Raw genomic sequence first — 57671 nt, 5'->3', positions numbered from 1 at the left:
CCCACGCGGAGCGGGAACTTGCCGTTAGGCTGGTGGAAGACCGCGTAGTCGAAGTCGTCTGGACGGAGCCCCAGGGACTCCATGAGCCCCTTGACCGCGCTCTCTATGTGGTGGAAGTAGGCCGGCTCGCCGGTGAAGCCTTCGCCGTGGAGCGGGTAGGGGCTGTGAGCGCCCCGCCAGAAGTCTGGCGTGTCGGTAGCGTAGGTGTATACGCCCTCGAGGACCGCGACGCTGTCGCCCGCAGGGCCTAGGACGAAGGCTGCGCCGCCACTCGCAGCAGTGAACTCCAGGACGTCGCCGGGGTTAGCCTGCGCCGTATCGGCGCCAATGGCCAGCGCGTACTCCATGTACCCGGCTTCTATGAGGGCGAAGCCCGCCCTCATGCCCTCGCTCGCCGCGCGGCAGGCGAACTCCAAGTCGGAGGCCATGGTCTCCGGTGTTATGCCCAGAGCCTCGGCTACTATCGTCGCGGAGGGCTTGACCGCGTAGGGCTTAGACTCTGTGCCGAAGAAGACTGCCTTGATCCTCGTGGGGTCTACGCTGGCGCGGCGGATAGCGTTGCGGGCCGCCTCGACCCCTATCGTGACCGAGTCCTCGTCAGGGCCCGCGACGGCCTTCTCCTCGACTCCGAGGCCCCTGGGGACGCTTGGCTCCCAGCCCCAGACCCTCGCTATCTCGCTGGCCTTTACCCGGTAGCGGGGTATGTAGGCACCCCACCCAGCTATACCGCTGCCTCGCGCCATGCCGTTCCTCCATGTTGGATCAACTTGTCGCCGTAGGGCGGTAGAAGAGTCCTTCCCCTCCAGCAACAGTCGAAGACGCTATTCGACGATGGACGTAGGTCTGACGTTTATCAGCCCGAGCCCCGCCGAGGAGAGGTCTGAGGGAGCAGAATTGGCCCCTAGGAAGCGGCTCCTGGAGGTTGAGGACTTCTCTCGCCTAGTCCACGTCGGTGATCCCCAGGTCTCGCCTGGCGGCAGCCGGGTAGCACTCGTCGCTGTGAGGCCGGATCTCGAGAAGAACTTGTACCGGAACGAGATATGGATCTACGAGCTGCCCGCCGGCAAGACGCTAGCCGTGCTGCAGGGCGAGGGCGACTCCCAGCCCCGCTGGAGCCCCGACGGCGAGAAGCTTCTCTTCACGAGCCGCCGGGGCCTAGGCGAGAAAGAGAAGGGTACAGCGCTCTATGTGTACCATCTTGGCGGCGAGCCGCGCCGCGTATACCAGAGCCGGTACGGCTTCGTCCAGGCACGCTGGATGCCCGACTCCAGCACCATCCTCGCCGTGGCGCCGACGCCGGCCCGGAGCATAGACGAGGACGGGGACTACGTGGATATACGCGGCCTACCAGTCTGGTTCGACGGCGCCGGCTTCACCGAGGAGTACCGTAGCCACATACTCCTAGTAGACTACGAGTCTGGGCTACACAGAAGGCTGACCAGCGGCGACTTCAACGTGGTCTATGCGTCGCCGAGCCCCGACGGGAAACGGATAGCGGCACTGGTTTCGAGGGATCAGCTACGCCCCCACGTCACGGAAGTCGTGCTCGTGGACGTGGAGACCGGGGAGACCGAGACGCTGCTCAGTGGCAGCTATAGCTTCAGCGCAGTCGAGTGGAGCCCCCGGGGAGACGCCCTCGTCCTCCACGGCCACGCGCTGCCAAGGGGCCTCGCGAGCCACGAGCACGTATGGCTGCTAAGCCTCAGCGGCGAGCCCAGGTGCCTCACGTGCAGCCTCGACAGGAACACCGCGCCCTACGTCTCCAGCGACGCCGCCTGGCCGCGCGGGAACATTCACCCCATATGGGCCGGGGACGGCATACTATTCCTCGTCAACGATGGCGGCCGTGTCAACATCCACCGGGTAGACCCCGGCACGGGCCACCTGGAGCAGCTCACTAGCGGCGAGCAGGTAGTCTACTCGTTCACCGTCTCGCGCGACGCAGGCGTCATAGCTTACGCTCGGACAAGCTACACCGAGCCCGGCGAGATATGGATCCTCGAGCCAGGCCGGGGCCAGCCAAGGAGGCTCACACGGTTCAACGACTGGCTGCTCGGAGAGGTGGAGCTCCAGAAACCCGTCAACCTGAAGGCAAGGGCTAGCGACGGCACGGTAGTCGAGGGCTGGTACCTTCCACCGGCCCGCCGCGAGCCGGGGAACCGGTACCCCGTAGTGCTCTTCATCCACGGCGGCCCTAAGGCCTGCTACGGTGCAGCCTTCAACTTCATGCACCAGCTCGTAGCGGCCAAGGGCTACTACGTGGTCTACTGTAACCCCCGGGGCAGCGACGGCTACAGCGAGGAGTACGCCGACATACGCTGCAAGTATGGCACCCGGGACTACCAGGACATAATGGAGTTCCTAGACGCGTTCCTAGAGAGCGTCGAGAATGCCGACCCCGGGAGGATGGCTATGACGGGTATAAGCTACGGCGGCTACATGACCAACTGGATAATAACCCAGACCAACCGGTTCAGGGCAGCGATAAGCGAGAACGGGATAAGCGACTGGAGAGCAGACTTCGGCACCAGCGATATCGGCTACTGGTTCGACCCAGACCAGATATGCGGCACACCCTGGAGCTCCCCAGAGAACTACGAACGCGCCAGCCCCATCAACTACGTAGACCGCGTAGAGACCCCGGTACTGATAATCCACAGTATGGAGGACTACCGGTGCTTCATAGACCAGGCCGTAGCGTTCCACGTAGCGCTACGCTTCCACGGCAAAGAGAGCCGGCTAGTAGTATTCACCAGGGGCAGCCACGGCCACAGCATCCGGGCCAAGCCACGGCACCGTATGAAGAGGTACCGGATAATCCTCGACTACCTAGCCGAGAAGCTGAAACAAGCAAGCCCCACAACGACAAGCAGTACGGAGGAGAGCCGGGCAGTATGACGAGGCAGCCCACTATGAGGCCCCGAGCACAGGCTTTACCGGGTCTTATGTGCCTCACCGAGTACATTTCTAGTCTCAACTATCTCAGGAACTACATGCAGTGGAGCTTTACCAGTCCTGGCGGTCTTCCTTGACTAGCCTCACCGCCTCGTTGAGGTCGAGTCGCTCTGCCAAGCGTTGCCGAGTTCCTCAGCTCTTTGTCGAGGCTGCGTAGTCTCTCCAGGCCAATTAGGACTAGGAAACTGTGCTCGGGCCTCTCGGCGCGCGCAGCCAGTTCCAGGGCCTCCCGGGTCCCCGGAGCAGCTCCCTTGCTAGCCGCTGTGCCCCCCTATCCATCGCAGCTTGGCCCGTAGAATCCTCTCCCCATCGACGGTTATTATCTCGTATGAGTTTCTGGCCTCGGCGCGTGCTGCCTCTATGAGGCGTAGTAGCTCCCCGGGGCTCTTGCGGGAGAGCTCGCGGCGTGTATACCCGCTGTCTATTACTAGGCGTAGGCGTAGGGGCCCGTCGGGGGAGCAACATTATTTCGCTTTCAACTGTTCCCTGTGTATCGAAGTTAGGATGCAAAGGGGTGCAATGAGTGGTGGCTGGGGGTCTTACGCCTAGCCAGGCTGCTGTCCTTCTCGCTATCCATCGGGGCCTGGACACTGTGGACGCGATAGCTAGGGCTCTCCGGGTCTCCAGGGAGGTTGTGGAGAGCATAGTCGAGGAGCTGAAGGCGGCGGGGCTCGTGGAGGAGTACCAGAGCGGGCTGATACTGAAGCGTCGGAGGCTGCGGCTCACGCGCCAGGGGCTCGACACTGTGCCCGAGGCGATGAGGCTAATGGAGCATGCAGCAGTCGCCGCTAAGAAGCTCCTCCGGGAGCAGCGGCTGCCAGAGGACTGGCGCTGGAGCCCCCAGGAGCTGCTCCTGGCTGCACCGCTGCTCCCAATGCTGGGGCTACTAACAGCTATGGAGGCTATGATGCTGCTCAGTGTGCTCACGGGGCTTGCGCTGGTGGATGACCTGGCGTGGAGTAGTAGCTGGAGCGATGAGTCCGGCTACGAGGCCGTGGACGAGGCTGGCGACGTGGACACTGGGGACGCTTACTACGAAGATACGGGTGATGCAGGCTTTGACTTGGGCGACGCCGGGCTCGACGGCGGGTTCGACAGGCTATAGGGCGCGCCACGCTAGCAGGCCGTCGCGCTCCAGGCGCTCGGCCTGGCCCCGTGCTTCTAGGTGCCTCAGGTGGGCCAGCGCCTCGCCTACTGCGAAGAACCTCTCTGCAGGGGGATACTCGTCCCAGCTACTGTAGCGCGTCCTCCACCGCATCAGCCTAGCCGCCTCGTAGCCGGTCAGCGGGCCCCGGCGCTGTAGCAGCTCGTGTAGCCCGCGGAGCCGCTTCTCGTGGTGCTCTCGTATCTCCCTGGCCCGGGCTGCGGGGTCACGGAGGACGCCACGGTGGCCGGGGAGCCCGAGGGCCGGCGCCATGGCCTCGACGCGTTTTAGGCTCTCCAGGTAGCTGCCGAGCGGGTCCTCGTCGACGCCGTGGAGCACCACGTGCGGCGTTATGCCGGGGAGTACCGTGTCCCCGGTAAATAGGAGCCCGTCTCCGTAGAGCAGTATGTGGCCAGGTGTGTGGCCTGGGGCCTCGACTACGCGTAGCTCTAGGCCGCCGGCGCGGAGCAGGTCTCCCTCGCCTAGGGGCCTCCAGTCCAGCTCCAAGGCCTCCCGGTAAGCCTCCATCATGCGGACTGCTGGGTGGTGCCTGCGTATCTTTTCGGCCTCCTCTCTGGGCATCCCGCTCCACGTGTAGAGCTCTAGCACCCGGTCTATGAAGTCCTCCACCCCCGACTCGAGCACTGCGAGGTCGCCGCGGCCTATGAGGAGCCGTGGGGACCCTAGCTCAGCCAGCACCGGCGCCAGCGTCATGTGGTCTACGTGGAAGTGTGTCACCACTACTCCGGCGAGGTCGCAGGGCCGTATGCCGGCCTCGCGGAGCCCCCGGAGTAGCTGCCTCGCAGCCCTCGCTGTGTAGATCCCCGCGTCTACGAGCCACGGCTCCCCGTCGGAGAGGACGTAGACGTTCACGCTCCCGAGGCTCTCTATGGGGAGCGGTACTTCTACGCGGAGGATCCCGCTAGGCAGCCTCTCCAAGGCCTCTGCGCCAGGGACGCCAAGGCCTGCACAAGCCCATTAACCCTCTTGCGATCTACCTGCCGGGCGACGTGTCAGTACGCCCTGGTGCGGCGTGAAGCAGGTTCTCGGTATTGTTCAACGGCTGTTCCACACCTTGTAGAGGGAGAGCGTGTAGTTGGCTAGGAAGCCGGCGATTATCCCTGCCAGCCCCGCGAGCATGTAGTCTAGGCCCAGTGTGGTCAACAGCATGCCCACGGACATGTATGCTGCGAGGCCGCCTAGGGCGGCGGCGTGGTACCGTAGCCAGTACCGTAGCTTATTGAGTACGCCTGGGGGCCGGATGCCCCGGAAGGTCCACGCGTCGTGGAGCAGGTAATTCCAGGTCAGTGATGCCTCGAACGCTGCGAGGAACGAGAGCGGGAGCGGTGCGCCCAGCGCGCCGTGGAGAAGCCTTAGTACTGCGAGGTTGACGAGCGTGCCAGTTGCGCCGACAACCGCGAACTTGATGGGCCGGTAGCCTGAGAGCTCAAGCAGGTGGAGCACGTAGTCCAGCATCTCCCGGAGGCCGAGCTTGCTCTCGCCCGCAGCGCGGCGGCGGAAGACATAGGGGACCTCCGAGACCCTGCCCCGGGCCTCGACTAGGAGGTCTAGGAGTATCTTCCAGCTCCGCGGCCGCTCCGGCGCCCTCGCTGCGAGCTCGCGGGAGACCAGGAAGAAGCCGCTCATAGGGTCGCTAGTGGCCCTGGCCTCGGGGAGTAGGAGGTATGCCAGCAGGCTCGCCACACGAGAGACCAGGAGGCGGAAACGGCTCCAGCCCTCCACGCCGCCCCCGCGGCCGTACCGGGTCGCGACTACGAGGTGCGCACCGCTCCTCCGGGCCTCCTCGAGGAGCCGGGGGATAGCCTCCGGCGGGTGCTGGAGATCCGCGTCCATGACCACTATGTAGCGGCCGCGGGCTACGCGGAGCCCCCGGGCGATGGCGCTGCCGAGGCCCCGCTCTCCCCGCCTCCTCACCACGCGGACTGGGAGGCCCCGCTCCGCGTACTCCTCGGCGACCCTCCACGTGCCATCAGGGCTATCGTCGTCTACTACCACGACCTCGTAGTCTATGCCTCTGCCCCGGAGTACGCGGTCTATCTCCTCTAGTAGCCGGGGCAGGTTCTCCCTCTCGTTATACGTCGGGACCACTATCGAAACCGCTGGCTCCATGTCATCGCTCATGCCTCGACGCCCATGCCAGCGTCTCCTGAAGTGCTTCTGAGTACTTCGTGTACCTTCCCTCAGGCGCCTATATGCTGGGCCCCTGGGACGCTACATTTACGACGGCACGGGGTCTAGCCGGCAGACTAGCTGGAGGAGCAGGTGTGGCGGGCACCAGCAACTGGCGTGGGCAGCCTAGCCGCCGGGTCCTCCTGGCTGTCGTTGCTGCTGCGTACCTGGCGTCGCTGCTAGCACTGTACCACGGCGGGCTCTCGAAGACCCTGGGGGTCGAGGACTATATCAGCGACGAGGTATGGTACATCCCGTCATCGATAAACGTGGCGCGGAAGGTGCTCGGCTGGGACCTAGTAGCCCGGGTCAACAGCAGCTATGCCGTCTACACCGTGTTCTATAATCCCGGGGAGTGTAGCCCCGCAGAGGCCAGCCTGCTCATCCACGAGCATGCGCCGGGAGCCCGGATACTCGGGAGACAGTATAGCGAGATCCACGCGCTCCTCGTCGAGGCCCCGCTCGGCGAGCACCAGGCCGTTGCATCCCTCCCCCAGGTGTCTACGTGCTTCCTGGACGCCGTCCCCGGCGTGATGCCGGACAAGGAGAATATCAACAACTACCTCAACACGGAGCACCCGCCGCTAGTCAAGTACATCTTCGCCGCCCTGATAGACCTCCTGGGGTTCCGCTACTGGGTGTGGCGCGCTGCGAGCTTCGCCGCCGGCGCCCTCGGCCTCGCCGCGGTTGCGGCCACCGCGTACTGGGCTGCGAGGCGGGTAGGCAGCCGCTGGGCCCTGGTCCTCGCCCTGGCGCCGGCAGCCCTCGCCCTCCTCGACCAGAGCGTCCAATCGATGTCGGCCGTCGGCATGCTCGACATCTATGCCGCGAGCCTCGACGCGCTAGCTGTGGCGGCGCTCCTCTACGGCCATCCCTTCGCCGCGGCCCTGCTAGCGGGGCTCGCGGGCTCGGCGAAGTATACGGGGCTCTTCGTGCTCCCCGCGCTCCTCGTCTACGCGCGGCTCCGGGGCCTAGGCCCCGCCAAGACCCTAGTACTCCTCTCCGTGCCGCTAGCCGTGGTGCTCGCCTCCTGGATCCCGTTCATAGAGTGGATGGGGCCCGGGGCCTGGCTCGACGAGGTCGTGGGCTCGCTCCGCTGGCACACAACCAGCAGGCCCGCGGAGGGCCCGCCCTCGACCACGCCCCTCGGCCTGCTGCTAGGCGTGCCCGGCTTCATCCTCCACTACGTCGACGGCAGGCCGCTCATCGTGGCTGCTTCCAACCCGGTGATCACGTTGCCCGCGCTCCTCGTCTCCCTAGCCGGGCTCGCAGCAGCTGCGCTCAGCACATGCATCGGGAGCTGTACGGGGAAGAACGCGGAAGCCTTCGCGGCTGCTGCACTAGCATCTGCAGTCGCAGGCTACGCCTTAGTCTACGCTGCGGGGAACCATACGCTCTACAACTTCTACAGCGTACAGCTCTCCATGCTCTCCGGAATAGTGCTCGCTGTCAGCCCGCTCCTCGCCGTTGAGGCCGCCCGCTGGCTCGGCTGGGCTGGGCTACGGGACTGCCTCGCCACGGAGACAGCGCTGCGCTGGACAGCTGGAGCCGCCGCTGCTGCCGGCGCGCTGGCCTCCGCCCTGCTACACGGTATGCACCCGTGGCCCGGCTTCACGTCCCCTGCCGAGGCGCCGTTCCTATACACAGTGGCCGCGGACACCGGCAAGCTCGCCCGGCTAGCCCTGCTAGCAGCCGCCGTGGTGTTCTACTGGACAATGGGCTATAGGTTCTCAGTAATCCACTCCTGGCAGGGCCGCCGTAGGCTAGCTAAGACGGCCGCCGCCTGGTTCGGTGTGGGGCTGCTCGCCTACACCGGGCCCGCGGGCGTGTTCGCCCCCGTACTCGCAGCAGCCGCTAGGGCAGGCCCGGGGCTCGTCGACGGGCTCCTCGCCGGCCTCCTAGCCCCCAGCCCAGTCTACGCCGGCTTAGCTGGGCTCCAGGAGAGCCGGATCCGGCGAGCCCTCTACCTGCTAGGCCTCGCAGCGGGCTTCCACCTAGCCACGCTGCTAGCCCATGGCGCGGGAGCCGGGGCAGCCGCAGCCGTGGCTGCTACGCCGGCGGCCGCCGCGCTGGCCGGCGCCGCCACCGCTGTGCTGCTCGAGGCCCGGCCCGCTGCGCTCCTCGCGCTCATGGCGGCCTACAGCCCCGACACGATGGCAGTGCTGTTAGCCGCGGGGCCCCGGGGCGGCGGGTACACGCCGTGGCCCTTCATAGCCGTCGCAGCCGCCGCTTCGCTGCTGGGCAGCCCGCTTCTGCTCCGGGCAGCCGCCGTAGCCGCGGCCATAGCCGCCGCAGTGGACACGATATTGGGTGGTATAAACCAGACTGCTAGAACTCAGTAATACTGCTCTGATCTTGCCAAATCTGGAGTTGAATATTACTTGTATAGCATTAGACACATTATATAGCTGATCAAGAATATTTCATATCGTCGCCAATCTCCAGATTAAGCATGCTCTACGATGTCCGCAGCTTGGACTAGGAGGTGCCAGTCGAGGCAGCCTCTTAGCCGGAGCACGTCCCCAGCTTGTCTTAGCAGTGCTCCAGCATACTCTAGCTCCTCGGCGCCACCGCCCCGCTCCATCAGCTCCTCGATAACCCTTAGCGCCTCTTCTAGCTCTGCTACTCTGCCGCAGGACAGCTCTACGCCCCGGGCCATTGTGTAGGCCTCCTCTAGCGCACGCGTGTACACCAAGACGGAACCGCCTCCAGCCTAGCAGCTCCTATGCGCGAGATCTACAAGCATCTCCGCGTACCGCTCTGGGCCCAGCTTTTCGACAGCCTCCACGTGGCCCGCGCCCGGCACGCCGACTAGTATACTGCAAGGACTCTTGGAGGCTATTTCCCGCATCTCCTCGGGGGTGACTAGGGGGTCTTGAGTCCCATAAACAACCATAAGTGGCTTATCAACACGCTCCACCATTGCCGGGCCGAAGTCCAGGTCAACGCCGGCCATGAGCTGGCCGTAAAAGCCGGCGAGTACGCCCATCCAGCCCGGTAGCGGAGTCTTATACTCTAGCCACCGGGGCACAACGTCCGCGAGCCTGTAGTAGGGGCTGTCAGCCGCCACCGCATAGACACGGGGATCCCCCGCGCCCTCGACTATAGCGACAGCGCCACCCATGCTGAAGCCAACTAGCACTATCCTCCGCCCCGGGAACCGCTCGGCAGCATATCCCACTACGGCCTCCGCGTCAAGCACCTCCCTGGGCCCGATGGTCGTCGAGCCGCTGCTCTCCCCGTGGCCCCGGAAGTCGAAGACGACCACCGGGTAGCCCCTCCTGGCCAGAGCCTCTGCCAGGTCGAGGATGTAGGGTGCAGAACGGCATGACGTATAGCCATGCATCAGTATGAACACGGTATCGCCCCTGGCCCTGGGCTCGATCACCCAGCCCCGGATCGTCACCCCATCGCTAGTATTGACTGCGAAGCCCTCGTAGCCTAGCCCGAGGTCGCCCGGCGTGACGCTAGGCCTACATGTATCAGGGTGGAGGCTGCTATACGCTATGTACCAGGGGAGAGCCACTAACACGGACAATACAGCAACGGTAGCGAAGACTAGTATGAGTCTGCCCCGGCGGCTGAGCCTCGGCATACATAATCACCATTCTAGCATGTATTGCGCAGTAGCGCTATGATGATGGCAAGGGCCTTGCTACCCCTTAAAAAGTGTACCATATGCTTTCCGTATACAATAGTCCATGGCTTGATGAGGGGATTTGCTACATCCCCTGCCTAAAATATCATAGCATTGAGAAGTCTTCGGGACTTCTAGCTCTGGCGGCTGAGTATCACGGCATAGAGTGTGCTGTTGTACTCGTTGGTGCCGAGCCTCTTGCCGACCTCTATGGCGGCTTCTGTCCAGTTGAGTCCCTGGTTGTAGACTAGGTCTACCAGCATGCGTAGACCCACGTCTATCTCCTGGACGGTGACCGGCCCGGTCCAGCCGATGTAGACTCCTAGGCCCAGCTGCGCCAGGGCTACCGGTATCTCGTAGGTGTAGAGGCTAAAGCAGCTCCCCACAACCACGACGCTCCCGGGGCAGAACCTGCCCCTCATCTCCCTTGTGAAGAAGCCGGGGAGCACAGCGAGGTATGCCCTGCTTGGATCATGATACGGGGTGGCCTTGGCCGCGAGCCATTTCCACATAAGCTCCTGGTACCGGTCATCCCAGGGTAGGCCGGTAAACAGCCCGTTGACCACTGCCACCCTTCCGTCGGGGAGCCTTACCTCGCCCTTCCCCCCGTGCACCCTTAGGATAACCACGTCGTAGTCTGTGAGCCGGCGGTAGAGCTCCAGGTCAACCCCGGTGCCGTTCACGTAGTCCACGATGTAGCCCGCTTTCTTGAGGGTCTCTACCAGGAACCTGTCCAGCTCCGGGTTAGGGAAGTCCAGACTGAGTGCATCTGCAACCAGCGCCCGGCCACGCGGACAATCCCCCCGGGTATCGCTGATACCCCACCTACTAGCACCTGCCGCTACTATGAGCGCAAGTACAATAGCTGTTAGCAATACCACCCGTCTAACATTCCTGGACGTCCTTCTAGACAACGCTCTCAGAGCCCCATACAGCATCGAGCCGAGACACTCCCAGAGCATACGAGGCTGAGAAGATGGGACAACGTTCGAGGAGTTGTACAAGGGCCTAGACGTGGAAAAATAGCTAGGATAATCCTAGACGCATATGCCGGCGCATCATCACTATAGCAGCTACTACAGCAAAGCCGGCTGCCAGCAATACAGCCGGCTTTATACCACCATTAGAGCCGGTGGGCATTGCTGGTAGCTCTAGCTCACCGCCTACGAGTTGCGCTGGGCTACCAGCAGGGGCGATGGGAGCACCTACTAGCTCGTCTGGCTGAACCTCAGCCCATATCACATTGTTCACTACGTCTACGCCAGTTGTTTTCAGCCTGATCCACTTCTTGGCTACTGGGTCCCATCGATAGAGGCGTAGAGTGACCTCGTAGACGCCCCAGCGTTGTACATCGCTGTCAGTATAGCGTACCTTGACGAGTATAGTGTTTATCGCCGTTGTGTTGTCCACTATTACGTCGAACGACTTCTCCGCTATGAGCTTGGCTCTCGGCTTTCCGGGAAGGGCCTCGGCTGTGGTATTGAGTGTTATCACGGTCACATTCACGGTATCGGTGGAGTTTACGTCAAGTGAGGCATCTATATCTGGCACTAGTATAGTCCCAGTGCCGCTAATCAATGATGAGACTACGGTAGCCGTCTCTGGGGCGACTATTGTAATCATCCGAGCACTGCCAGTAGCACCGCTGCCCGTGTCGGTGAAGTTTATGAGCGCCTCGTAGTAGCCTGGGCTTAGTATACTCGTATCGATACTAGCCTCTATGGAGGCCAGCGACCCTGGTTGCCCCATAGAGTCTAGGTTTAGCAATGAAGCGTTTAGAGTATAGTCTGCTGGTGCAGCTATACTTATGGACACAGGATAGAGGTAGTCAAGGTTCTCGACTGTGTACACATGCCTCGCGATATTACCCTTTACTACTGTAGATGTGGTAAAGCTCGGTCGTACCACTGCTACAGGGGTGTGGGCGAATACCCAGGTGGACATGTTAACAGTTGATGCTGTATCCATGTTGATATAGCCGGCGTAGGTCTCGTTGAGCGGCAGGAGTACTGCTTTGATTGCGTCCAGGCCTAGGCCGAGCCATGCTAGTTCCTCGAGCGCGGCTGTCGTATTAGCTATGTCGAGGATTACAGATAGGTTGGAGCCGCCAGTGTTCGAGATGTAGTAGAACTCGTTGAACGTTATGCCTGGTATACCTAGCTCCTCGAGGCCTAGTGGGCTGGTATTGTAGAGTAGGATTGAGATACACGCGTTAGTGGTATCAGTGTTTACCAGTGATATGTTCGTAACTGCGCCGCTCACCTGGTAGCTGTCGCCAGCTGCTATACAGACATTATAGTACTCGGTCACTGGCTTCACAAAGTAGCTTTCACCGCTCTCTGGGCTACGGGCTATAGCTATGTATACCGGCTGTAGATCGGGCCTAAGCTCAGCACCTAGGGGGTTATCATTGATTAGCGTAACTATCTCGGTCCCCGTTATTGTAAGGTTCAACGAATCTAGGGTATCAGTTGACGTTAGATTTAGGATGGCGCGTAGGGCGTCATCTATTGCCTGCTCATAGACGCCGGTCTCTATGTACTTACCGGACATACTAATATTGTAATAGCTAGTACCATTAGCAATAGGACCTAGCACTAGACTCATAGAGGCATTGTATATCCATAGGTTGTCCTTATCGAGTCTAAGTATGAGCGGTTCAACACCTGTTATCGTTCCATTATTATAGCTATAGGATGCATTGATGTAAAGCATAATATATGGTGGTACCGCATAAGGCGCGCCCAATGTACCATTCAACTCTACCAGAGCGTAGAGTGTATAGTAGCCGCTACCCGGGAGTATTGCTATATATGACGTGTTTACAACATCAGCAAAGTCGTATTCATTGACAGAATCCGCGTCCGCGACAGAGATTAGGTTAGGTGAACCAGCTACAGCGTTCCAATCCGAAGGATCACCATCCACGGTTATTGTTACTGTTGTCGAGTTAAGAGGATCTATTGCTAGATTCGTTGCATTATCTACGGCATCTATAACCGTTATATTTACCCATGGAGCTATGGTTATGTAGAAGTTTCCTGTTGGAATCACGGGTGACGACATGTTTATGCCGATTACTATCTTTCCGCGGCTTGTATCTAGCAGACAAGTAGCTGTGTCGGGAAGGCTGCTAGTATTTGTCGTCCCTGACGGAGACGACTCTATTGTACAGTAAATAGTCACGCCATAGGATTGTGCATCCGCATCTATAGGTGGTTTAGGCCCGAGTATAACCGGAACGTCAATACGCCGGGTTATAGGGTCGGTTTCGGTCGCCGGATCGGGTAGTGGCTGACTGAGCTCCAGTATCAGATCAACCCCGGTAGAAGTCTTGTTTACTACGACTAGCGCCATGTCTGCATAGCCGTCGAACTCGCTAGAATCATTGTAGACCGATGTCGCGTTGAAGAGCTGTGGTGGCTGAGGCTCACTATCTACCACTGCTACTTCTGCTGCCCTTGCTGCTATTGTCGACGTAGCAACCAGTAGTAGAGCAAGGATTAGAAGCCCTCTAGCCCGCGTCATCATGCTCACCCTGCCTCCACACAAGGTAGCAGTATTGCTAGGAGCTAGGACTATAAGGCTGTTCTCTATCAGTTATGAATCAGTACCGTTGGAGCTGGGAAACTTCTAGGTAACGCAACATCGACAGCTGTCATCAGAGATAGATCCTGGTGAATTTAAACACCAAATTCAAGCACGCTAAGCTATAGTTCACTATTGTAAATTAAATTCTGTCACAACACCATCATAATCCATGACTTAGAAAAAGCCCAGCTCCGAGGCTACTCATTGACTCAACATCATGGCCGCATTCCACACCGTGCAGACCTCTACGAATTGATAAGGTGGAGGCGACTGTAAATGTTGTCATTGACGATTGATTGCCACCAGGAGGAAATGTAATGGATTAGGTTATGATGATGTTCCGGCGAGACCTAAGACACTTAGCCCATCCCATGCCAAGATATTATAGAATCGTGGTAGCCTCAAGGTACTCGAGACTCCACTGCATATCTACCTGACCCTGCCTAAACCCCGCTCCCTGATGGCTACCAGAGATACACCCCCGATATTAGGCTGGAGTCTTCGGAGTAGTAGACGTGGGGCTTTAGCTCTACACTAGAGTAGCCTCCGCTTCTTTTCTACAAGGTGAGGACAAGACATGTGGACTAGTCGAGATAGAGTAGTGGTTCTGGTCCTGCTCGTAGCGTTGGCTGGTTTCACCGCCGGCTACGCCCTAGGCCTAGCCGTTAGCATGTTTAAATCTGAACCGCCTGGCCCAGAGCCTCCGGAAAGTGTAGAGACGGAGACTGCCGAGACAGCTACGGGGGTCCAGCCTCCGGTCACCTGGACTGGTGTAGAGGCTCCCGCCACCGGCGCTCCAGAGCCCTCCAACGCGACCTTAGAGCTTGTCTGGACTAGCTACGGCTATAGGGCGTCCTGGGAGAGCCTCGAGACCCTTTCATCGATCTACAGGGCGATGGGCGGCTCAGCCTTCTACATGACTCCAGGAGTTTTCGAAACTACTGTCGTAGAGACTCTCGTACGCCCACTAACAGCCACAGTTACTGCTGTTACACCTATGCCCTCCACAGCGCCAGCTGAGGCCAGGGCAGCCCCAGAGTACAGCACTACTAACATCCAGGTAGCCGGCATCGATGAACCAGACGTAGTGAAGACCAACAGGACACACATAGCCGTGCTGCACAGGGACGTCGTTGAGCTATACCGGGCCTACCCTGCCGGGAGCCTCAGCCTAGCCGCTGTCTACGACATACGCAAAGCAGTACTCGAGATTGTCGGCGACGAGAATCTCGTACTCGTATCGGGTAGCGGGTACACCGAGCCCGTGGCCCCAGTACAGCACCATATAGTCGTTAGAGGCGTCTACATGACCGAGGACGGGCTAGTGGTCATCGCCGATGAGTACCGGAGCCCCTGGCCGCTAGAGAGCCGCACATGGGTAATAAGCCTCGATACCAGCATGAAGCTGCGGTGGATGCGGAGCATAACAGGCAGGTTCTACGACGCACGCCTCTACAACCAGACCCTGGTACTGGTCACAGAGGCCTCCATGATCGTGAGACCCGTCATACTGGAAGCCGACGCTGGGGCCGCCAGGATTATACCTGTGCCAGAGCCACCTATAGTGGCTAGCCTAGAGCCCATAGAGACTATAGTAGCGGCGTTCAGCCTCGACACCGGGAGCGCAGCGACGCTGACCATAGTGGGCGCACCGCCCTCCACCATGTACATGTCCGCTACCGGGAGTCTCTACCTAGTACTGCCCGGTATAGAGGAGCTACACGCCATCCTAGGAGACCGCGTAAACGCCACCCTCGCGGAGATAGCCGAGAGGATGGAAAAAGCCCAGCCGCGGGGCACGAAGAGCCTCCTCGTAGGGGTCTCTGTAGAGCCGGGGCCCCGGCTAGAGCCGGAGGCCAGCACTGTGATACCCGGTATCGCCCGGAAGCAGTGGATGATAGACGAGTATAACGGCACGCTAAGGATAGTTGTAGAGGAACAGGACTGGAGTGATAAACAGTGGAGGACGCGGGTAGGCCTCTACATACTGGATGCCGAGACCCTTGACGAGATAGGCCGTGTAGACGAGATAGTGCTCAACGAGAGAGTGCACGCTGCCCGGTTTCTAGGCCCCAGGCTATACCTGGTAACCTTCCGGCAGATAGACCCTCTCTTCGTCATCGACCTCGCCGACCCCAGGAAGCCACGAGTCCTAGGCTACATCGAGGCACCAGGCTTCGACGAGTACCTCCACCCAGTCAACAACACGCTGCTGATAGGAGTCGGCCGCGAGGACTCCAAGGTGCGCATCAGCCTATACAAGGTGATGGGGGACGCTAAGATAAAGGTGCTAGACCGGGTGTACATAGGAGGCGACTGGAGGTATGCCTGGAGCCATGTGCTAGACCCGCGCTGGGGCCACCGCGCCTTCACCCTCGACATGCGCCATGGCTACGTAATGATACCCGTAGAGGGCTGGAGCCAGGAGTACCGCGAGACACCAGAGGGCATCGCCGAGATCGGTGCTAGGAGGAACGGGGTAGCAATAGTAAAGCTAGACACGGAGAGGGGCGACCTAGAGCTGAGAGCACTGCTACTCCATATGGGCGCGGCGAGGAGCCTATACATAGGCGACACGTTGTACACGGTAGCGCCCGAGAGCTACCCCAGGGTAAAGGCATATGACGCTGAGACGCTAGAGCCCATAGCCTACGCGCCCCGGCCCACAGAGGTCACAGTACGCGATATACGTGCAAACCCGGAGAGCTACAGCGGCAAGCCCGTAGTCGTTAGGGGAGTGTCTCTGCGCTGGACTGGGCTAGACGAGCCGCCGCCAGTCACTCGGAGCGACTGGGTCCTCGACGACGGTACTAGGAGGATATACGTGGCAGCCATCATGGGCCCGGTGCCCGGGAAGGACGAGAAGGTAACGGTTATCGGCATCGTCAGGCTGGGGCCGGAGGATAGGCCCTACATAGAGCCGGTGGAAGTCGTTATAGCAGGGGAGCCGGGGAAGAGCTAGCCTCCTTCCCTGTTTTTCTCGACTGCTCCTATATCGAGTAGCTTCTTCCTCATCTCCTCGGGAATGGGTATAGTCTTGCCCTCGTGGATGCTGTAGGCTACTGCTACTATGCTGCACTCTGCTGAGACCTTGCCTAGGGTCTCGTTGACTATTCGGAACCTGTAGGTTATGCTTGTCCTGCCCAGCTCTATCCCTGTTATCTCGACGCGATAGGCGTCTGCGAGCCGTAGTGGAGCAGTATAGCGGCACTCGGCGTGGACCCTGGGGAACGCGATGGGTGGTATGCCGTGGCCTATGACCCTGTCTATGAGTCCGAGGCTGGCTAGGAGGTCTTCCTCGCAGCGCTCGAGGACGCGGAAGAAGTTGCTGAAGTGCATTATCCCCGCCGCGTCCGTCTCGCTCCAATGCACGCGGTACCGGGCTGTGAATAGTGGCTTCTCAGTCATTGCTCTCAGGGCCCCTAGAGGGCCCGGGCTAGCTGCTGGAAGGATTTTATAACATAGGTTCTATGCACGTCTAAGCGGTGGAGAGAAATGGCTTCCGACAAGACTGTGGGCACGCTGCTCGTGGTAGTGTCGATACTGGTTATACTCGTGTATGGCTGGCTACTATTCGCGCCACCACGTCCAGGCATCGACATGTTCCTGCTAAAGTTGACAGCATTTATCGCCGTCGCTGGAGTCTTCGGGATACTGGCCTGGATAGGCTACACACTAGCTACCACGCCACCGCCAAAGCCCATAGAGGAGATAGAGCGGGAGCTAGAGGAGGAGCTCAAGAGGCTTGAGAAGGAGCTAGAAGAGGCCGAGAAGAAACAGGAAAGCTAGCCTTTGTCCTCCTGGGCGAATTTTTCCTCAAAACGGAGAGCCTCTATCTGCCTAGCCGCCTCTTCGAGGTCCTTTATCGTATCGATACTGCGCCAGTAGGCGTCTGTGAATCGTTCTCCTAGGATGCGACGCTCCTCCGCTAGCCGGGGGAACGCGGTACGCTCGATGTCGCCCTTCTCAGGCAGGTAGTCGAGGACTCCGGGCTTCATGGCGTAGACGCCTGCATTTATCCAGTAGTCTAGCGTCGGCTTCTCGACGAACCTTACTATGTGGTCTTCCTGGTCTAGCTCTACTACGCCGTAGGGACTGCGGAGCGGTACGAGCGCCATAGCTACTAGTGCGTCCTTGCTGTTTGCCAGCTTTGCGACCAGCCTGTTGACATCGAGGTTTGTTATTATGTCACCGTTCAAGACTATGAAGTAGTCTTCGCCCTTTAGGAGGTGCTCAGCGTTCTTAATCGCGCCCCCCGTCCCAAGGGGCTCATCTTCGACCACATAGGCTATTCTTACGCCTAGCCGTTGGCCACTACCCAGCCTCTCCACGAGCCGCTCCCACTTGTAGCCAAGGAGGATAACAAACTCTCGTACCCCGTGACTGCGGAGCCAGAGTATCTGCCACTCGATTATCGGCCTCCCCGCGACATCGACTAGAGGCTTCGGCCGGTCCTCGGTGAGGGGACGAAGCCTCTTACCAAAACCACCAGCGAGGATTACAGCCTTAGCCACGCATGTTACACCGTACTCTTTGTTAATACACTATTCCCCGCACTAAGTCTTCTACGCTTTATTTCTCACATTCTATCCGGTGCTCAGCTTCTATCTCGACAGAGCCGTGAGTTCCAACAAGAGTTACCCTGACCCAGCGAGGCTGGGCTGCACGGCAGACATCGTGTGCTATCTTGGCTGCCAGCTCCTCCTGGTATATTCTCTTACCGCGGTAGCTCTCGAGGTACTCCTGGAAGCTATAGGCCTCTATGTAGAGCCTCTCCTCCCCAGGACTATACTCTACCTCGACATTGTAGCGGTCTACCAGTCCAGTCAACGGGCAAACAGCCTCTATTACCGAGCGGAGCGTGACCCTGCTAATTGCTTCAGCTCCCTGGACGACGCGGATTTCTGCCATCACCAGCCCCGGAGAGCTACGTTACCTAAAACCAGATTATAATACCTAGTATCTGTAGGGAAGCAAAGATCCTAACTCTCGCAAAATGACGTTCAGACCCCAAGGGTTCTTGCCGGGCACACATGTATATACTGTTTACTTGTGTTGTATTAGTCTGGTACTACCTGTCTGGTGTGTAGAGTTTTGGCTTGGTGGCCTTGGCAGGGCCCTGGCTACGGCTATGGCTGGGGCCGCGGGAAAAGAAGAGGCAAGCAACCACAGGGTACCGGCGGCGAAGAAGCCTCACCGCCGTCGCCCGACGAGTTCGCCATCCATTACCTGCCGCCCCGATGCTATAGGCTATACCGCCTATCCCGGGGCCGTGGGGCAGGCTTAACCCAGAGATGAAGCTAGAGATGCTAAGAGCCCAGCGCCGCTGGCTAGAGACTATAAGAAAGATGATTGACGAGCAGATACGGGAGATAGATGAACGTATAAGGGATCTCGAGGAAGGAAAGGAGTAGCTATCTCCTGCCTAGGACTATTTTCTTTCACGATGTTTTAGTAACTCTAGCTGCCGTACAACGATACTGATGTTCTTTGAGCCCCTTACTATCCCAAAGGGGCCCTCTAGCGCCGGCGCGTCGGCGTCTGCTGCACGGCGCAGCTCTACCCTGTAGCCGAGCTTCTGGAGCCTCTCTACGAGCCTTTCTATGCCCTGGTCTATGCTGGGCGTGTAGAGTATTATGCTGTGTCTCATGGCTGTTCTGGCCCCGGGGAATATTGTATCTCTATGGTGTTACGTTTTGACGAGTTAGCCCTAGGGCTGGCCTGGTTTCCTGTACTCCCCGGGTATCACGTGGAAGAGGCATTCCCGGTCGATGTATCGACTGCCGATATGTGTTTTAGTGGTCCACCCCCTAGAGGGCTAGCCCCTGGGAGGCTCTGGAAGGGGCATGAGTTCATGAAGAACTACGTGGTTGTCGCTGAGGATCTAAGGAAGAGCTACAACGGGTTCGAGGCGGTAAAGGGGATAAGCTTCCGCGTAAAGCACGGCATAGTCTACGGGCTCCTCGGGCCCAACGGGGCCGGGAAGACCACGACCATAGGGATGCTCATCACGCTGATACGGCCTAGCGGCGGCCGCGCACTGGTAGCCGGCTACGATGTGCTCCGTGAGCCTCAGCGGGTCCGGGAGCGGATAGGCGTGGTGTTCCAGGAGCCTACTGTGGACCGGGATCTTACTGCGTGGCAGAACATGTTGATACACGGGCTTATCTACGGGCTCCCTCGCCGCGTAGTCGAGCAGCGTATACCAGAGCTGCTAGAGCTCGTCGGGCTCCGCGAGCACATGCACAGGCCGTTACGGAGCTTCAGCGGCGGTATGATAAGGCGGCTAGAGATAGCCCGGGCGCTGCTCAATGAGCCCGAGGTACTCTTCCTCGACGAGCCGACCATCGGCCTCGACCCCCAGGCCCGGATGAAGGTATGGGAGGTCATAGAGGGGCTACGCCGCCAGGGCGTAACCGTGTTCCTCACGACACACTACATGGACGAGGCTGAGAGGCTCTGCGACAGGATAGCGATAATAGACCACGGTAGGATTATCGCGGAGGGCTCGCCGGAGGAGCTGAAGAGCCTCGTAGGCGGCGACACGGTATACATCACGCTCGACACCAGGGAGTCCGCGGAGAGGCTCGCCAGGCTTCTCCGCGAGAAGAGCCTCGCCGACACGGTGACTGTCGCCGGCTCCACTGTGGTGCTCGTAGCCCGCGACGCGCCTCGGCTCGTACCCCAGGTCCTCGAAGCCGCCCGCGCTGCTGGGCTAGAGGTGCGTGAGGTACGCTACACCCGGCCCAGCCTCAACGACGTGTTTGTCAGGCTCACGGGGCGCAGCCTCCGCGACGAGGAGGGAGACTGGCGGGACTACATGCGTCTACGCATCCACGCACGGAGAGGCTAAACAAGATGGCCATGAGTGTGGAGGAGAAGGCCATGGAGCGGGGCTCGCCGAGCTGGCTCCAAGCATTCACAGCTATGGCTTACCGGCAGCTCCTGCGCTTCCGGGGCGCCCGTAGCAGAGTAGCGAACGCGGTGATCTTCCCGCTGATGTGGCTAGTCTTCTTCGGCTACGGGTGGAGCGTTGCCTTCAACCAGCTCGGGCCGATGGCTACACGTATGTTTGGCGGGCTCAGCTACCTCGAGTACCTAGCGCCAGGCATCATAGTGATGACTGTCTTCACCGGTGGCTTCGGCAGCGGCCTAGGCGTGATATGGGACAGGGAGTTCGGCTACCTGAAGGAGATACTAGTCTCGCCGGCCCCGCGTAGCGCCGTGCTCCTCGGCCGCATAACGGGGGACACCCTAGCCACCATGATACAGGGTACCTTGATGGCGCTGCTGGTCTCGCTGGCAGCAGACTACACGAGCCCGCGGGGGATACTGGCAGGACTAGCAGCCGCCCTCGTAGCCGCCTACGCCTCCGCAAGCATAGGCACGCTCATAGCGCTCTCGATGAAGAGCCCAGAGGGCTTCCACATGGTCGTGAACCTGGTGATGATGCCTATGCTGTTCCTCAGCGGCGCCTTCTACCCCCTGGACCCGCTGCCCGGTTGGGTAAAGGCGATAGCCTACGTCAACCCGCTGACCTACGCTGTCGACCTCACCCGAGGGCTCATGTACGGTGTGCACACGCTACCACTAGCCCTAGACGCGCTAGGACTAGCAGTAGTGACAGGCGTGTTCACCCTAGCAGCTGTGGCCAAGTTCAGTAAGACCTACATAGCATAACACCCGGTAGGCCTTCTATCGCCGGCGCTCAGCACGCTCCACGATCGATAATAGTTTCTCCACCGCCGCTACAGCGTTCTCACCGAAGACCCTGATCATCGGCTCTTTGCCCCAGCCGCCCTCGTCGTACACCACATCTGCCACTATCTCGCTGAACACGCTCTCAGCTATCCACTCCATCGTGCCTCCTTCCCTTGCCCGGATCTCCACGGGCTCCCTGCTACGGTCCACACGGGCAACCCGGTAGCCTAGGTTCTCTGCCGCCTCAACTAGCTCCGGAACATATCGTATGTTGACCACTGCCCTCAGCCAGGGGGCGTGCCGCATCACCGCCAGCACTAGCCGTGCAAGATGGTTCGAGGCGCCCAGAGCCACGGGGCCGCCGGCGCGTAGCCCCCGGGGAGTCTTCACTACGCGGCCGAGCACACCAGCAACGTCGCCTATACTCCTGGCGTAGGGGTACGGCAAGGCCTCTGCAATGTTTATGCCCACCTCGGGGGCGTAGGGTAGTACTAGTTCCTCGCTAGACAAGAGCCTCGCAAGAGCTTCCTCGACACTCTTTACAACCCTCCACCTCCACGCGTCGATCTCAAGCCACGCCATTGGGTTGACAGGGCAGTGCCCGCCGCCGATCCTCAGCCCGTAGTCTATGGCCATCGTTATGAGCCTCTTGGCTGTCTCCACAGCCTCCTCTAGCTCCCTGCCTTTTGCTAGCTCAGCGGCTATCGCGGCCGAGAACGAGCAGCCAGTACCATGGGTGCAGCCGTTCTTTATCCTCGGCGCGCGGTACTCCCTATACCTTCCACGGTAGTATAGCACGTCTACGCTCTCGTCGCCGTCTAGGTGGCCCCCCTTGACTATCGCCGCCTCTGCCCCATACTCCTCCACGATCCTCCTGGCAGCCCTCCTGGCATCGTCAAGACTCCTAATCATTATCCCAGTTAGCTTCTCAGCCTCCATCCTGTTTGGCGTTACGAGCGTAGCCCTGGGGATAAGCTCCTTTACCAGGGTCTCGACTGCATCCGGTTTTAGGAGTGGGGCCCCACTCTTAGCCACCATAACTGGGTCTATGACGAGGGGGAAGTCGTACCGGCGGAGCGTAGAGGCCACAGCAACTATTATCTCGCTACTGCTCAGCATACCGGTCTTAGCAGCATTGACACCTATGTCTTCTGCGACAGCCTCTATCTGCTTAGCCACGATCTCCGGAGGTATGTCGTGTACAGCGTAGACCCCGAGTGTGTTCTGTGCAGTCACGCTAGTAATCGCTACTACTCCATGCACACCCAAGGCGGCAAATGTCTTGAGATCTGCCTCTATCCCCGCACCGCCGCCGGAATCACTCCCAGCAATAGTCAACGCTACAGCTACTCTTCGGGATTTCAAGGTCTAGAACGCCCTCCGAAGAGAACCCGGTCATCTAGGCCTAGAAAGCCTGGTAGTAATATCTAGGCTGTCACGCCGTGTATACCTTTCGCTCTGCTCTAGCCCACCATGCACCTCGATCACTCATCATTCATAACGTTTTATCACATCTAGTAACTCCGTATCCATTACGAGCAAGGCCCCGATAAATGGTTGCATTGTAGAGCATAACTATATACATCGTTATTACAAGCTTGGATTATACCTATATTATGGACATACCTTATTTGGACACTCTACCAGCCGGAATTGTATATACTATTATATGCGGCTTTACAGCTATATGCGTCTTTTAAGTGTATTACACATACTACAACACAGAACCTGGTTATAGTGTTACATTTAACCCAGTAATAATGGCTATGGGTGGACTTGAGGGTCATAGTCTTGGAGGTGCCACTCGAGACGAAGATTACTCGGACTATAGTCACAGCTACAGCCGAAGAGTGGGCCGAAATAGCTAACGTTGACGTAGTCATTGTTGGTGCTGGACCGGCGGGAATGACTGCTGCAAGGTACCTGGCCGAGAAGGGGTTACGGGTAGTCGTCTTTGAGAGAAGGCTCAGCTTCGGCGGGGGTATAGGCGGTGGTGGGATGCTATTCCACAAGATAGTAGTTGACGAGAAAACCGTACCAATACTAGAAGACTTCAGGGTAAGATACCAGAAACGTAACGACCTCTATGTCGTTGACGCAGCAGAGCTCATGGCTAAGCTAGCTGCACATGCTATAGACGCAGGAGCGAGGATAATACACGGTGTACAAGTGGACGATGTGATAATACGGTACGACCCGCTAAGAGTTGTAGGCGTAGCCATACAATGGAGTGCCGTGATTATGTCTGGGCTCCATGTCGACCCCCTCTTCGTCTACAGTAGAGCAGTTGTAGATGCCACTGGCCACGATGCCGAGGTGCTTAGTGTCTTCTCAAGGAAGGTTCCAGAGGCTGAGCTGATTATACCCGGCGAGAAGTCGGCATACGCAGAGGAGGCCGAGAAGCTCGTCGTCGAGAAGACGGGCCGCGTACTCCCAGGACTTTACGTTGCCGGCATGGCTGTAGCCGCGCTCTACAATCTACCACGGATGGGCCCAATATTTGCTGGTATGTTGTTGTCCGGTAAGAAGATAGCAGAGATCATAGCTGAGGATCTCAGAGCCTAACTAAGGGGCCTCCACGCCTAAACTGCTCCTGCCTCCTCATCCACTCACGGATCCATTTCTCGGCACAGACCTTGCTACAGAAAACTACCGGCCGATTCATGCAACAAGTCTTGTAGAGTATAGGTTTCGTCGTTATCCTGCCACAGACCGTACAGCGGTAGACTCTGCGGTCAGTCGAGAGCTGGAAGGGCAATAGTATCACCCAGTGCCTACATCATTGAAACCGAGTAATAAATCAGTAGATAAGTTGGTTATAAAGCGTTGTTTACCTGGGTATAGTAAGGTTCATGGTAAGTTCATCATACATCATACTCTTCGTCTACCATGATTACAATAATGACTGCTGCATGCTTACTGATTACATACTTTAGTGTAGCCGATATACACGACACTCGTGGGGCCTATGAGGACTCTAGTCTCACCACCGACGTAGGAACAGCTATGGGGATCCCGGCAGGACCCGAGGCCCCACGACGACACGCCACGCTATAATTACCCCTCTTGATTATTCTGTGTTTGCCGTGGGCAAATGGGGGCCGAGCGCCCGGCCACAATGGGAGGCGTAGAGGCTCCATGGGGCTGTTACGGTACATAGCTGTACGTGCAGCACTAATTATACCTACTGTCCTCATACTGTATACTGTCACGTTCTTTATACTCCGCGTACTACCCGGCGACCCGATAGCAGCAGCTCTTGGGACTAAGAATATACCAGAGGAGCAGCTCGTCGAAATGAGGAGACAGCTTGGGCTCGACAAGCCTCTTTACATACAGTACATAGACTATCTTGCAGGTGTGCTCCATGGCGACTTGGGTACGAGCCTTGTGATTAGGGGGCGGTCTATAGCAGCTGACATAGCGGAGAGGCTGCCCGCCACGGTAGAGCTCGCTGTAGCTGGCATGCTTGTAAGCCTAGCCATCGGGCTCTCTACGGGGCTCCTAGCCGGGCTGAAGCGCGATACGAAGCTCGACATTGTTCTCCGCATTTACGGTGCAGTATCCTACACCCTGTTCATCCCATGGCTCGGCCTACTCCTGCAGCTAGTTTTCGCTATATGGCTCGGCTGGCTCCCTGTCAGCGGGAGGATTGACCCTGGAATAGAACTGCACGAGATCACTGGGCTCTATGTCGTTGACTCGATCCTTACGGGGAACTTTGAGGCGCTGCGTAGCGCGCTCGCACACCTGGTGCTCCCGGCGCTAACGCTGGGCATAGTGCTTAGCGGGCCTTATACCAGGCTTCTCCGCAACCACCTCGCCGTCGCGCTCGAGTCTAACTTCGTGTTTGCCTACCGGGCCCGTGGTGTGAGGGAGAGGAGGATAACCTGGCATGCGTTCCGCAACGCTATAATACCTGTCGTGACCTATGCTGGGCTTCAGTTCGCGCTCCTCCTAGGCGGCGCCGTGCTGACAGAGACTACCTTCGACTGGCCTGGTATCGGCACCTACCTGGTGGAGAAGATACAGTACCGCGACTACCCCGCTATACAGGGCGTAGTCATAGTGTTCGCGTTCATAGTCGGGCTCGTGAGCCTCATAGTGGACCTCCTCTACGCGCTCCTCGACCCGCGTGTACGCTACTAGGAGGGCGACCGAGTTGCCTAGCATGACTGTCTCCACGGTGAGGGAGAAGCTGGTAGCCGTCTACTACTCGTTGCCCCGGCGGGGCCGGGGCCTAGTACTAGCAGGCATCATCATCGTAGCAGCTATAGTCTTCATGGCTGTTGCCGCGCCGCTCCTAGCCCCGTACAGCCCCGTGGAGAGGAGTGGTAGGAGCCTCGAGCCGCCTAGCTGGGAGCACCCTCTGGGCACTGACCGGCTCGGCCGCGACGTGTTCTCAAGGATAATCTACGGCTCGCGGACCGTGTTGAAGGTTGTGTTCTCCTCGGTACTCCTAAGCCTCGCCGTGGGTGTGCCTCTGGGTCTTGTGAGCGGCTATCACGGCGGCCGGATAGACCGGGCGCTAAGCATGTTCATGGATGCTCTCTACGCTTTTCCTGGGCTAGTGCTCGCTATAGCGCTGGCTGCTGCGCTCGGCCCGCGCCCGGAGAACGCAGCAATAGCGATAGCAGTTGTATACATACCCACGTACTTCCGGATGGTTCGTGGCCAGGTGCTACAGCTACGCGAGAGCCCCTTCGTGGAGACAGCCCGGGCGCTCGGCCTAACGTCCTGGAGGATTATGAGGCGGCATATCTTGCCACACCTCGTGCCCACGATAATGGTCGTGTTTAGCCTCAGTGCCGCCGACGCTGTCTTGACCGAGGCTGCGCTGAGCTTTCTAGGCCTCGCCGTGGAGCCGCCCACACCGGACTGGGGCTTCGACCTCTACAACGCTAAGGGCTTCGCCCGCTCCGCACCCTGGCTCATAGCAGCCCCCGGCTTCATGATCACGCTCCTCGCCACAGGCTTCGCCCTGATAGGCGAGGGTCTGAGCGAGCAGGTGAGGAGGAGCGAGGCCTAGGGAGGGAAACAGTGATGGCCGACACAGTGCTGCGGGTCGAGGATCTTAGCGTCTACTACTACACGCTGCGTGGAATAGTGCGCGCCGTGGAGGGGGCCTGGCTCGAGGCCAGGCGGGGAGAGCTCGTAGCCATCGTGGGGGAGAGCGGCAGCGGCAAGAGCACCTTGGGCTACTCGCTGCTCCGCCTAGTTCCGCCGCCCGGCAGGATAGTTAAGGGCCGCATACTGGTGGACGGCGTCGACCTCACGGAGCTACAGGGCGACGAGCTGCGCAGGGCCCGCGGGGAGCTGGTCTCGATCGTGTTCCAGGACCCGTTTACGACGCTCGACCCGGTGCGTAGGATCGGCGACCAGCTACTCGAGGTGCTACTGGAGCACGGAGTGCCCGAGGAGGAGGCGCGGGGCCGGGTCCCCCAGCTCCTAGAGTCGGTGGGGCTCCCCCGGGAGGCTGCACGGGCCTACCCACACCAGCTTAGCGGCGGGCAGAGGCAGAGAGTCTCGATAGCCGCTGCTATAGCGCTCGAGCCCCGGGTGCTCGTAGCCGACGAGCCCACGACCGCGCTGGACGTGATAGTGCAGAAACAGATAATGGATCTGTTAGACGAGCTACGGCGTCGCCACGGCATGGCGGTGGTCCTGGTCACGCACGACATAGCGCTCGCCGCGGAGAGGGCATCCAGCATAGCGATAATGTACGCTGGGAAGATAGTAGAGCAGGGCCCCGCCGAGGAGGTGCTACGGGAGCCCCTACACCCCTACACCCGGGCGCTACTAGACTCGGTCCCGGATATCGACAACCCACGGTGGCCACGCCCCATACCCGGCCAGCCGCCGGACCTTCGCCGCCCACCGCCAGGCTGCCGTTTCGCCCCAAGGTGCCCCGTGGTCATGGAGAAGTGTCGCAGCAAAGAGCCGCCCGTGGTCTCCCCGAGGCCTGGCCGGAAGGCGGCGTGCTGGCTACACGCCCCTTAGCCCACTCGCCGGAACACCAGGTTGAAGCTGCTCCGGCACGACCGGTACGGCGTAGCCCTCAACGGGTCGTCAACCGCCTCTACAAGCTCCCAGCCCGCCCTACGAGCCAGCTCTACTAGCTCGTGTAGCGTATAGATGCGGATTCTGAACTCCACCTCGCCTAGGTAGCGGAGATCCATGCCCTCTCGGCGGTAGAACACCCACCGGTTCACGAGGATACTCTCCACCGGGTCAAACCGCGGCTGCTCAAAGGTCATAAACTCGTCAGAGACTTTGCTTAGAAACGTTATCCCGGAGCCATAGAGGCCCTGCCGGAGGCCTATTCTATCGTAACTAGCTGTATTGGCTATTACCAGGAGGCCTCCTGGCCTCACCACTCCCCAGGCCTTGCGGAGAACGAGTTCGTCGCAATCCTTGAACAAGCCATAGCCTATTATTGTAGTCCACGTGGTGTAGACAGCGTCGAATACCTTGCCTTCGAGCAACTTGTCTAGCTGGTATACGTCGCCGTGGATTAGCTCTACCATATCCTCTAGTCCTGCCTCCTCTATACGGCGGAGCCCGTTCTCCACGAATAGCTTCGAATACTCTACCCCGGTAACGCGGTAGCCGAGCCTAGCAAGCGGGATGGCAACCCTTGCGTTCCCCGCCCCCAGCTCTAGGAGCCACGAGCCTGGCTCTACGCCGTTCCTCTCTAGCATAGCTGCTATGGCTTCGGCTTCCTTCTCACCGTGCTCCCAGATACCCTCTATGGCCTTGAGGAAGTACTTGGCAAGGCCCCCTGGAATAATCTGTCGAGGGCTTCCTGCCTACAGTGCCGCAATACTACATCGGCCCCATATATGACTAAGTCTAAAATATCTCTTTTATATACCCGACTTTGAACACATATGTTTTGTTCATATTACAAACATTTATACCTAAGACCTGCTACCCCGTAAATTTTTGGTTTCCGCACCTAGGGCGTGTAAGAGCCGATGCTGCGTAGGATATTTCGCCCCGACAACCGTTATCCCCAGGTACACAGGCGCGTGACAATGGATCTTGCAGAGATGGTTAAGGTACGTGCAATTGCCGTACACGTAGCCATAGAACAATGGGATAACCGGCGTGAAATAGCCCGGCTAGTGGAGGAAGCCTCAGATATAGCACTCGAGCTGGCAAGAGTTGCTGAAGACCAATCCGGTTATGAAGTTATGTCTACCAGAGTGGTGCTACCAATAACTCCTCTTAGTCCAGAAGAACAACTTGATCTACTCAAAAACATGCAGCTACGCGACGATGTACTCTACGCTGCTTTCCATTCGAGTTCTACACAGGTTAAGATAGATGTCTTAGAAGAGGTGTTAAAGCTCGGGCACAATATTTATGCTGCTATCTCGGGAATAGCTGATACCGGAGATAAACGTACGCCGCGCCTTCTCTACAAGATAGGATTACTAGAGCCAGAAATGGCCACCAGAGTAGCGATGGCTTTCGGCGGGTATCCTGAGTCGCCCTATTTCCCCTTAGGTACAACTATGTCGAGCCTCCCTGGAGTCTCAATAGCATTGCTCTATCCTCGGCTGCTTGAAGAGTATAGCTACTACGAGGCTATGGACTATGTGGTTGAAGCTGCATACCAGATTTATAATGCTATAAGGATGGAGATTGAAAAGCATGATCTCTTCTTCAGAGGATTCGACATGTCCCTTTCACCCTGGATGGATGACAGTGTTGCTAGGGTTGTCGAGAAGTATTCAGGTAGACCCATGCCAGGCCCGGGTACAGCAGCTGCTATAAATAGGCTTGAGGAATTCATATACGGTGTCTGCTCCGATATAAAGTGTACTGGATTTAATCAAGTGATGTTACCTGTTGCAGAAGATAACGTGCTCAAAGAGAGAGTCCAACAAGGCTCCCTAAAACTACACGACCTTGTAAACTATACTTACGCTTGCGTAGCTGGGCTAGACATGGTAATACTCCCACGGAATTCATGGAGCATTGAACTAGCAAAGACACTCATAATGGAAATGGAGCGGGCCTCTAGAACGAAGAAGAAGAACTTGGGTCTACGAGTAGTAACAGCCAATGCGGAGCCCGGTACAGTAGTAGAACTGCCGAAATTCGGTCCTACACCAGTCATAAGCCTATAGCCCTTGGATCTTAATCAGTGGGAGCGGGAGCGTGCCAGGAACGTGCCTGCACCGCTACTTGTGGTCGAGAATCTGAAGAAGTACTTCACCCGTGGCGGCCTCTTAGGCAAGCGTGTAGTACGCGCCGTTGATGGTGTAAGTTTCAGTCTACATCGTGGCGAGACATTGGGTCTCGTAGGAGAGAGTGGCAGCGGCAAGAGCACGCTTGGTAGGCTCGTGCTAAGACTCTACGAGCCCACCTCGGGTAGAATACTCTTCGACGGCATGGATATAACGTGGCTCCCTGAGAAGAAACTCCGTCCCCTAAGACGGCGCCTCCAGCTAGTACCCCAGGATCCATATGCAAGTTTTAATCCACTCCGTTCTATCGGAGAACAGCTAGTAGAGCCATTAGAGGTTCACGGCATAGCCGAGGGGGAAGAGGCTAGGAGTCGCGTCCTAGCAATGCTTGAGCGTATCGGGTTGACTCCTGCTGAAGAGTTCTACCAGCGCCGTCCCTACCAGCTCAGCGGTGGCCAGTTACAGAGAGCCGCTATAGCTAGGGCCATGCTGCTAGAGCCCGAGCTCGTGGTAGCAGACGAGCCTACATCGAGCCTAGACGTGTCTGTACGTGCCTCGATACTCGAGCTGCTCAGGGAATTCAAAGAGAAGCTAAATCAAGCAATGATATTCATAACCCATGACCTCGCTACTGCTAGATTGATCGCCGACAACATAGCCGTTATGTACCTAGGCAAGATAGTCGAACTAGGCCCTGTTAACATTGTTCTCAATAAACCTTTGCATCCCTATACTAAGGCGTTGCTAGCAGCAATACCCAGGATATCAAAGCATGGCAGGAAGGAGGCAGCGGAATTGCGAGGCGATATACCGGATCCGAGTAGCCCACCACCGGGTTGCCGCTTGCATCCACGATGCCCCTTTGCTAGAAAAATATGCAGCGAGAAAGAGCCAGCACTTATTGAGGTCGAGAAAGGACATTATGTAGCATGCCACCTTATTTGAGACCCGATTGCAACTATTGTGCTCGCTTTAATGACTCCAGCATTAGAGTCATACCTAGGTAGTAACACAATCACGTCAATAGAGTCATTTAGCCTAGTTACCCTAGCAGCCAGCCATCATTCTGGGTTCTACCGTAGATCGACTTTACCGAATAAGTATAAGGTTGGTACAGTCCAAGGGCTTCAGCCGCAAGAGCCCGGGCATCACAAAGGTAGAATTCTTCTGCAAGTCTGAGTATCATTTCTAGTGTAGGGTTGCGCCGTACCCGATATACAAGGCGGCGCAAGCCTGGATTAGTCTCTAAAAGCAGTCTTACTAAACGCTCGAGAAGCCGGCGTCCATCACTATTGAGTACATCATTTGAGAAATACTTGGAGTAGCCCTTCAATAATGCTTCAATTAGCCTACATGCTTCCGGCGGGTAGTCACCACGGCAACATTTTGTAGCCATCAACTCCCATGTCCTCTAGAGGTGTAGACACCCCGACGCATATCTACTATCCTAATTTGAACCTTGCCATATAGCGACTCTATTAGCTCACGTAACCCGTTTTCATAGCTATCCAACGGCACTAGTGCTGAAAAGCCTATACCCTTCACATGCACAAACTTTGGTCTGACATCCTTCACATTAACTTTATTTTCTTTCGTCATCCAAACACCCTTGATGGTTATTGTGTCGATTTTTCATGTATAGTGTTTGCCTGGGCTAGTATAAACTCTTTCCCTAGTTTAAGTTTTGCTCATCTTCACCTAATATTTCGAGACGTCGTATCTGCTTGTAACTCGCTACCTTGCTATTCACCCATTGCAAAAGCTCCTCCCTCGTAGCCACAGCGCCTCGACGAAGCCACACCTTAGCCACAGGTACTTGCCCCAGATCGCCAGCTGGCTCGCCTTCTACCAGAGCGCGGGCTACTGCTGGATGTTGCTCGAGGATCAGCTCCAGGTCGCGGGGGAATATCGGGTAGCCCTTGTACTTGAGCATCCTCTTACGGACGCCACGGAAGTAGAAGTGGCCCTCCTCATCCACAGCCAGTATGTCTCCCGTCCGCAGCCAGCCGCCCGGGAGGATTGCACGCCGAGTCTCCTCGGGGTCGCCGTATCCCTTCATAACCATGGGGCCGCGGGCTAGCAGTTCGCCAACACCCTCAGCAGGTTTCTTAGGATCCTCGGGGTCTACGAGCCGCGTCTCTACACCGGGCATTGGCTTGCCTATGCTTCCGGGCGGGTTGTCGCCAGGTAGTGTGGCTGTGAGCGGGGCAGCCTCGGTCATACCGTAGAGTTGTAGCAGTTCAACCCCTGTTGTCTTCATCCACTCCTCCTGCGTCTCCCTCGGCAAAGGTGCGCCCGCACTGACTGCATAGCGTAGCCCGGTGTGACCCCGGTAGCCTGCCCGGAGTATTGCCTGGTAGAAGCCTGGCGCGCCTAGCACCATTGAGGCCTTGCTCGCTGCTAGCGCCTCGGCAGCGTGACCCGGGTTCAACCGGCCCCTCTTCGTGTAGAGGACGACAGTACCCTCAGCATAGAGGGCGGCGAGCGTCGATATCTGTAGGCCGAGCGCATGGCTAATGGGGGCCGAAGCGAATACCCGGTCTCTAGGCTCTAGGCCGTAATGGGCTACAACGGTATGGGCTGAAGCCGCTATCCCGGAGTGGGTGTGAATTACTGGAAGAGTTCTGCCGGCTATCCCGGCGTAGAAGTAGACTATAGCTGGACTCCAAGAGCGTGGCCGCGTGTAGCCCTCCCAGGGGGTCTTCCCCTCAGCTTTCTCTGTCAGCTCTTCAACAGCTATACAGCGTATGCCTAGTTTCTCCGCTACCGTACAGTGAGCCTCCTCCATCCCCCTATGAGTGATCATTATCTTGGGGTTTATCTGGCGGAGCTGCATTTCGAGATCCATACTGTGGCTCAACGGGTCGAGGACAGCTGCCTGGGCACCAGCAAGCCAGATAGAGTAGAGGCCTATGAGGGCTTCTGACTTGTTTATCGGAGCTATAGCCGCTGTATCCCCCTCGCTTAGTCCATAGTTTTCGGAAAGTGTACGGGCCGAACGGGAGGCCAACGTAAAGAGATGACCATATGATAGCCGGTAGCCTTCTGTGTCTGTTACTGCCTCAGCTTTGTCTGCCTCGCTTTGACGACAGAGGAGTACCTCTACCATTGTCTCGGGATAACCGCAAGACATTATGTATCCACCATCACGGGATTGTGTCTACAAACCCCTCTGGACAAGGCCTTGAAGAGTCTAGGCTACGACTACGATTATCCATGATTCGGTATCTTATGCTCTGGCTTCCACAAGGCATGCTAGGTTGGTTGAATGTTTTACGCTGGGATTTTTGTTCCCCGTTTTATAGATATAAATGGTGTTGGATATCGTTTAAACTCTGGTTAAAGGCTTGGGTGAGTACTTAAATAAGTCTGGGGGCTGCCTGTGGGCTCGGGAACCTGTACAGGTGCATCTCTAGAGGAGGTGTGCGAGATGGTGCGTTTTGTTCTTCGCAGCTAGTACCGCCCCAAGCCAAGAGGTGAAGGACTTCGATTACCGGCTACTCTGGGAGGAAAGTGTCACTTACAAGGAGAAGCCCCGCGGCAAGGTAGACTATGTGCTAATAGCTGAGGATATAAGAGTCGAGTTCGGCGGCATAGTAGCCGTTGACAACGCGGGGTTCAAGCTACGCCCCGGCGAGATTCTCGCCATAATAGGTCCTAACGGAGCGGGTAAGACTAGTCTCCTCAACGTTGTATCAGGGTTCTATCGGCCCCGAAAGGGCCGTGTACTCTTCGAAGGCCATGATATCACCCATACTCCTCCCCACGAGAGAGCAAAGATGGGGCTAGCGAGGACCTTCCAGCACGGCGAACTCTTCCGCCACATGACTGTAGTAGAGAACATTATGGCGGGCTTGGAGCCCTGGAGGCGCTACAGCATACTGGATGCCGCATTCTGGACTCCGAGAGCCCGTCGCTGGGAAGAGTGGGCCAGGGAGAGGGCTGAGCTAGTCATAGACCTGCTTGAGCTCCACGAGTACCGCTACCGCATTGTGGAGGGTCTGCCGCCGGGCGTACAGAAGCGCGTAGACCTTGCCAGGGCGCTAGCCCAGGACCCGAAGGTAGTGCTGATGGACGAGCCTATGGCCGGGCTGAGCAGGGAGGAAAAGGAGGACCTAGCACGCGCCATCGTTGAGGTCAATGAGACACGGGGCGTCTCCTTCGTCCTGGTGGAGCACGACCTAGAGGTGGTCATGGATCTCTGCGACCACGTTGTGGTCATGGACTCGGGCCGAGTTATCGCGGAGGGTCCACCCCACAAGGTAGCCAACGATCCACGTGTAATAGAGGCTTACGTAGGAGGTTAACGCGCCGTGACGGGCGGCAATGGGGCTAAGCCCTACGATACTACGTTCCCTTGGCTGCTAGAAGCCCGGGCAAGGGAGAGGCCAGACGCAACAGCATTCCGGTGGAAACGCTACGGCATTTGGCGCCGGTTCACCTGGAGCGAGTACTACCGCCTAGTACGCTGGACTGCGTTGGGCCTCTACACGCTGGGCATAGGCAGGGGCGATAAGGCCGCGTTCATCATGGGTAACCGGCCAGCGTGGCCCATCTACGAAGTGGCTGTGCAGAGCCTAGGCGCCGCCACTGTGGGGATATACAAGGATAGCTTGAGCGACGAGGTCGCCTACGTGTTACAGCAGAGCGACGCCAGGATAGTGCTCGTGGAGGGGCAGGAGCAGCTAGACCGAGTACTCGATATCATCGACAAGACCAGGGTCGAGAAGATAATAATTGACGAAGCTAAGGGCCTACACATGTACCGCGACAAGCTGGGCGACCTCATTATAACATTCGGGGACCTGGTAAAGACTGGCCGAGCCCTAGAGGAGCAGAGCCCAGGGCTCTACGACAAGCTCACAAGCGACCTAGACCCTGACGATATAGCCGGGCTCTTCACGACCAGCGGCACTACTGGGAAGCCCAAGCTAGCTATGCTGACGCACCGCAATCTGCTTGCAATGGCTTACCAGCTGAACCAGCTAGATCCCGTAGACCCTAGCTGGGAGTATGTATCGTTCCTGCCTCCTGCCTGGGTAGGCGAGCAGATGATGAGCATAGCGCTGCACTTCATAGCAGGGTTCCGGATAAACTTCCCCGAGAGCCCCGAGACGTTCTGGAGAGACTTCAGGGAGATAGCGCCCCACTTCCTCTTCGCACCGCCCAGGATATGGGAGAGGATAGCAAAGGACGTAATGGCGAAGATGGAGGACAGTGATCCCGTGAAGAAGCTGTTCTACAGGATAGCCATGTGGGTGGGCTGGAGGGCTGCCGAGTCCCGGCTAAGGCCTGGCCGCCGGGCGCCGAGCCTAGTCTGGAGGGTGGCTTGGTACCTGGCCTACTGGCTAGCGCTCCGCGGTATACTGGACAAGACCGGGCTGAAGAGGGTGAAGCGCGCCTACACTGGCGGCGCAATGCTGGGCCCTGACTACGTGAAGTACTTCCACGCGCTGGGCGTGAACCTGAAGCAGATCTACGGTCAGACCGAGATAGCAGGTATAGCTGTAGTGCATCCCGACGATGACGTGAGGCTAGACACTGTAGGGAAACCGCTGCCCGAGACAGAGATACGGATAGCAGAGGATGGCGAGATACTGCTACGCAGCCCCGCAGTAATGAAGGGCTACTACCGGAACCCCGAGGCGACCCAGAAGACGATAGACCCGGAGGGCTGGCTACACACTGGTGACGTAGGCGAGCTGACCCGTGACGGGCACCTGGTCATACACGACCGCGCTAAGGAGATACTAGTGCTGAGTGATGGCACCAGGGTTGCGCCACAAGTAGTGCAGAATAAGCTGAAGTTCAGCCCATACATAGCAGAGGCCGCGATAATAGGCCACGGTAGGCCCTACCTAGTGGCGCTGCTCAACATAGACTACACTACTGTGTCAAGGTGGGCTGAGAGAAGGGGTATACCCTTCAGCGGCTATAGCGACCTAAGCCAGAAGCCTGAGGTACTCGAGCTGCTGAAGCGTGAGGTCGCCCGCGCCAATTCTAGGCTGCCGGAACGGCTGCGTGTAAGGAGGTTCGTGAGCCTGTTCAAGGAGTTCCACCCCGACGACGGCGAGATGACTCGTACAAGGAAGCTCCGCAGGAAGGTGATAGAGGAACGCTATGCCGGGCTCATAGAGGCTATGTACAGGGGCGACCGCGAGTACGAGCTAACCGTTGAGATGAGGCTGGAGGACGGCAGGAGGGTGAGTGTCACCAGAATGGTCGCGATACTAGACGCCTAGGCACATTATCATGTTTTCCCGCTTGTTTTACGCCATGGAGTATACTTCGTGTCTAGCTGGTAGCGTATAGGATGCATGCAGAGAGTCGAATGGTGCATGTGGAGGCGGACTAGGCATGGATGCAGGAGTAGCCCTAATGCTCTCACTGCAGGCAGCGATAATGGGTGTGATATACGCGTCACTAGCCCTAGGTTTCAACATGGTCTACCGCGTCAGCAAATCGATAAACCTCGCCCACCCGGAGATAGCGTTGTTCGCTGCCTACGTGGCCTACATAGCCTCTGTCCGCGCCGGCATAGGACTCATCCCAGCCATACTACTAGCAGCCATCGCTGGGTTCGCTATAGGCGCCGCCATGGAGCGGCTAGTAGCTAGGCCGCTGCTAGGCCGTCCTCCCGTAGCCCTGATCGCCGCAACGCTAGGCGTGTTCTACGTGCTACGTGGTGCCTCGATAGCTGTGGCTGGCCCGGACTGGAGTGGCGGTAGTTACGAGCTCCCAGCCACCGTGTACAGGCTTGGCCCGGTAGCGCTCGACTTCAGTGACATAGTAGCAGTGGCGGCAGCAGGAGGCATTGTGGCGCTAGTGGTAGCTATGCACAGGTTTACCAAACTAGGTATAGCGATGAGAGCGGTAGCTGAAGACGCGTACGGCGCAGCCGCGTACGGGCTCCCCGTCAAGCAGCTGACTATGCTGAGCTGGGGGCTAGCAGGCGCTAGTGGCGCCCTGGCGGGGGTAGCGCTCGCTGCTAAGGCTGGTGTTAGCCCTGGCCTAGACGCGTACGTGCTGAAGGCACTAGCGGCTAGCCTGTTAGCAGGCCTAGATAGTGTCGCGGGCATAGTGCTGGGCGGCGTGATACTGGGTTTCGTGGAGCAGTTTAGCGACTACTTGCTCGGCCCTATACTCCCCGGCTTCGGCAACGTAGCTGCGTTCCTAGTCATGCTTGTCGTACTGCTCGTGAAGCCCTACGGGCTCTTCGGCACTGAGAGAATTGAGCGTGTCTAGCCCAGTGTAGGGTGATGCAGAGATGCCCGCGGGAGTGTTCAAGGAGACGTATCTCGCTGATATGGCTCATCTACGTTACCCGATACACTGGGCTGCACTGGTAGCAGGGTTAGCTCTGCTACTAGTCTTGCCGGTGATGCTAGGCAGCTATGGGGCAGGCCTAGCAGTAATGTTGATGGTGTTCTTTGTCGGCACTGTGGGGTTGAATATTACGACTGGTCTCGCCGGCCAGATATCGTTAGCCCAAGCAGCCCTAATGGGTGTAGGAGCCTATACTGCCGCCTACCTGGCTAACGCCGGCGTAAGTATACTCCTGGCAATCCCCGCTGCAGCGTTAGCAGCAACAATCGCCGGTGTAGTCCTCGGCCTTCCATCGTTCAAGCTGAAGGGCTACTATCTAGCGATGGCGAGTATAGCGGCACAAGCCGTGCTAGAGTACGTCTTCCAGACAATAGTGGACCCCTACCAGGGCATCGAGATAAACCCCGAGGCTAAGACGCTTGCAGGCATATACCTTGGCGACGGTGCTCCCCTCTACTACACCGTACTCGCCATCACTATACTAGCAGTCATAGCCGCAGCTAACATCGGCCGGAGCAGCCTAGGCCGCGCCATGAAGGCTGTGAGGGATAACGATATCTCAGCAGAGATAATAGGTATTGACGTCACGCGCACTAAGGCATTAGCATTCGCCATAGGTAGTTTCTACGCTGGGCTTGCCGGTGCACTCTACGCTTTAGCTAGCCCTAGCGTGGGCTGGGACAGCTTCACCATGGAGACCTCTATAGATTACCTGGCTATGGTGCTTGTCGGCGGTCCTGGCAGGATAATCTGGGGCAGTCTACTAGGCGCCTTGACGATACGTACTGGCTGGAGCTTACTAGCTAGCGTGTTTGCTGCTAGTGCTGCTGTGAAGTACCTGGTGCTGGGCGGCGTAATAGCCTTCTTCGTCGTTAAGGAGCCGGACGGCCTGATAGGGGTTCTGAGGAGAATCAAGGAGTATCTAAGGCTGTGGCCCTTCAGTTACTAGTTTAAAACGTGCGTTTTTAGTGCTACATAATTTGTTGTTTCAGAAAAGCTTAAGTCTAGAGCTATTATGGTTCGGGTGTGTAGCGGAGGTGGGATAAGTATGGCTTCCCGTGCAGCCCTAATAGCCGGAGTAATCGTAGTAATCGCACTCGTAGCAGCTGCAGCCCTCGTAATGGGTGGTGAGAAGACGAAGCCGGCAGAGACACCGCCCGGGACAACTAGCCCAGCTCCCTCTACGCCGGCTACGCCGGCTGAGACCGCCACTGAGACGGGGGCGGCGGGCAGGAGGGAGATAGTGCTGAAAGTGGGCCTACTGGTAGACGAGAGCGGCCCTACAAGCGATGTGGGCCGTGACTACGCCCGTGGCGCCGAGGCTGCCTTCAAGTACTTCAACGAGAAGGGTGTCTACACTAAGGATGGCGTACGTGTGCGCTTCGAGTACGTGAAACGCGACTACGCCTACAACCCGAGCAAGGCCGTGGAGTTCTACCGTGAGTTCCGTGACCGCTATGGCGTAGTAGCCATAGTGGGCTGGGGCACCGCGGACACAGAGAAGCTCGCAGACCAAGTAGCCAAGGACAAGGTGCTATACATATCGGCAAGCTACTCTGCCAAGCTGGTAGGTAAGCCCTTCAACTTCTTCCCAGCACCAGACTACAGCACCCAGGCATGCGCCGCTGTAAAGTGGATGGCAGAGAAGAAGCAGGATGCTAGACTAGCCCTGCTATACGACCACAAGGTGGCCTACAGCAAGAGCCCGATACCAGCCATAAAGGCCTATGCTCCCGAGGCCGGTGTTGAGATAGTGGCTGACGTGGATCTTCCGCTAAAAGCTACCGGCGCCGACGCCGAGAGGGCTATACAGCAAGCTATGGGGAGCAAACCCGACTTCCTATGGTGTGGAAATACCATACACAGCTGTAGTCTAGCCGCGAAGGCTCTAGTCAAGTACGGACTAGAAGCAGTTCAGGTATCCAATGTCTGGGGCTTCGACGAGCGGTTCCCACAGATGGCGGGAAGCGGTGTCGAAGGCAAAGTAGCTGGTGTATCCCCATGGATATGGCCAGAATACGCTAAGGACAAGCCTGGCTACAAGGAGGTCTACGAAGCCGCTAAGATGATGGGGATAAGTGAAGACAAGGTAAACCTGCGGTTCATGCAGGGCTTCATGAATGTCTGGCTGCTAGTAAAGGCCATAGAGAGGACAACTTCAACAGAACTCATGGAGAAGAAGGGTGAGGCGCTAAAGGAGGCCCTTGAGAGCAGCTGCCAGGGCGACCCGATACAGCTAGGCGACATAACGCCACCAATGAGGTTCTGTCCAGGCAAGCACCTGCCCTTCACAAGCGTCTACATAGTGGTCTATGGCGAGGATGGCAAGTTCCACTTCGAAGGCCCAGTATCGCCTGAGGGGTTCGACTGCGTAGCTGCGACCCAGGGCTAGCCATAGAACCCTAACCCGGCTCACATAATGAACAATGCTGTTTTTCACACATGGGGCCATATGGCCCACAACCGTTAGACCGTGTATCCTGTAGCTCCACTCCATGGTGGAGGGCGGCAGCTGTGCCAGCTATGCTCGAGGTCAACAACATAGAGGTAGTATACCACCCCTATATACTGGTGCTGAAGGGCATTAGCATCCAGGTGCCCGAGAAGAGCGTCGTAGCAGTCCTCGGGCCTAACGGGGCAGGGAAGACCACACTACTCAAGGCTGTCTCCGGCCTCATCAAGCTTGACCGTGGCCGGGTTACTAAGGGCTATATCAGCTACATGGGTGAGCGCATCGAGAACAGTGACCCCGAGGACGTGTCCCGGCGGGGCATAGTCTATGTGGTTGAGGGTCGCCGCGTCTTCAAGGAGCTCACCGTGGAGGAGAACATCGAGGCAGTAGCCTATGCATGGAGGGGCAAGAACCCTGACCCAGACCTGGTTTACAAGTACTTCCCCAAGCTCAGGGCCCGCCGGAACACACGGGTGGGTTACCTCAGCGGTGGAGAGCAACAGATGCTCGCTATAGGGCTCGCGCTGCTCGCCCGGCCGAGGCTCCTCCTGCTCGACGAGCCTAGCCTAGGCCTTGCACCCAAGATAGTCTCGGAGGTCTACGACTCTATAAGGAGGCTCCACGAGGAGGAAGGTATGACGATACTCCTAGCAGAGCAGAATGCGCGGAAGGCCCTCGAGATTGCCGACCACGGCTACATAATCGAAAACGGGAAGATAGTGCTAGAGGGGCCAGCTGAGAAGCTACGCGAGGATAAGGACGTGAAAGAGTTCTACCTCGGCATGCGTGGCGCGGAAGCAGGCAGCTACCGGCGGGCTAAGTGGTATCGTCGTAAGAAGCGCTGGGTATAACATTGTTCTGCGCGAGGAGGCTAGGTTTAACCCTCCTTCTGCCTTTCCAGGTTCTATCCTTATTTCGTGGGCAGTATTGAGGCCTTACAAGCATAGCAAGCCTTATTAGCATAACCATGTACCTAGGGCTTCTACGAGCACGGTGTAAAGCCTTCCTCTATAACCATGACTGCTCTCAGCTGTGCTAACGCCTGGGGAAGCCCAACATAGGCAGGGCCATGTCCATTGCAACGGGATGGAGACAATGCCTAGAAATCTAACTCCAACAAGGCCTATACTATACGTCGTAGCCGCTGCTATAGTGCTAGCCGCTACTCAGCTTGCTGCAAAAGCAGCTGTATTCACATTCATGCCTGGTAGTCTTGAAGCATCCTATGGGGGGCCCTACCTAGCCCTAGAGGACCCGTCTACTCCTAGCGTGAATGTCACTCTCGGGCTAAACCAGAGTTCGGCATTCATCACCGTCAAGGCAGTAGATGACTATATTCTGCTTACGAGAAACCCTGGGTTCGATACCGGGCCAGACTACTGGTACTTCAGCCCGGGGATGTATCTAAATAATGCGTTCTGGGCTACTGTAGCTGGTAACGGGTTCATAGTAGTCAATGGCACAATGCCCGGTGCATACTCATCTGACGCCTTCGCGCTCATACAGCCAATAGTCTTTCCCAGCAAACCTGGCTCGATAGTAGGCAACGTCACGTGGAGAGTTGATGTGTATCAGCTTGGGTCAGCTCTCTTTTACACTGATCTATACATATTGGCTGTAGGCATATATGATCCCGTGAATGGTATCTTCATAGCGTCTAATGATACAGGCATAATAGATGCTGCTACCTGGAACGGTACTACTCTTGTGTTTAGGTATACACTCGACCCCACCGGTATCGAGCCCGGCGTTGAATACTACTTCGTAGTATTGTTCGATGTCTATCACTTTGGTGTAGGACGTGGCGGTGGCGACTCCTACTTTGAGTTCTGGATAGATAGTGCCTTTCTAGAGGCTAAGCCCGCCTTCCCCTCGTTCGCCGGGACTATAGTAGCTGGCGAGAACCTAGTTGGCGTTCCTTATACTGCTAGACTGGTATTAACGAGTTTATCAACAGCTTATGCCGTTAACGTAACGCTCTACCTAACCAACGCTACCGCGTATGCTTCGACGCCGATAAACATCACACTAGGCTCTGTAATCGACGGCAGCACTAGTTTTCTGCCCATACAACAGATGCCTGGCTATAGCGATCTAAGAGTACACTTAGCAGCGTCAATACCTGTAGGAGCCACTGCCGTACTAGAACTACAGCTTGTGTATAATTCGAGCAGAGGTGTCGAAGTCAGGCTTCCACTCATAGTAGAGATAATCGACCCTCCTCGACATAGGCATAGGAGCTTCAACTGTAGTCTAGAGCCGGTTGACGAGCCTTGGTGGCCGCGCATTATGGCTAAAGGCTTTATATCATTAGCACGTATGCATATAGATGTCCATAACCTCCTAGAAACGCTTCCAGAACTCCGGCACAGCATAGATGAGCTAGCAGAGAAGGTTCTTGAAAGCATAGAAGACATGTATAGTGTCTACAACGCCTCGAACACTACCATAGACCATCCAGCAGTAGATGATGACTAGCTGCTAGACAGCTTCCCGCCCTGCTTTATACGTTCCACTATTATCCAGTCACGTAGTAATGTAACAGCTGCCGCCGTGAAAGTAAACCCTGCTAACCCCGCCATAAGCCCGGCAGTAACCTTGGGTGGCTCTGCTGCCAGGTAGCCTATACTGTAAAGGAAGAATCGGTAGCCCAGGTATGCCATCGCAGTACCCGCTACCAGCGAGACTAGCGAGCGTAGGAGTTCTAGAGCGGCCGAGAATCCTCCACGAGGCATGGCCTACTCCCTTCACCCCCAGAGTAGGGTTACGATGAACCTTAGTATGTACTCGGCTTGCTGGTAGCCCCGGCTAAGCATCTCTTCCAGCCTTGTTGTAAGGCTTACCAGCTCGCTGCTATCTGGTATCAACGGCTCTTGCCCCCTCAATATATTAACTGCATTACCGATCGATACACGAGCAGCGTCGGTTATAGGGACTCCTCGGAGAGCTAGAACTAATACAGGGTATACTATCATCCAGAGGACTAAGGCCGTCACAGAAGCTATTGCTAATTGTCTCCAATTTATCCTAGCGAAGGCCATCGATTCTATCAAGCGGCGAGCAACCCGGTATCCAAGCATTGAAGCAGCCGAAACTAGTACAAGCCGTGCTAGGAAGTCAGCCCACCATGGGGCTCCTGGTATCAGGGTTCCGCCAGCCAGAGACGAGACAGTCTCTACGACTACGTAGCCGGCGATGGCTGCTGGTATGGTGCCGATTAGTGCTAGGCTTGAGCGGAGCATGCGATGATACCACTTATTCATCTCTCTAACCTCTGTGGCCTCCCTCTCTAGCAGTTCTCTGGCCCTACGGGCTAGCTCTTCGGGGCTAGCAGCGAGTGCGTAGACTAGTGGACCCGCTATCCGGGAGGCAGCATAGTAGAACACGTATGCCGTAACTGCCAGTATTGCGAGCCTTACCGAGAGCATTTGCCCGGCGGCCTCCCAGACCTTGGCTAGCTGTTCCGGCAGTGCCTCGGGGGGTTCGAGGAGGAACCGGTAGAGCTGCGCGACTAGCAGCGAGCCGTAGTAGACGGCTGCTGCGAGTACCGCGTAGCTGGCTATAACCACTGCTATGGTTGCTACGGTGCAGCCACCGCTGCAAAATACCCTCCGCCTAGCCGCGCCATAGGCTTCTGTCTCGTAGCGTAGCGACGCGGTGTAGAGCATGGTGGAGGCTACAACTAGGACTAGTATGCTCCAGGGATCTAGCCCTATTAGAGCTGCTATACCTGCGCCAAGACCGAGCAGTATGTAAGCAATGTAGGCTTGGCCCATCATCACGAGCGCAGCTGTGGCCAGTACTGCTATCACGTGTATCGAGCCCGTCACAGCTGCTATGGCGGGATGTGCACCCGTCACGCTGTAGAGGTAATTGCCTAGGTAGCCTGCTATACGTATGTACGCTAGGTAGGCAGCTGCTGACGCAGCCGCCGCTGATAGTATCCGCGTGATGTTGTACAGTACCAGCACTGTGGAGATTCTCAAGCAGTCACACCCCTCATCCTCTCGAGCCTCTCTAGCAAGATTGTGAGCAAGTCACTGGGCCCTGCAGCTGCTACGTGTACACCGTGGCGGCGCAGCTCGCGGAATATACCCGTATACGTCTTTATCTTCTCGTAGGCTAGCAGTCTGTATACAGCTGCCGCTGTGCCTCGAAGGGCGCTGGCTTCGAACAGGGTTGTGAGGGGCGAGACTGCGTAGACCTCGTGGCGCAGTGCTTGGAGGCGGGCAAGTGCGGAGGCGTAGATGACTGCTGTCTCCTCCTCTTCACCGAAGTCGCTTATCAGGAAGACTATCGTTTTGCCCCGTGGCAGCGTCCTTAAGAGAACAGAGGCTATGGCCTCAGCACGGGCCTGGGGCGGCTGTGTAGCTTCATCGGCTTGGGGCCAGGCGAGCTTCTCTGCTACGAATCTGCGCGCAGCAGAGCCACTGGCACGGCCGTGAAGCCAGGGAGACGCATAGACAGTTCCTTGAGGATCCACAAGGTAAATACGGAAAGTGTCACCACGTCTCGCCAGGTACTCTGATAGCGATGCTACTAACCGAGCCGCATATTCTATCTTAGTCTCACCCAACACGCCACGGAACATCGTGGGGAGAGCGTCAAGTACTATTGCTACGCGGAGTACTGACTCTTGCTCAAACACCTTCACCATGAGCTTGCCGGTCCGGGCTGATGCTTTCCAATCCACAAGCCTTATGTCGTCGTCAGGGCTGTACTCCCGCAGCTCCATAAACTCTGTGCCTATGCCACGGCGTCGGAGCCGAGTTACGCCTCCGGGTTGAAGAACCGTGGGTAGTGCGGAACGGCGGCCAGGTACATCCAGAGTACGAGGTTGGACATTCACAATGGGAAGCCCAGTCTCAATTAGCCTCTCGGCGCGAAAGAAGCCAAACAAGTCTTCCACAATCAAGCGGAGAGGGCCAACCCATTCATGCTTACCCACGACTGGTATGACGCTATAACTTACCTCAGTTGCGCCGAGGGCGGGGAGAACGACGACAGCTCTTGGAGGACTGGACTCGTCCCAGCGGAAGAGCCGAGGAGGCGTATCGTAGACCTCTAGGTGCTCTATGGGGATAAGCCCGGGGTTCTCTAGGATTATCTTCACAGTTGCACGTCGGCCTTCTACTAGCGGGTGTTCTATGGCCCAACGGACTTTCACTCTCGAGAGAGCTGCAGCTCTGGCTAGGAAGATCTCGTGCTCAACGACGATGAGGAGGAAGAGGGCTACACCTGCCGCCAAGAGCTTGGGGGCGGCATCGGAGCCTGCAAGTAGCCCGGCTGCTAGCAGGCTCGCAGAGAGGAAGAGAACAGCGTGACCACGAGGAGTAAGCGGTGCTATAAACTCGCTAATTCGCTCAAATATACCCGAGTCGATCAATACCCTTGCCGCCCCCAGATTATAGAACCTATAAGGTATCTATGCAGGCTTGACTAGGGAACGGGAACCGGCACCTTGGATAGTATTGTGTCCAATACATCTTCAGGACGGCGTCCCTCGGCCTCGGCTTCGGGCTTGAGTATAATCCTGTGTACTAGCACGTAACGCGCTGCAGTCTTCACATCATCGGGTATAACGTAGCTCCGGCCCTCCATGGCTGCAAGGGCACGCGCCACCTGCTGTAGTGCAATGGCTGCTCGAGGGCCTGCGCCGAGTCTCACGTCGGGATGGCGATGGGTCTCCTCTACTAGGTCTATGATGTAGTCTAGGACCGGATCACTGACCTCTACGCTCCATATGGCCTTTCGGGCTTCTACTACGTCTTCCCTGCTTGCTACTGGCTCGACCGGCCAGCTCTCGATAGTCTCGAGGCCGCGGAGTATCCTTCGCAGGACTTCTCTGCCAGGCATCGGGATGACTACTTTGACGAGGAACCTGTCTATCTGCGCCTCGGGTAGAGGAAATGTGCCCTCAAGCTCTATCGGGTTCTGGGTGGCTATGACGAGGAACGGCTCGGGGAGACTGAGGGTCTGCCCTTCTATGGTTACCTGCCGCTCCTGCATCGCTTCCAGCAATGCACTCTGGGTTCTAGGCGAGGCGCGGTTGATCTCGTCTGCAAGGAGTATATTGGTGAACACGGGGCCGCGGCGGAGCCGAAACTCGCCACTCCTCTGGTCATAGACCATCGTGCCGATTATGTCGCTAGGAAGGAGATCAGGAGTGAACTGTATCCTTTTGAACTCCAGCTTCATGCTGGAAGCGAGCGCCTTGGCTAGTGTTGTTTTCGCGACACCTGGGACACCCTCCAGGAGCACATGTCCTCCAGCCAGCAGAGCTGCGAGAATTATGCGTAGCTCCTCCTCTAACCCATAGACTACTTTTGATACCTCGCTGGTAACCCTCTCGGCTAGCCTAGCTATTGTACTAACGGGTGAAGCTGTACTCAATACTCCTTACCTCCGCTAGCCCTACGCCCATAGTTTCGAGTAGAGGCTCTACACGCTCAAGCACGTAGTATAGCCTACGCCTCCAGGAAAATACGAGCGGAAAGAGCCGTCTAGCTCTAATCTTAACATCGTAGAGCCGGTACAGCTCCTTGAGCCCCTCGAGAACCCGTTCATAGTCTATCCCGGCTCCACGTGTTACGCTCTCGAGGAGCCCAGGGTTCTCAAGCACCTCTCTCAACCCAGCACCGAGCCGTAGCCGTAGAGCCTCGTCAACCACTTCGTAGAGAGTTGCAAGCGCTTGACGAGCCTCCTCCCGTGTAAGCTTTACGCCTTTCTGTAGCTTCTCAAGCACGGGGGAGGCACCGAGTACCCGGGACGGTTCGGGCTGCTGTGGAGGCCTTTCCTCAACCCAGTCTTTACCTGTCATCTGTGCAAAAGCCATGTAGAGCACAGACATTACTCCTATAACCAGCACTGTTGCTGCAAGCGGATTCATCATCATTGACTCGATTACCATAGCCTCGAAGCCGGATAACCTCTCTACAGCCCGGAGAATAAGCATGCCAGGGTGTATGTAGGCTAAGAGGGGGATGCTAGGGTTTACGAGTTGATAGAAACCTAAAGGCATAAGAACGATAGCATTGTTGCCGCCTAGCTTCTCGACAAGCGTTACTGCTAGCTCCGCGTTACCCAGCCCCGTCTCATTAGCCGCCCCTAGTACCATGTTATTGAAAACGTGGCTATCCGGTATATAGACTACTCTTAAGCTACTATTCCATTCAAGTATTGCCGGGAATCCACGAGGATACAGCGTCACAGCTGTCTGTTGCCATTCTCCACCATTAGGTGTCGATGCGATATACGTGATTATGGATGCAGTATACATTGCGAATATCACGCCTTGATCCTGGTACAGTGCTAGCCATGGCTCATTCTGTGGCCCAGGTGAAAGCCCTATGGTAGGTGCACCTAGCATGCCTAGTAGATGTTGGGCACACGCGCCCTCGTCAGCCACTATTATACCTACGCGCAGTCCTATTGCTGCAAGTGCTTTGGCATTCTCTGCTACCTCCTTGACTACCTCAGCATTACAATCTGTAGGCCCTGCTATGAAGTAGACCACAGAGCCTTGCCAGTCTAGCGGCGGCTCGACATCATAGGAGACTTGGTAGCCTCTGTCCTCAAGGAGTCTAGCTAGTAGCGAGTGTCCTTGGGGTCCTGCATCGCCCGGCGAGCCGGCTCGCAACTCGGGCATAGAGCCTAGCTTGACCACCTTTGGAGCGGATAGTATAGCGGCTACGAGAGCTACTAGTGACAATCCTGCTAGAAACCCTTTGAGACCTATCACTTCCTGCCACCTAGCAGCTTCCTCTTCATACCACTCTTCGCATTATCCAGCGCTCCTATGACGCGTCTTATCTCGGATAGAATCCTCTGCAGAGTCTCCACGTCGCGACCGCTAACCGGCTCGTTACTGAACTTTGCCTTCTCGTAGACCATCGCCGCCGGGATGTAACGCGTCTTCTCCTCCACGGGCAGCTTCCCAGCATACTCGCGGTGCGTCTCGCTAACCGCTCGGGGCGCATAGACGGCCTCATAGAGGCGGAGGATCTGGCTAAACGCCTCCACTATTACTCTTCGTGCCTCCCGGGGCCTAGCGTCTCCAGCCACTGAGGATGCTAGACGGCGTTCTAGCCTTGCGAGCCTTACGCGGGCAACGAGAGCCATTATCTCCCGGTACCGGGTAGCCGCTAGTAGTGCTAGACCTGCAAGGAGTAGTGGTGCTGCTAGGAAGCCGAGCCCAGCTAAGCCTGGGAGGTTGCTAGGGAGACTAGGCGCTGGCGGGAGCTTGGGGAGGCTTGGAGACTGGTACACCGTAGCATTCGATGCCTGTGAGCCAGCAGTATAGCTGCCGGAGACTGGCAGCTCTACGGCCTCCTGGGCTGTACCTGCTACCGCTTGGGGCGTCTGGCCTCCAAGGACCTGGTAGAGCTGGGCTGCCAAGTCTCCAAGCCCTCTTATCTCTAAGATCCTTGCCACTTCTTCGCCGGCACCGCTCTCCTCGGCGAGAATCCTGATGGCCTCACGGAGCTGTTCTTCGCCGCCTCTACTAGCTATCGTCTCTATTATGTCTGCGACTTTCTCGGCCTCTCCACTTGTTACAGCTCTCTCTAGCTCGTTTAGAAGACTCTGCTGCCCAGTCGTGGCGAGGAGGTCGGTTAGCTGGCTCATCTCCCCTAGGTCTATCGACACTGTGCTGTTCTCTAGCCTGAGGCTAGCCGCCTTGGCCAGAATTTGGGCTACATCCCAGGAGCTTGTATCGTTTCGGAGAAGCTGGGCTAGCTGGAGTAGCTGCAGTACATCACTACCTGTTGTCTCCTCTAGCATCTGTTGTAGCTGCTGGCTAGCGGCTACCGCGGAGGCGTAGTCTCCTTCGCGTATGCTCTGGGCTATCTGGTCTAGCAGCTCCGCTATTGCTTCAGCCTGAGCCTGCCTAGCTGTATCGTTACCAGGCACCGTGCGGAGCATGTCAGCTAGGCTTTCTAGCTGTCGGGCGAGCTGCTCTATCTCGGGCGATGCCACCCCTATATCCGTGGCGTTAACGGGCGCGCTAGCCTCACTATTTGCTGTAGTATTGCTAGTCGTGCTAGGCTCTCCCTCCACAGTTGTTGTGTTCGTTATGGCCACATGCTGACCCTCTCCGGCGTCCCCAGCCGGCTTGGCCGGCGGCTGCATGGTAGTCAGGTAGCCCAGAGCCCAGGATAGTAGCGTATCCCCGCCGGGAGGCTGGCCTGGAGGCGGTAACTCGTAGCCATCGCGGAGCCAGGAGTACATGTGGACTATAGTCCAGGACACCACGCGTACGTCGGCATAGTCGAGAACGTAGCCCCCGTGGAGGGGCCGTATCGAGGCCGCTCGGGCGAGGGCTCCTAACTGCTCCAGTGACGTAGTATTACTCTTCACAATCTCTTCCATCACTCGGGCCGGGTCCAGCACTACTAGGACTGCGTCCCGGGGCGACTCGAAACCAGCCGCCTCGAGCAAGGCTAAAGCAGTAGAATTGTCCACGTTGACCACAAGGGGATTGAATCCTTCCTGTAGCCCTGCTACAGCAGCCGAGAACAGTATGTATGCTAGACGGGTCTCAGGAGGCCCCTCGGGCTCTACACTTGCTGCTTCCTCCAGCCTCCCCTCCCACGCGAGCTGGGATACCTTCGAGGCATAGCCGGCGAAGGCCTGGTCACCGTTCTGGCTAGCCTGGCGCTTGATGCCCTCGGCTAACAGCCACGGGTCGGGGGCCGTAAAGGGCTGGAAGAGGAGTAGGGCTATCAGCGGCTCGGGGGACCCGGTATCGGCGTAGCAGAGGCTCGCCGCCGCAGCAGCGACGCTCCACGCTGCTTGGGTCTCTGTTACGTCGGGGTCGAGGATGCTCCTCACAGCAGCCTCGAAAACTGTACAGTAGCTACTCCCGCTGGGCAACGACGGAATAGAGGCATTATGGGCCCGCATGACCGCTGCTAGCCCGGAGGGGCTAGCCACAAGCCTGCCCTGTATCCTGGCCAGGGCTGCGAGTAGGATGCTAGGCTCATGCCCTTCCCTTGCAGCAAGTGCGCCGGCTAGTCGGGCTGCGTCGAGGCCCCCTACTACTGGGGCCTCGGGTGGCTCTAGGCCCTCGGGGAGCGTGTAGAGGGGGAGGAGTCTGTCAACGTAGCCGCGGTACGCTGCGTCTAACAAGTTCACGGTGGCTGCATAGCATATGAGGTCGCCCGTCTCGAGCATATGGGCTGCTTTCGACAATACTTCTCCGGGGCCATAGGCGTAGGCCGCCCCTGCCACGGCAGCGAGGGCTGCAACCGCTGTGTCTGAGGGTATGACGTCTGTCGAGGCAAGCGAGTATACGAGGCAGAGGCCGCTGCGGCTAGTGGTATTCGTGGCTATGGTTGTCCAGAAGTCCTGGTCTGGGCGGCCAGCGAGCCCGACCAGGAGTAGGCCAGCGTAGGGGTCCGCACGGGCTATACTTGCTGCCCTTGTCGCTAGCTCGCTGCTCCCGGTGAGTCTGTACACTATCTCGTAGGCTAGCTGCATCGCAGTCTGGCTCATGGTGTCTGTGGGCAGGGAGGCGGGGAGGAGCCCAGCAGGTGTTGGGACAGAGAATGCTAGCAGGATGCTCCGGTAAACTAGACTGGAGCTACAGCCCGCGAAGGCGTCTATGTTCTCTCCCGCCGAGTACACGTAGTCTAACAATGTCTCCTTGACTAGCTGGGTCGTGACTCGACCCTGGGCCGCCTCCTCTAGAACCTTTGCTGTCCTAGCAGCTTTGTCCGAGAGCGGAGGCTGCGAGCATGAGGCTATATCCTGGTAGAGCTGGACTGCCTCACTATAGTTGATCGTGTTGTTGTAGAGCTGCTCGAGCAGTCTACGGAGTTGATCGGCTAGGTCTGTTGATGATTGTGCATGGGCCGGTAGAGCGGGGATGAGGACTGATAGCAGCACCAGTACAAGTAGTGTTAGTGCCGTAACGCGTCGGCTATCCCGAAGATGCATGGTTGTATGCCACGCCCCGTATATCGCTATCCGGTTGTAAGGCTCTAGAGTCTGTATCCCTCGACGACTAATGGAGTTGTAATCATAACGGTGAGGCTAATGGGCCTTAGATGCTGCTGCACTACGTCGTTACACCACGACCCCTAGATATAGGTGTCCCTGGCCAACATACACTACCATACGGGCCACCGGGTATGGCTGAGGAGCAGCTAGTCGCAGCAACCACAGCTGTACCGACACGTGTCCCCTATGCTGCAGGCGGCGACCTGGCCTACGGTGGGCGACTCCACGGGCTCATGGCTGGAGGGATCTTCGCAGGGAGAATCCAGCTCCGAGACGCCTGCCTCGCCGAAGCCGGCGGCCTGGTACTGCTATCGAAGTGCAGAAAAGGCACAGTAATGGCCGAGCTGTACTACCACGACTCAGACACGCTAGCAACCATAGCCTATAGACTTGAGCACCTCTTAGGCGCCCGACGCGAGACACTAGAGGCTATACACGGGGAAGCAGTGTTCCCCGTAGAGGCTCACACAGTTGAGGGTACGTCGACGCAACACCAGGCCAATTGGATACGTATGTTGCTCCTCCTACCCCCACTCGTACCTCCACCTATCCACCCGCTAGCAACCTATACTGTAGAGGCAACCGGGGTAGAGCCATGCATGGACGGGAGGCTATTCTGCCGAGGCAGCGGCTGCGAAGCTGCTGTAGCTGACGTCGTTGTGTCGACAGAGCGTCTCGAGGCATGGCTAAGCGAGCTAGGTGCAAGGCTCGTGCCACTCATAGCTAGGAGTCGGGCCACCGGGTTGCCATTATACGTACATGCCCCGCTTTTTCCGAACAGCTAGGACTCCATAGCAGCTATATACCAGTGTGCTGGTGTCTAGACTACCTGTACTAGCTGCTACCTACTTACATGGCATAGTGGTGTGTCTGATCAAATCTTGCATGATATAGATAGACTGGCACATGTCCTTCTTTCAGTGTTGTTGCTCCTACTCTTAGCAACAACGGTTTCTCATGCAACACCAGGCTGGGCCCAGCAAGGAAGGTACATCGAGTACCAGCTAGATCTCGGGCTTAGCGCGTACCACAACGGCCAGAAGGTGTATCTCGATGCCTCTGGCAAGGTAAGACTGGAAATCATAGAGACCGGTGATGAGAGTTTCCGAGTAAGAATAGCAAGCAAGATAACAAGCATCAAGGTAAAACCCGAAGAAGCGCGCCAACAACTAGCTAGCCTAGTAGAGAGCATGAAGGGCGAGCAGGTATTGGAGTATACGGCTAGGTATGATGACTGCTTCATACCGGGTGACGGTGGCGCCAACGAGGTTCCGCTCTACTGTCCACTAAGCAAGCTTAACGAGATGGCCAACAGCCTTGAGCGAAAAGGTGCAAGAGTAGAGAGGCTGGACAACGAGATACGCATCATGCTAGAGAGCGAGACCACATCCAGCATGGCCGTCTACGACGCTGCTACCGGGTTCCTAAAGAAGGTCGAGACCTCCATGGATCACATGGGGTCGAGATGAAAATCCAGTTGACAGTTCTAGATAGCAACATCATAGAGAGTTCAGGCAACCAAATAAACTACATTACGTTGACCACCATGGTGGCTATACCTATAGTAATAGCTATAGCAATATTGTCTAGGAAAAGACCGAGAATAGATCACTAAGCCCAATTCTTGCAATACATCGATGCGAAACAAGAGACATAGCTCAGCCCACGCCATTTATCAAGTTTTGGCTCACGTCTTTATCATCAAACTACAAATATTACAGTTAAACCCTCCATCCCAAAATTATCTTGAATCTCTAGCATCGTTTCCGATTCATCCTACTCATCGTGTCTTTATGGTCTAGGAGTTTCTCTCAGATGATACAACGATGGCTTGGCTTTAAATTAGGGCTTGGCTTGATATGCTATACGGTGTCTGGAGGAGAAGGAGCCCCTTGAATGGGCAAGAGAGGCTCGTGTGCAGCTTCGTGCCAGGTAACGCTACCCTCAAGGACGGAAGCACTGTCGGGATATCATCTCCCGGCGAGGATGCACGTGATCTGCTGCTTGGTCTCTTTCAGAAGCTTAGTCTCGATACCGTGTTGTTAAGGTTTCTGAGGCCTATCAAGTACTGGGAGCCAGTGGTCAACGACATACTATCCAATGCTAGGATAATAATAATAGGGCTCCGGGACGGAGAGGCTGTGGCCAGCGCTGAAGCGTATGATACCGGTATACGTGGTATAGCCGAGCTTGGCATAGTCGTCCGAGACGACCTCCAGGGCAAGGGGCTCGGCACAACGCTAACCGCGCTGTTAGCGCTTTGTCTGCTAGAGAAGGGGTACCATGCCCTTGAAGCCTACTTCGACCCCGGAAACATAGCAATGAGGAGAATTATGGTGGACAAGCTGGGCGGCCGTGTGATCGGCTATGGCAGGGACATGGTGTTCACGAGGCTAGATCTAGAGCCTAACCGTGAGCGCTTGCTCGCTGTTCTCCGGGAGCGTTACAAGTCAGTGAATAGAGAGCTGTAGCTATAGCCTTAGAGCTTGTAAGCGTAGATGCTCCGTGCTTCTATCTCTAGCCGCGCTGCTGCTAGCACGCCACTGTCGTCCTCGGCAGGATAGTCTAGGCTCAGGAGTGGAGCCCCCTGCCCTGCGAGGACGTCTAGGACGCGCTGTACAGCCCGGGGTAGCAGGTAGGCGTAGACCGCGTCTACCCGGCGGGGTCGGAAAACGGAGAGGTCGCCTATTACCACGTCCGCGTTGGGGCTGTTGGCGAGCTTCTCTGCTGCAGCTTTGGCTAGGTACTCGTCTAGCTCGAGACAGAGTGTGTAGAAGCCCCTCTTCGCCGCTCTCTCGGCTACTCTGCCGGCTCCACAACCGGGCTCGTAGTAGACTGGCTGCTGGCCTTCTCCTCTCGCACTACGACGACCATGAGCCATAGCGTCTAGGAGCTGTAGTATGGGCTCCACTATGTAGTCTTGCGTCGGGACGTAGGGCGAGAGGCTACCACCAACAGCTTCTATTGACTGGAAGGCCTCGTAGAGCAACTGTACTGTTTTCCCCAGCTCCCTCTCGTCTATACTGCCATGCTTCTCCCTGCTCATAGTACTAGCCCCACGCATCCTCCTCTCTAGCTGCCCAGCGTCCACCAGGAATACCAGGATATTCATAGGGTATGGTGCTACACTATTCATGTTCTAGTCTGGGCAGGTTCACACAAGGTACTCGACTATGATGCCTTCGTTGATAACCATTGCTCCGGCTGAGCCGGGATTAGGGGATGAATGCGAGAGAGGCCATCGGCTCTGCTTGGCCGGCTCTTCGCGGGTTATGTAGCGGGGAGCCGAGAGTTCTGACGGCGGATTAGATGGTGTCCCCCTGTATCCAACACGATTCTGCGGGTTACTTGGCCTGGAGAAACGGTGGAGTGGAGAAAAGGAGGGCCTGGAGCTATAGGATTGCTTCTACGCCTAGCAGGCTTCCAAGGAGTTTCCCGAAGGCGTAGCTGCCGAGCGCTGTGCCCAGCATTAGCCCCGTACTCTCGAGGAATTCTTTTAGGAATGGCTTATTCTGTACGACGACGCTGAAGTAGGTGAAGCCCGCTATTATGACCGTGGCTATGACTAGTGATACTGTGAACGCTTCGAACATAGTGTGGAGGAGGAAGTATGGCAGAGCAAGGAGTATCACAGAGATTATGTATGATACGCCGGTTACCCCCGCGCTTACGACTGGGCGTGTCTCGCGGCCATGCTTAGCCTGTAGGTAGGCTGCGCCAGCCATGGAGAGGGCCGCGGAGAAGCCCACCACTAGCCCTGCTACACCGGCGAGAATAGTGCTCGATGTAGCACCGAGGAAGCCTGCATGGACACCAGTTATCTCCACGATAGCGTCTGCGAGCCCCAGGGCTATGAACCCCATGTACTTTACACGCGTATCCTCGATACCGCTAAGCAGCGTTTCTTCATGCTCCTCTTCTTCGCGTATTATCTGCTCAAGCTCTCGGCGTAGCTGCTCATCGTGAATCCTGTTTAGGAACCTCTGATACTGCTCTATAGTCACCTCTTCGCCGCGCTCGAGGAGCCGGAGCGTGAACACTGGGCCCAGGAGCCGGTAGAGCAACATTATCCTCTTCATAGTCACTCCGTAGGGCCGGCAGCCGCTGCCCAATAGCCGGCTCCAGAACTTATAGTGCCTCAACTCTTGCTCTGCGAGCCTCCGGAGATGCTCCCGCCGCACGGGATCCTTTTCCTTCTCGGCGAGCCAGCTGTAGACATGGTATACCGTTATCTCCTCCCTGCAGAACTTCTCAGCGAGCCGTCTAGCGCTCTCGTCTAGCACGCCACCAGCCATAACAATCACCCGGAGACGAAGACATAGAGCCAGGAGAGCCGTTAAATAGCCCTGAGGCTGCTAGCTCCGGTACCTGGACCCGGCCATAGCGGTCGGGCAACACCCGGACTCGTGTCGAACCCGGAAGTTAAGCCGGCCGCGTTGGGGGAGGCTGTGGGGTCCGCGAGGCCCCGCAGCGCCCCCAAGCCGGGATCCGCCTACTCTCTCCTCTCCTCTTGTCTCGTCAAACTGTCCAGTTCTGTTACGGTATAGCTCTTAGAAGGGCTGGCTCCTCCCTGCATCTCGGGGCTTGGTGGCTGTGCGTGTCCCGCTATGGCTCGAGATGAGTGGTAGACGCGTCCTTGTCGTTGGCGGAGGCAGTGTCGGGACGCGGAGGGCGCTCTGGTTCCGGCAGGCTGGCGCCGCTGTGCGGGTTGTTGGGTTAAGCTTCTCCGAAGAGCTACGGAGACAGGCTGAGGAGGACGAGAGCCTGGAGCTCGTGGAGCTAGATGCGAGCGACACCGAGGCGCTCGGGCCCCACGTGGAGTGGGCCGACATAGTTGTCATAGCTACTGACAATCCTGGGGTTAACGAGGCCGTGTGGAGACTGGCCCGCGAACTCCGGCGCTGGGTCAACGATGCCACTGACGCGGAGAGAACTGAGATCGTTGTGCCCTATACACTTGAGCTCTACGGTGGCGGTCTCCGGGTGGCCGTCACTACTGAGGGCCGTACAGGGGTGGCAGCGCGGCACGCCCGTGACAAGATAAGAGAGTGTCTCGAGGGTGACCGGGGGCTCGAGACCCTCTACGAGGCTATGTGGAGGGTTAAGCCGGTTCTTAAGCGGCTCATACCCCGGGCTAAGGACCGTGTGCCGATATACTACCGGATAGACGAGGATCCAGAGTTCCGCGATGCTGTCGAAAGGGGCAGCCTCGAGGAGGCTCTGAGAGCCGCTGCTAGGGTGATAGCGCAGGAGGCCCAGAGGCTAGGCATAGACGCTAGCCCAGACGAGGTCTACCGGTTGCTGAAGTCTGTGGAGAAGCCCATATCGCCGCTCTAAGCCTTCTTCTTGCACGAGTACTTCTCCACTACGAGTCTACATGCCGGCAGCTCTATCTCCTCGTCCACATAGATCACTATGTCGGGTTTGCCGTTGCCACATAGGTACTTCTTTGCAGCTGTATTTACTAGCCAGCGTACATGATATCCCGCGGCTTCGAGAACACCTGCTACTACTCCTATGAATACAGCTTTCGCTGCCGGGTGTTTCCTCACCGTGTCGAGGTAGTAGCATTCCCTCGTTTCTAGGATGCACTTGTCGTTGCTGCATTCTACGCTGCCAAATACTTGAAATGGGTGGCGGGGTGGTTGTCCTTCCTGCCTTACAAATATTCCCAGAAGCTCTTCTAGACTGAACTGCGATGGATCAACATTGAGTGTCTTAATGAACGTCTGGAAACCCTCCCGAGCGCCCATCTCCAAAAGCCTGGCCACTATAACGGAGCCCTCGCGCACGCCTAGCAGCTCCTCTATCATACGTGGTAACTGATTCACCAGCACCTGGCTACTCATCACGGATAAGCCGTGCACTACTGCATCCATATGCTCGAGTAGATGCGCCATATAACTGCACCCGGAAGCCTTCTACCGCCTAGATGACGGTAACCGTAAATTTTTGGTCTCCTAGTTCCACACATAAAAGTTTTTACGTTGATTAGTATTATGTACAAAACTATCATACCTTACACTACATCATTAATTAATACTATTACTAAATATTTACTGCTAATACTAACCTGTTGGTTACAGACTTGAGGTAATATTAAGATGGTACACTTGGGCCTAGGACTAGTGTAGAGTATACTAGGAGCACTGCATAGAGCCCTAGGGTATGTAAGCCGCGGTCTCTCCGCACAGGTGTCACCAAATAGGGCCTCATGTCGGGACTGATGACCGTGGCTGCCAGGTTGAGGCGAGGTTGACGTGCCATGACTGCCGAACAGAGGCTTGATGAGCTTGCACAACAGGTCTGGGAGGTTGTGGAGGCTGAGAGGGCTGGGAAGCCTAAGCTGTCTATACCGGCTCGGGGGCTTAGGATACTAGTTGAGACTGTGAAGGCTGCGGAAGAGTTTAAGCCGAGCCAGCATGCTAAACGTGTAGTATTCAAGAGGCATGGTATCCTCGGTACCGGGCTTGACCGGCTCCTCACCTCCGTGTTCTACGATACTATGAAGAGGATGGGGCTGCTCGATCGTGTTGCGCGAGAGCTGACGGGTGTAGAGTCGCCACTCATACTCGACCCATGGCTGCGTGCTGCCCTCCGCGTCGCAGCTGATATTGTGTTGTTCCACAGGCCCGACAAGGCTACGTTGAACGCGTTGAAATGGGGTATCGCTGACTATCTATCTGCAATAACGCATCCTTATGTGGGCATGTACTACTGGAGAGTCTTTGATAAGTTGCTAGACTATCGGCCGCGCCCCCGCAGCATCGAGGAAGCGTTGGAGTGGCGGTATCTTCTCCCTGCCTGGTTCATACAGCGTATGAGGAGGCTACTAGGGCCCGAGGAGGCCGAAGAGCTGTTCAAGGCTCTCAACAAGAAGCCCTTGATAAGCGTCAGGGTTAACACGCTTAAGGCCAGCGTAGAGGAGGTTGTCAAGGCTCTCCGGCGCGAGGGCAAGAAGCCTGTGGTCAGTAAGCGTGTACCGGTAGTAGTGAAGTTCCAGGGGCCCTACGACTTCGATAATAGTCCGCTTTATCGGGGCGGCAAGATGGTGATCCAGGAGGAGGCTAGTGCGGCTGCCTCACTCATATTGGCGCCAGAACCCGGGATGACTGTGGTTGATCTCGCCGCTGCGCCTGGCGGGAAGACTAGCCACATGGCCGAGCTTATGAAGAATCGTGGCCGGATATACGCGTTTGATATTGACGAGAAGCGTATAGAGCGGATGAGAATGATACTCCGCCGCATGGGGATAACAATCGTGAAGATATTCAAGATGGATGCTAGGAGGGCGCCTCGTGTACTAGGGGAAGAAGTAGCCGACCGGGTTATGCTGGATGCACCGTGTACCAGCACTGGCACTATAGCTAAGAACCCGGAGCTGCGGTGGAGGATACGGGAGGACGGGCTCGACGAGATAGTGAAGCTACAGCGGGAGATGCTGGAGGCCGCTGCAAGGCTTGTCAAGCCCGGTGG

General features: G+C 57.2%; 51 protein-coding genes and 1 rRNA gene (2 of these 52 cut by a window edge). 27 read left to right on the top strand and 25 right to left on the bottom strand.

The window, feature by feature from the left end:
* Window positions 1–743, bottom strand: partial view of a hydroxymethylglutaryl-CoA synthase gene (locus Pyrde_RS01230; protein ID WP_055407515.1) — the 5' portion only. Its footprint begins 307 nt before the window's first position; 743 of the gene's 1050 nt are visible here — the first part of the coding sequence; it begins with the start codon at window positions 741–743; its stop codon lies off the left edge, out of view.
* 151 nt (window positions 744–894) lie between these two features.
* Here Pyrde_RS01230 and Pyrde_RS01225 point away from each other — a divergent pair, with 151 nt between their 5' ends.
* Both Pyrde_RS01225 and Pyrde_RS01220 read left to right on the top strand, forming a co-directional pair.
* A complete protein-coding gene (locus Pyrde_RS01225) occupies window positions 895–2898 on the top strand; it encodes a S9 family peptidase (RefSeq protein ID WP_180385500.1) in 2004 nt (667 codons plus the stop codon).
* A gap of 583 nt (window positions 2899–3481) precedes the next feature.
* Window positions 3482–4060 carry a MarR family transcriptional regulator gene (locus tag Pyrde_RS01220; protein ID WP_180385499.1) on the top strand — a complete coding sequence of 193 codons (579 nt, stop codon included), beginning with the start codon at window positions 3482–3484 and terminating at the stop codon, window positions 4058–4060.
* On the opposite strand, the gene Pyrde_RS01215 is transcribed toward Pyrde_RS01220, so the two are convergent.
* Both Pyrde_RS01215 and Pyrde_RS01210 read right to left on the bottom strand, forming a co-directional pair.
* Window positions 4055–5038 (bottom strand): MBL fold metallo-hydrolase, encoded by a 984-nt coding sequence (locus tag Pyrde_RS01215; RefSeq protein WP_055407508.1) that lies wholly within the window; start codon window positions 5036–5038, stop codon window positions 4055–4057. The two genes, Pyrde_RS01220 and Pyrde_RS01215, sit on opposite strands and share 6 nt — an antisense overlap.
* Window positions 5039–5155: 117 nt before the next feature.
* A complete protein-coding gene (locus Pyrde_RS01210; protein ID WP_197272699.1) occupies window positions 5156–6241 on the bottom strand; it encodes a glycosyltransferase in 1086 nt (361 codons plus the stop codon).
* Between the two features lie 47 nt (window positions 6242–6288).
* Here Pyrde_RS01210 and Pyrde_RS01205 point away from each other — a divergent pair, with 47 nt between their 5' ends.
* Entirely contained in the window at window positions 6289–8631 is a 2343-nt protein-coding gene (locus Pyrde_RS01205; RefSeq protein ID WP_055407506.1) for a hypothetical protein, read from the top strand.
* A gap of 104 nt (window positions 8632–8735) precedes the next feature.
* Here the strand turns inward: Pyrde_RS01205 and Pyrde_RS01200 are convergent, their stop codons facing one another.
* The 4 genes from Pyrde_RS01200 to Pyrde_RS01185 all read right to left on the bottom strand — a co-directional run bounded on the left by Pyrde_RS01200 (window position 8736) and on the right by Pyrde_RS01185 (window position 13454).
* The gene (locus tag Pyrde_RS01200) at window positions 8736–8984 is read right to left on the bottom strand and encodes a hypothetical protein (RefSeq protein WP_055407504.1); all 249 of its coding nucleotides are present in this window, start codon (window positions 8982–8984) and stop codon (window positions 8736–8738) included.
* An 18-nt stretch (window positions 8985–9002) separates the two neighbouring features.
* Window positions 9003–9884, bottom strand: a complete 882-nt coding sequence (locus Pyrde_RS01195) for an alpha/beta hydrolase (protein WP_055407501.1) — start codon at window positions 9882–9884, stop codon at window positions 9003–9005.
* 176 nt (window positions 9885–10060) lie between these two features.
* Window positions 10061–10840 (bottom strand): hypothetical protein, encoded by a 780-nt coding sequence (locus Pyrde_RS01190; protein WP_143522191.1) that lies wholly within the window; start codon window positions 10838–10840, stop codon window positions 10061–10063.
* A 112-nt stretch (window positions 10841–10952) separates the two neighbouring features.
* Window positions 10953–13454, bottom strand: coding sequence for a hypothetical protein (locus Pyrde_RS01185; protein WP_143522190.1), 2502 nt, complete (start codon window positions 13452–13454; stop codon window positions 10953–10955).
* Between the two features lie 640 nt (window positions 13455–14094).
* On the opposite strand from Pyrde_RS01185, the gene Pyrde_RS01180 reads away from it, so the two are divergent.
* Entirely contained in the window at window positions 14095–16479 is a 2385-nt protein-coding gene (locus Pyrde_RS01180) for a beta-propeller domain-containing protein (protein WP_082419380.1), read from the top strand.
* Here Pyrde_RS01180 and Pyrde_RS01175 read toward each other — a convergent pair.
* Window positions 16476–16925 (bottom strand): acyl-CoA thioesterase, encoded by a 450-nt coding sequence (locus Pyrde_RS01175; protein ID WP_055407495.1) that lies wholly within the window; start codon window positions 16923–16925, stop codon window positions 16476–16478. The two genes, Pyrde_RS01180 and Pyrde_RS01175, sit on opposite strands and share 4 nt — an antisense overlap.
* An 87-nt stretch (window positions 16926–17012) precedes the next feature.
* Here Pyrde_RS01175 and Pyrde_RS01170 point away from each other — a divergent pair, with 87 nt between their 5' ends.
* Entirely contained in the window at window positions 17013–17306 is a 294-nt protein-coding gene (locus tag Pyrde_RS01170) for a transcriptional regulator (protein ID WP_055407494.1), read from the top strand.
* Here the strand turns inward: Pyrde_RS01170 and Pyrde_RS01165 are convergent.
* Complete coding sequence (locus Pyrde_RS01165; protein ID WP_055407493.1) at window positions 17303–18031, bottom strand: nucleotidyltransferase family protein; 729 nt, start codon at window positions 18029–18031, stop codon at window positions 17303–17305. The genes Pyrde_RS01170 and Pyrde_RS01165 overlap by 4 nt on opposite strands.
* Before the next feature lie 58 nt (window positions 18032–18089).
* Window positions 18090–18428 (bottom strand): tunnelling fold family protein, encoded by a 339-nt coding sequence (locus tag Pyrde_RS01160; protein ID WP_055407492.1) that lies wholly within the window; start codon window positions 18426–18428, stop codon window positions 18090–18092.
* A gap of 183 nt (window positions 18429–18611) precedes the next feature.
* On the opposite strand from Pyrde_RS01160, the gene Pyrde_RS10550 reads away from it, so the two are divergent.
* The gene (locus tag Pyrde_RS10550; RefSeq protein ID WP_143522189.1) at window positions 18612–18815 is read left to right on the top strand and encodes a hypothetical protein; all 204 of its coding nucleotides are present in this window, start codon (window positions 18612–18614) and stop codon (window positions 18813–18815) included.
* Between the two features lie 133 nt (window positions 18816–18948).
* On the opposite strand, the gene Pyrde_RS01155 is transcribed toward Pyrde_RS10550, so the two are convergent.
* Window positions 18949–19167: a hypothetical protein gene (locus tag Pyrde_RS01155; RefSeq protein ID WP_055407490.1), complete on the bottom strand. Its 219-nt coding sequence runs from the start codon at window positions 19165–19167 to the stop codon at window positions 18949–18951.
* 33 nt (window positions 19168–19200) lie between these two features.
* Between Pyrde_RS01155 and Pyrde_RS01150 the strand changes: the two genes are divergently transcribed.
* On the top strand, window positions 19201–20370 hold the full coding sequence (locus Pyrde_RS01150) for an ATP-binding cassette domain-containing protein (RefSeq protein ID WP_231656765.1): 1170 nt from the start codon (window positions 19201–19203) through the stop codon (window positions 20368–20370).
* Window positions 20371–20375: 5 nt separating this feature from the next.
* Window positions 20376–21197 (top strand): ABC transporter permease, encoded by an 822-nt coding sequence (locus Pyrde_RS01145; RefSeq protein ID WP_197272697.1) that lies wholly within the window; start codon window positions 20376–20378, stop codon window positions 21195–21197.
* A gap of 15 nt (window positions 21198–21212) precedes the next feature.
* Here the strand turns inward: Pyrde_RS01145 and Pyrde_RS01140 are convergent, their stop codons facing one another.
* On the bottom strand, window positions 21213–22583 hold the full coding sequence (locus Pyrde_RS01140; RefSeq protein WP_055407488.1) for a bifunctional hydroxymethylpyrimidine kinase/phosphomethylpyrimidine kinase: 1371 nt from the start codon (window positions 22581–22583) through the stop codon (window positions 21213–21215).
* A gap of 432 nt (window positions 22584–23015) precedes the next feature.
* On the opposite strand from Pyrde_RS01140, the gene Pyrde_RS01135 reads away from it, so the two are divergent.
* Window positions 23016–23783: a sulfide-dependent adenosine diphosphate thiazole synthase gene (locus Pyrde_RS01135; RefSeq protein WP_055410576.1), complete on the top strand. Its 768-nt coding sequence runs from the start codon at window positions 23016–23018 to the stop codon at window positions 23781–23783.
* Here the strand turns inward: Pyrde_RS01135 and Pyrde_RS01130 are convergent.
* On the bottom strand, window positions 23773–23976 hold the full coding sequence (locus tag Pyrde_RS01130) for a hypothetical protein (protein WP_082419636.1): 204 nt from the start codon (window positions 23974–23976) through the stop codon (window positions 23773–23775). The genes Pyrde_RS01135 and Pyrde_RS01130 overlap by 11 nt on opposite strands.
* Window positions 23977–24356: 380 nt before the next feature.
* Between Pyrde_RS01130 and Pyrde_RS01125 the strand changes: the two genes are divergently transcribed.
* From Pyrde_RS01125 to Pyrde_RS01115, 3 genes are read left to right on the top strand one after another with little or no spacing between them, the layout of a single operon-like run.
* A complete protein-coding gene (locus Pyrde_RS01125) occupies window positions 24357–25367 on the top strand; it encodes an ABC transporter permease (RefSeq protein ID WP_055407484.1) in 1011 nt (336 codons plus the stop codon).
* A gap of 22 nt (window positions 25368–25389) precedes the next feature.
* Complete coding sequence (locus Pyrde_RS01120) at window positions 25390–26247, top strand: ABC transporter permease (protein WP_055410574.1); 858 nt, start codon at window positions 25390–25392, stop codon at window positions 26245–26247.
* Between the two features lie 14 nt (window positions 26248–26261).
* Entirely contained in the window at window positions 26262–27218 is a 957-nt protein-coding gene (locus tag Pyrde_RS01115) for an ABC transporter ATP-binding protein (protein ID WP_055407483.1), read from the top strand.
* Here the strand turns inward: Pyrde_RS01115 and Pyrde_RS01110 are convergent.
* Window positions 27215–27919 carry a class I SAM-dependent methyltransferase gene (locus Pyrde_RS01110; RefSeq protein WP_055407482.1) on the bottom strand — a complete coding sequence of 235 codons (705 nt, stop codon included), beginning with the start codon at window positions 27917–27919 and terminating at the stop codon, window positions 27215–27217. The genes Pyrde_RS01115 and Pyrde_RS01110 overlap by 4 nt on opposite strands.
* A gap of 276 nt (window positions 27920–28195) precedes the next feature.
* Between Pyrde_RS01110 and Pyrde_RS01105 the strand changes: the two genes are divergently transcribed.
* Complete coding sequence (locus Pyrde_RS01105) at window positions 28196–29356, top strand: DUF711 family protein (protein WP_055407481.1); 1161 nt, start codon at window positions 28196–28198, stop codon at window positions 29354–29356.
* A 42-nt stretch (window positions 29357–29398) separates the two neighbouring features.
* The gene (locus Pyrde_RS01100) at window positions 29399–30361 is read left to right on the top strand and encodes an ABC transporter ATP-binding protein (protein WP_055410572.1); all 963 of its coding nucleotides are present in this window, start codon (window positions 29399–29401) and stop codon (window positions 30359–30361) included.
* Between the two features lie 97 nt (window positions 30362–30458).
* On the opposite strand, the gene Pyrde_RS01095 is transcribed toward Pyrde_RS01100, so the two are convergent.
* Together Pyrde_RS01095 and Pyrde_RS01085 are read right to left on the bottom strand one after the other, a co-directional pair.
* Window positions 30459–30812 carry a hypothetical protein gene (locus Pyrde_RS01095; RefSeq protein ID WP_055407479.1) on the bottom strand — a complete coding sequence of 118 codons (354 nt, stop codon included), beginning with the start codon at window positions 30810–30812 and terminating at the stop codon, window positions 30459–30461.
* 276 nt (window positions 30813–31088) lie between these two features.
* Window positions 31089–32549, bottom strand: coding sequence for a class I adenylate-forming enzyme family protein (locus tag Pyrde_RS01085; RefSeq protein ID WP_082419379.1), 1461 nt, complete (start codon window positions 32547–32549; stop codon window positions 31089–31091).
* A gap of 307 nt (window positions 32550–32856) precedes the next feature.
* Between Pyrde_RS01085 and Pyrde_RS01080 the strand changes: the two genes are divergently transcribed.
* The 7 genes from Pyrde_RS01080 to Pyrde_RS01050 all read left to right on the top strand — a co-directional run bounded on the left by Pyrde_RS01080 (window position 32857) and on the right by Pyrde_RS01050 (window position 41672).
* Window positions 32857–33723, top strand: coding sequence for an ABC transporter ATP-binding protein (locus tag Pyrde_RS01080; RefSeq protein WP_231656764.1), 867 nt, complete (start codon window positions 32857–32859; stop codon window positions 33721–33723).
* 6 nt (window positions 33724–33729) lie between these two features.
* On the top strand, window positions 33730–35658 hold the full coding sequence (locus Pyrde_RS01075) for an AMP-dependent synthetase/ligase (protein ID WP_055407472.1): 1929 nt from the start codon (window positions 33730–33732) through the stop codon (window positions 35656–35658).
* A gap of 115 nt (window positions 35659–35773) precedes the next feature.
* Window positions 35774–36661 carry a branched-chain amino acid ABC transporter permease gene (locus tag Pyrde_RS01070; RefSeq protein WP_055407471.1) on the top strand — a complete coding sequence of 296 codons (888 nt, stop codon included), beginning with the start codon at window positions 35774–35776 and terminating at the stop codon, window positions 36659–36661.
* 22 nt (window positions 36662–36683) lie between these two features.
* Window positions 36684–37691, top strand: a complete 1008-nt coding sequence (locus tag Pyrde_RS01065; protein WP_082419378.1) for a branched-chain amino acid ABC transporter permease — start codon at window positions 36684–36686, stop codon at window positions 37689–37691.
* 99 nt (window positions 37692–37790) lie between these two features.
* Entirely contained in the window at window positions 37791–39134 is a 1344-nt protein-coding gene (locus Pyrde_RS01060) for an ABC transporter substrate-binding protein (RefSeq protein WP_180385498.1), read from the top strand.
* A 131-nt stretch (window positions 39135–39265) separates the two neighbouring features.
* On the top strand, window positions 39266–40045 hold the full coding sequence (locus Pyrde_RS01055; RefSeq protein WP_055410568.1) for an ABC transporter ATP-binding protein: 780 nt from the start codon (window positions 39266–39268) through the stop codon (window positions 40043–40045).
* A gap of 244 nt (window positions 40046–40289) precedes the next feature.
* The gene (locus Pyrde_RS01050) at window positions 40290–41672 is read left to right on the top strand and encodes a hypothetical protein (protein ID WP_143522188.1); all 1383 of its coding nucleotides are present in this window, start codon (window positions 40290–40292) and stop codon (window positions 41670–41672) included.
* Here Pyrde_RS01050 and Pyrde_RS01045 read toward each other — a convergent pair.
* The 6 genes from Pyrde_RS01045 to Pyrde_RS01020 are packed head-to-tail and all read right to left on the bottom strand — an operon-like array spanning window position 41669 to window position 50132.
* Window positions 41669–41929 carry a hypothetical protein gene (locus tag Pyrde_RS01045; RefSeq protein ID WP_055407463.1) on the bottom strand — a complete coding sequence of 87 codons (261 nt, stop codon included), beginning with the start codon at window positions 41927–41929 and terminating at the stop codon, window positions 41669–41671. The genes Pyrde_RS01050 and Pyrde_RS01045 overlap by 4 nt on opposite strands.
* A 12-nt stretch (window positions 41930–41941) precedes the next feature.
* Window positions 41942–43180: a hypothetical protein gene (locus Pyrde_RS01040; RefSeq protein ID WP_055407461.1), complete on the bottom strand. Its 1239-nt coding sequence runs from the start codon at window positions 43178–43180 to the stop codon at window positions 41942–41944.
* Window positions 43177–44580, bottom strand: a complete 1404-nt coding sequence (locus tag Pyrde_RS01035) for a DUF58 domain-containing protein (protein WP_055407458.1) — start codon at window positions 44578–44580, stop codon at window positions 43177–43179. The genes Pyrde_RS01040 and Pyrde_RS01035 overlap by 4 nt, the downstream gene beginning before the upstream one ends.
* A 53-nt stretch (window positions 44581–44633) precedes the next feature.
* Window positions 44634–45587, bottom strand: coding sequence for an AAA family ATPase (locus Pyrde_RS01030; protein ID WP_082419376.1), 954 nt, complete (start codon window positions 45585–45587; stop codon window positions 44634–44636).
* Window positions 45565–46935, bottom strand: a complete 1371-nt coding sequence (locus tag Pyrde_RS01025) for a hypothetical protein (RefSeq protein WP_055407456.1) — start codon at window positions 46933–46935, stop codon at window positions 45565–45567. Before Pyrde_RS01025 ends, Pyrde_RS01030 begins: the two co-directional genes overlap by 23 nt.
* Window positions 46932–50132 carry a DUF4129 domain-containing protein gene (locus Pyrde_RS01020; RefSeq protein WP_055407454.1) on the bottom strand — a complete coding sequence of 1067 codons (3201 nt, stop codon included), beginning with the start codon at window positions 50130–50132 and terminating at the stop codon, window positions 46932–46934. Before Pyrde_RS01020 ends, Pyrde_RS01025 begins: the two co-directional genes overlap by 4 nt.
* Before the next feature lie 110 nt (window positions 50133–50242).
* Here Pyrde_RS01020 and Pyrde_RS01015 point away from each other — a divergent pair, with 110 nt between their 5' ends.
* From Pyrde_RS01015 to Pyrde_RS01005, 3 genes are all read left to right on the top strand, one after another.
* On the top strand, window positions 50243–50980 hold the full coding sequence (locus Pyrde_RS01015; RefSeq protein WP_055407452.1) for a hypothetical protein: 738 nt from the start codon (window positions 50243–50245) through the stop codon (window positions 50978–50980).
* A 96-nt stretch (window positions 50981–51076) separates the two neighbouring features.
* Window positions 51077–51664: a hypothetical protein gene (locus Pyrde_RS01010; RefSeq protein ID WP_156327976.1), complete on the top strand. Its 588-nt coding sequence runs from the start codon at window positions 51077–51079 to the stop codon at window positions 51662–51664.
* Window positions 51665–52087: 423 nt separating this feature from the next.
* Window positions 52088–52666, top strand: a complete 579-nt coding sequence (locus Pyrde_RS01005; protein ID WP_088171988.1) for a GNAT family N-acetyltransferase — start codon at window positions 52088–52090, stop codon at window positions 52664–52666.
* Window positions 52667–52674: 8 nt separating this feature from the next.
* Here Pyrde_RS01005 and Pyrde_RS01000 read toward each other — a convergent pair whose 3' ends face one another.
* Entirely contained in the window at window positions 52675–53241 is a 567-nt protein-coding gene (locus Pyrde_RS01000; RefSeq protein WP_231656763.1) for a methyltransferase domain-containing protein, read from the bottom strand.
* A gap of 346 nt (window positions 53242–53587) precedes the next feature.
* Window positions 53588–54490, bottom strand: coding sequence for a VIT1/CCC1 transporter family protein (locus tag Pyrde_RS00995; RefSeq protein WP_055407446.1), 903 nt, complete (start codon window positions 54488–54490; stop codon window positions 53588–53590).
* Window positions 54491–54565: 75 nt separating this feature from the next.
* Between Pyrde_RS00995 and rrf the strand changes: the two genes are divergently transcribed.
* Window positions 54566–54685: ribosomal RNA gene (gene rrf, locus Pyrde_RS00990) — 5S ribosomal RNA — on the top strand.
* A gap of 97 nt (window positions 54686–54782) precedes the next feature.
* Window positions 54783–55532 (top strand): precorrin-2 dehydrogenase/sirohydrochlorin ferrochelatase family protein, encoded by a 750-nt coding sequence (locus Pyrde_RS00985; RefSeq protein ID WP_143522186.1) that lies wholly within the window; start codon window positions 54783–54785, stop codon window positions 55530–55532.
* Here Pyrde_RS00985 and Pyrde_RS00980 read toward each other — a convergent pair.
* Entirely contained in the window at window positions 55529–56095 is a 567-nt protein-coding gene (locus Pyrde_RS00980) for a hypothetical protein (protein ID WP_055407442.1), read from the bottom strand. The two genes, Pyrde_RS00985 and Pyrde_RS00980, sit on opposite strands and share 4 nt — an antisense overlap.
* A gap of 365 nt (window positions 56096–56460) precedes the next feature.
* Here Pyrde_RS00980 and Pyrde_RS00975 point away from each other — a divergent pair, with 365 nt between their 5' ends.
* Window positions 56461–57671, top strand: partial view of an RsmB/NOP family class I SAM-dependent RNA methyltransferase gene (locus tag Pyrde_RS00975; RefSeq protein WP_180385496.1) — the 5' portion only. The gene runs 208 nt beyond the window's last position; the window shows 1211 of its 1419 coding nt (coding positions 1–1211); its start codon is at window positions 56461–56463; the stop codon falls past the right edge of the window.

It is taken from the genome of Pyrodictium delaneyi (assembly GCF_001412615.1).
In the GTDB taxonomy this organism is placed as follows: domain Archaea; phylum Thermoproteota; class Thermoprotei_A; order Sulfolobales; family Pyrodictiaceae; genus Pyrodictium; species Pyrodictium delaneyi.
The sequence above is the reverse complement of the archived record's forward strand: the minus strand, read 5'-3'. Positions and strand labels throughout refer to the sequence as shown.

What these genes read in the sequence shown, in the direction of transcription:
- Pyrde_RS01045 (WP_055407463.1), bottom strand. Translation starts at nt 41,929, where the DNA reads ATGCCTCGTGGAGGATTCTCGGCCGCTCTAGAACTCCTACGCTCGCTA.
- Pyrde_RS01065 (WP_082419378.1), top strand. Translation starts at nt 36,684, where the DNA reads ATGCCCGCGGGAGTGTTCAAGGAGACGTATCTCGCTGATATGGCTCAT.
- Pyrde_RS01185 (WP_143522190.1), bottom strand. Translation starts at nt 13,454, where the DNA reads ATGACGCGGGCTAGAGGGCTTCTAATCCTTGCTCTACTACTGGTTGCT.
- Pyrde_RS01105 (WP_055407481.1), top strand. Translation starts at nt 28,196, where the DNA reads ATGCTGCGTAGGATATTTCGCCCCGACAACCGTTATCCCCAGGTACAC.
- Pyrde_RS01055 (WP_055410568.1), top strand. Translation starts at nt 39,266, where the DNA reads ATGCTCGAGGTCAACAACATAGAGGTAGTATACCACCCCTATATACTG.
- Pyrde_RS01085 (WP_082419379.1), bottom strand. Translation starts at nt 32,549, where the DNA reads ATGTCTTGCGGTTATCCCGAGACAATGGTAGAGGTACTCCTCTGTCGT.
- Pyrde_RS01210 (WP_197272699.1), bottom strand. Translation starts at nt 6,241, where the DNA reads ATGAGCGATGACATGGAGCCAGCGGTTTCGATAGTGGTCCCGACGTAT.
- Pyrde_RS01070 (WP_055407471.1), top strand. Translation starts at nt 35,774, where the DNA reads ATGGATGCAGGAGTAGCCCTAATGCTCTCACTGCAGGCAGCGATAATG.
- Pyrde_RS01095 (WP_055407479.1), bottom strand. Translation starts at nt 30,812, where the DNA reads ATGGCTACAAAATGTTGCCGTGGTGACTACCCGCCGGAAGCATGTAGG.
- Pyrde_RS01175 (WP_055407495.1), bottom strand. Translation starts at nt 16,925, where the DNA reads ATGACTGAGAAGCCACTATTCACAGCCCGGTACCGCGTGCATTGGAGC.
- Pyrde_RS01120 (WP_055410574.1), top strand. Translation starts at nt 25,390, where the DNA reads ATGACTGTCTCCACGGTGAGGGAGAAGCTGGTAGCCGTCTACTACTCG.
- Pyrde_RS01170 (WP_055407494.1), top strand. Translation starts at nt 17,013, where the DNA reads ATGGCTTCCGACAAGACTGTGGGCACGCTGCTCGTGGTAGTGTCGATA.
- Pyrde_RS01000 (WP_231656763.1), bottom strand. Translation starts at nt 53,241, where the DNA reads ATGAGCAGGGAGAAGCATGGCAGTATAGACGAGAGGGAGCTGGGGAAA.
- Pyrde_RS01195 (WP_055407501.1), bottom strand. Translation starts at nt 9,884, where the DNA reads ATGCCGAGGCTCAGCCGCCGGGGCAGACTCATACTAGTCTTCGCTACC.
- Pyrde_RS01180 (WP_082419380.1), top strand. Translation starts at nt 14,095, where the DNA reads ATGTGGACTAGTCGAGATAGAGTAGTGGTTCTGGTCCTGCTCGTAGCG.
- Pyrde_RS01125 (WP_055407484.1), top strand. Translation starts at nt 24,357, where the DNA reads ATGGGGCTGTTACGGTACATAGCTGTACGTGCAGCACTAATTATACCT.
- Pyrde_RS01160 (WP_055407492.1), bottom strand. Translation starts at nt 18,428, where the DNA reads ATGGCAGAAATCCGCGTCGTCCAGGGAGCTGAAGCAATTAGCAGGGTC.
- Pyrde_RS01115 (WP_055407483.1), top strand. Translation starts at nt 26,262, where the DNA reads ATGGCCGACACAGTGCTGCGGGTCGAGGATCTTAGCGTCTACTACTAC.
- Pyrde_RS01110 (WP_055407482.1), bottom strand. Translation starts at nt 27,919, where the DNA reads ATGCTAGAGAGGAACGGCGTAGAGCCAGGCTCGTGGCTCCTAGAGCTG.
- Pyrde_RS00980 (WP_055407442.1), bottom strand. Translation starts at nt 56,095, where the DNA reads ATGGCGCATCTACTCGAGCATATGGATGCAGTAGTGCACGGCTTATCC.
- Pyrde_RS01015 (WP_055407452.1), top strand. Translation starts at nt 50,243, where the DNA reads ATGCTGCTGCACTACGTCGTTACACCACGACCCCTAGATATAGGTGTC.
- Pyrde_RS01060 (WP_180385498.1), top strand. Translation starts at nt 37,791, where the DNA reads ATGGCTTCCCGTGCAGCCCTAATAGCCGGAGTAATCGTAGTAATCGCA.
- Pyrde_RS01150 (WP_231656765.1), top strand. Translation starts at nt 19,201, where the DNA reads ATGGTGTTACGTTTTGACGAGTTAGCCCTAGGGCTGGCCTGGTTTCCT.
- Pyrde_RS01020 (WP_055407454.1), bottom strand. Translation starts at nt 50,132, where the DNA reads ATGCATCTTCGGGATAGCCGACGCGTTACGGCACTAACACTACTTGTA.
- Pyrde_RS00995 (WP_055407446.1), bottom strand. Translation starts at nt 54,490, where the DNA reads ATGGCTGGTGGCGTGCTAGACGAGAGCGCTAGACGGCTCGCTGAGAAG.
- Pyrde_RS01155 (WP_055407490.1), bottom strand. Translation starts at nt 19,167, where the DNA reads ATGAGACACAGCATAATACTCTACACGCCCAGCATAGACCAGGGCATA.
- Pyrde_RS01145 (WP_197272697.1), top strand. Translation starts at nt 20,376, where the DNA reads ATGGCCATGAGTGTGGAGGAGAAGGCCATGGAGCGGGGCTCGCCGAGC.
- Pyrde_RS01050 (WP_143522188.1), top strand. Translation starts at nt 40,290, where the DNA reads ATGCCTAGAAATCTAACTCCAACAAGGCCTATACTATACGTCGTAGCC.